This window comes from Flavobacterium sp. P3_A6, assembly GCF_056403035.1.
The window spans coordinates 173,014-230,684 of the sequence record NZ_JBFUGG010000001.1 but is presented as its reverse complement, the minus strand read 5'-3'; the positions used below and the strand labels follow the sequence as shown (position 1 = coordinate 230,684).

Sequence of the window (57,671 nt, the reverse complement as noted above, 5' to 3'; positions counted from 1 at the left end):
GCCACAACGCCCGACACTCAAACGCTATCAAGCATTGACATAAATACTGAGAACTAAACACTGAAAACGGAACACTTACTTTGAGGTATTTTATAAAACTAGCTTACAACGGAACCAATTACCACGGTTGGCAATACCAGCCGAACGCTTCTTCTGTACAAGAAACGATGAACAAAGCATTTTCGGTTATTCTCAACTCGGAGATCAATCTTACGGGAGCAGGAAGAACCGATACCAGAGTTCATGCCAAAGAAATGTATGCTCATTTTGATTTGGAAACCCCATTTGACATCCCCAGTTTAATACACAAACTCAATGCTTTTTTACCAAAAGACATTGTCGTATATGAAATTTTTCCTGTTGCTGACGAAGCGCATACCCGTTTTGATGCCACCAAAAGAACTTACGAATACCATATAAATACTTTCAAAGATGTATTCCTGCAGGAACAAAGCTGGTACTTTCATCAAAAACTGGATTTGGTTTTAATGAACGAAGCATCAAAATTATTATTTAACTATACAGATTTTCAATGTTTTTCTAAAGTTAATACCGATGTAAACACCTTTGATTGTACTATATTTGAAGCCAATTGGAAACAGAAAAACGGAAAATTAATTTTCACCATTTCGGCCAATCGTTTTTTAAGGAATATGGTTCGTTCTATAGTAGGGACTTTAATTAATATTGGCTTGCAAAAAATCACTTTGAATGATTTTGAATCGATTATAGAAAGTAAAAGCAGGGACAAAGCTGGTTTTTCGGTTCCGGCGCATGGATTATATTTAACAAAAATAGAATACGATTACATTACGAAATAGCCCTGATAGCAGTGGAAATCCTTATGAGCCGGGGTTCGGTTCATAAGATTGCAACGAATAGCAGGAAATAGCTCCAAAATAAATGAAAGCAAAAGCATTTGATACCCGATTATTCAAGAGAATATTAAAATATACCAAACCCTATCAATGGCGTTTTAACGGTGTGATTATTTTCGCCGTTTCATTATCGGTTTTTGCGGCGCTTCGACCGTATTTGCTGAAACAAACGGTTGACAGTTATATTCAGCCAAAAGATCAAACCGGTTTATTGATTTATATCTCCTTAATGGGAATTGTTCTTTTGTTTGAGGTTTTGGCACAATTTTTCTTTGTATACTGGGCCAACTGGCTGGGGCAGGATATCGTGAAAGACATTCGCGTAAAACTGTTCAAACACATTTTGAGTTTTAGAATGAAATATTTTGACTTAGTACCTGTGGGTCAGCTCGTAACCCGTTCTGTATCTGACATCGAGGCAATTGCCCGTATTTTTAGCCAAGGCTTATTCATGATTATAAGTGATATGATGAAAATGCTTGTTGTTCTTATTTTTATGTTTTACATGAACTGGAAACTGACATGGATTGTAATTGTTGCAATGCCAATATTGGTTTTTATCACCCGTATTTTTCAAAAAAAAATGCAGGTTGCTTTTGAAGAAGTGCGAACCCAGATTGCCAACATGAACTCGTTCGTGCAGGAAAGAGTTACGGGTATGAAAATTGTTCAGCTCTTCCATCGTGAAGATATTGAAGCCGAAAAATTTAGGATTATCAATGACAAACACAACAGAGCTTGGATAAAAACGATTTTGTATAACTCTATTTTCTTTCCCATTGCCGATATTATTTCGTCCTTAACACTTGGTTTTATAGTTTTATATGGAGGGTTTCATATTTTAGAAGGAGATACTTCGACTACTTTTGGGGATTTATTTTCATACACTATGTTTATCGGAATGCTGTTTAATCCTTTGCGTCAAATCGCAGATAAATTCAACGAAATGCAATTGGGAATGATAGCAGCCAACCGTGTTTTTGACATATTGGACACCCAAGATCAAATACAGGACACTGGAACTATCGAAGCGCCTTTATTTGACGGAGACATTCGTTTTGAAGAAGTCCGATTTGGTTATATTCCAAACGAAGAAGTGATAAAAGGAATCAACCTAGAGGTAAAAGCAAGCCAGACTATCGCCATCGTGGGTTCTACAGGAGCAGGAAAATCGACTATTATCAATTTGCTGAACCGTTTTTATGAAATCAACAGCGGTTCAATATTTATAGACAATCACAATATTGAAAACTACAGTTTAAGTTCATTACGTAAACAAATTGCAGTAGTTTTGCAGGATGTTTTTCTTTTTGCCGACACCATTTACAACAACATAACGCTCAATAATCCTGAAATCACTCGGGAGAAGGTTTTGGATGCGGCTAAAAAAATTGGGGTTCATGATTTCATTATGAGCCTGCCGGACAACTATGATTTTGACGTAAAAGAACGTGGCGTTATGCTATCTTCAGGTCAACGTCAACTGATTGCGTTTTTGAGAGCCTATGTAAGCAATCCGAGTATTCTTATTTTGGACGAGGCAACATCATCAATCGACACTTATTCGGAGGAATTAATACAGCGCGCTACTGAAACAATTACCAAAGGCCGAACATCGATTGTTATTGCGCACCGTTTGGCAACTATTGTCAATGCTGATAAAATTGTGGTTATGGACAAAGGGCTTATTGTAGAACAGGGAACGCATCAGGAATTAATAAACCAAGAGAAAGGGTATTACAAAAACTTGTATGATTCACAGTTTAGCACATCAAATTTCGGCAGCACTTTATAAGTTGAGTTCGTTGCAATTGCAAATAATTGCAAAAATGCAAAATAGCTCCCCATAGCCCTGGTAGAAGTGGAAATTCTTATAAGCCATCTCGTCCCAAAAGACGAGAGGCTTATAAGATTGAAACGGATAACAGGCTTCATACTTCCTGAAAATGCCTCATGTTACTGCTCCTAAAAGTAATAATTAGACTCAGGTTTATAACAAAATAGCGTAAAACTTTGTACCTACTTAATTTTACAATAATCAAATAAATCATTAAATTCGCACTCTCAATTAATTATTACAGCAATCATTAAAATGAGATGTGGTTTTTCATGTTCCATTTTTACTAATTAATAACAAATACAAAAAAAATGAAATGAATTTTTACAAATTCATTTTTACAATAATTTAAATAAAAAATAAAAAATGAAATACGATATTATAGTTTTAGGAAGTGGACCTGGAGGATATGTAACAGCAATTAGAGCCTCTCAATTAGGATTTAAAGTTGCTGTAGTAGAAAAAGAAAACCTTGGTGGTATATGTTTAAATTGGGGCTGTATTCCAACTAAAGCGTTACTAAAATCGGCACAGGTTTTTGATTATTTAAAACATGCTTCAGATTACGGACTGACTGTAAATGAATTTGATAAAGATTTTTCGGCTGTTGTACAACGCAGCCGCAGTGTTGCTGAAGGAATGAGCAAAGGAGTTCAGTTCTTGATGAAAAAAAACAAAATTGACGTAATTGACGGTTTTGGAAAGCTAAAAGCTGGTAAAAAATTAGACGTTACCGATAAAGACGGAAAAGTTACGGAATACAGCGCAGACCACATTATTATTGCTACCGGAGCTCGTTCACGTGAGTTGCCAAACTTACCGCAAGATGGCGTAAAAGTAATTGGATACCGCCAGGCAATGACGTTGCCAACACAGCCAAAATCTATGATTGTTGTAGGTTCTGGAGCGATTGGGGTGGAATTTGCACATTTCTACAACTCAATGGGAACTGATGTAACTATTGTTGAATTTATGCCAAATGTAGTTCCTGTAGAAGACGAAGATATCTCAAAACAATTTGAGCGCTCTTTGAAAAAAGCGGGTATCAAAATTATGACTAACTCATCTGTAGAGCGCATTGACACTACTGGTGAAGGAGTAAAAGCATTTGTTAAAACTGCAAAAGGTGAAGAAGTTCTTGAAGCTGACATTTTATTGTCTGCTGTTGGAATTAAAACTAACATAGAAAACATCGGACTGGAAGAAGTTGGAATCGCTGTTGACAGAGATAAAATCTTAGTTAACGCTTACAACCAAACCAACATCCCTGGATATTACGCGATTGGTGACGTAACACCAGGACAAGCATTGGCTCACGTGGCTTCTGCTGAAGGAATTAACTGTGTTGAAAAAATTGCAGGATTGCATGTTGAACCAATCGATTATGGAAACGTTCCTGGATGTACATACGCAACTCCAGAAATTGCATCTGTAGGTTTGACTGAAAAACAAGCTAAAGAAAAAGGATACGAATTGAAAATTGGCAAATTCCCATTCTCTGCTTCAGGAAAAGCTAAAGCTGCCGGAACTCCAGATGGTTTCGTAAAAGTAATTTTTGATGCCAAATACGGCGAATGGTTAGGATGCCACATGATTGGAGCTGGTGTAACGGATATGATTGCTGAAGCTGTTGTTGCCCGTAAACTGGAAACTACCGGTCACGAAATCCTAAAATCCATCCATCCTCACCCGACAATGAGCGAAGCAGTAATGGAAGCTGTTGCTGATGCGTATGGAGAAGTGATTCACTTGTAAAACAATGCATTGCAATGCATCTTAACAGTCTGTATAACCCCGATTTGAATGTTCAAATTGGGGTTTTTATTTCAAATATATCTCTATAATTTTCATAGAATTAATAAATATATAATTTTGAAAATCACATTTTCTATCTTATATTTACTCAAATAAATTTTACAACTATCATGATACACAATAACATATTAGAGACTATTGGCAATACGCCGCACGTAAAAATCAATAAATTATTTGGCTCCGATACAAATGTTTGGGTTAAACTTGAAAAAACAAATCCAGGCGCCAGCATCAAAGACAGAATCGCTTTGTCGATGATAGAAGATGCGGAGCAAAAAGGAATATTACAAAAAGGAAGTACCATAATCGAGGCTACATCAGGAAACACCGGTATTGGACTAGCAATGGTTGCTGCTGTAAAAGGATATAGATTAATCTTAGTAATGCCCGATTCCATGTCTGTTGAAAGACGCCGACTAATGAGTATCTATGGCGCCGAATTTGTTCTTACTCCCCGCGAAAAAGGAATGAAAGGTTCCCTGGAAAAAGCGCAGGAATTAATAGCCGAAATTCCAAACTCTTGGTCACCGCTACAGTTTGAAAACCAATCTAATATTGACATTCACAAAACCACCACTGCGCAAGAAATCATCAAAGCTTTCCCAAATGGATTGGATTACCTAATTACTGGAGTTGGAACTGGAGGCCATATTACAGGTTGTGCTGAAGTGTTAAAACAACAATTTCCAAATCTAAAAGTTTTTGCTGTAGAACCTGAAGCTTCACCAGTTATTAGTGGAGGAGCGCCTTCGCCCCACCCTATTCAAGGTATCGGAGCTGGTTTTATACCAACCAATTTACATACTGAAATCCTTGATGGAACCATACAAGTAAGTAAAGACGAAGCTTATGAATATGCCCAAAGAGCTGCTAAAGAAGAAGGAATTCTTCTTGGAGTTTCATCAGGAGCTTCATTAGCCGCAGTAGCCAAAAAGCTCAAAGAAATTCCAGCTGGCTCCAAAGTGCTTACATTTTGCTATGATACCGGAGAACGTTATTTAAGCATCGAAGGCTTATTTGAATAAAAAATAAGTATCAAAACATAACCAACCGATTTGTGAAAGCAAGTCGGTTTTTTTTTTGGACTTCACTGTTTCATACACCCAGCAAACAGTTTTAGCAGCATAACAAACTAAATTACAATGCGTTTACTTGAAAAACAAGATGATTTTTGAAATCCTACTGTATATTTTTTGTAAATTAGTAGGCCTCAAAAAAAAAGAGGAAATTGCTTCTCAAAAAGCAATCCAATAAATTGCTGGGCAAAATGTTTTTAAACATAAAAATGTTTAAAAGACTGGTGACAAAAACGAACTGCGGGAACACCCCTAACCTCACTAGACTGTTCTTCTCAATGTCGATTGACAAAACATAAAACCATCGACTATTCAAAAGCAATAAGGATAGTCCAAGCAAATTCAAAAAAATTGAACTTAAATTTTAATGAGATGAAAACAATTAAAATATTTTTAATGAATATCCTCTTCATCGGATTATTCTTTATTCAAAGTACCAGTTTGTATGCTCAAGACCCAATGAAAGCAGCATCCAATGTATACAAAAAAGTATTACTTGACAATGACAAAGTGAGAATTATGGAAGTTGTATTTACTCCAGGTGCAACAGCCGCTTGGCACAGTCATCCTAACCATTCGGTCTATGCGCTAACCAGTGGCAAAATTCAGATTACCGACAAAGGAAAACCTGCGACAACTATAGATATAAAAATGGGTACTGCCATGTATATGCCTGCCGTAACGCACATGGCAAAAAATATTGGAACCACCACTTTAAAATTAATAGTAACGGAAATGAAGCCGGCAAAAAAATAAAAACAATTATTTCAATCCAAACAATTTATTATTCTCTTTTTAAGAAGCAATTTAAACATCGTAAAATCTGATTCATTTTCTCGAATCAGATTTTTTTTATGGTGTGTCCTTGTTGCCAAATATTTTCTGCCAATGAGATAAATTTGCAAAGCAACAAGGTCAGGCTATCCACTGTATTCCCAATTAACAAAAACTACGGCAAAAAGCCTTGTTTTTCTAAATCGGGAGATGCCGTTCCTATCCTTCACACAAAACAACATCCTATCCATGAATCAAGAGTCTCATAAATTATAAGCAAAATCATTTTTTATTTCTTCCATCACAAAAGAGCTTTGCACATTTGAAATCCCTTTGATTACCGATAATTTATCAATAACAAACTTTTGATATTCATTCATGTCATTGACCGCCACTTTCAATAAAAAATCATAATTCCCCGATACATGAAAACAGCCTGTAACTTCTGGCAGCACAAGAATATGCTGTTTAAAATTATCAATTAATTCTCTGGAATGGACAGCCAAAGTCACCTGACAATACACACTGATTGATTTGCCAATTTTATCCGCATCCAGCAAAGCCACATAATTTTTTATATATTTTTTTTGCTCCAGTTTTTTAATTCTCTCAAAAGTGGGAGAAACAGACAACCCCACTTTTTCAGCTATTTCTTTAGTATTTTGTTTCGCATCCTGCTGTAAAAGCATCAATATTTTTTTGTCTATGGAATCCATTTCAGAATAATTATATGGTTTTGAAAAAATCTAATATTAAAATCAATACTTAAAAACTGTTTTAACATCAAAATTAGGATTATATCCTGAATATCATTACAAATAAAGAATATTAAATCAACAAAAGTACATTTACAGTAAAATTGAACGTCATGGAAACCATTTCAAAATTATTATCCGAACAAGACAATCAGCGTTTATTCGAATTGGAACAATACCTAGAAAATGCCAGAGATATTTTTTTAGGTTATCCAGTATCCAAAGATTTTGACTATTCTGAAATCAACCATTTTTTGAAATATCCAATCAATAACTTAGGCGATCCTTTTGAGGACTGTACTTATAAAGTGCAGACTCATGAACTAGAAAGAGAAGTCGTTGGCTTTTTTGCCAAATTATTTCGTGCGAATCCAAAAGATTATTGGGGCTATGTAACCAATGGCGGTTCTGAAAGCAATTTGTACGGATTATATTTGGCTCGTGAATTATACCCAAAAGCAATGGTGTATTACTCCGAATCGACGCATTACAGTGTACGCAAAAATATTCATTTGCTCAACATTCCAAGCATTGTTATCCGTTCGCAGGAAAATGGAGAAATTGATTATGCCGATTTTGAAAATACTTTAAGAATGAACCGTCACAAACCTGCCATTGTGCTGACCACTTTTGGAACTACTATGAAAGAAGCCAAAGATGATGTTTCAAAAATCAGGGATATTCTAAGAGGATTGGCTATACAAGACAGTTATATTCACTGCGATGCAGCTTTGTCGGGAAGTTATGGCGCTTTTATGGAGCCTCGATTGCCATTTGATTTCAAAGATGGCGCCGACAGTATTTCTATCAGCGGACATAAATTTATTGGCTCCCCAATTCCTTCAGGAATTATTATTACGAAACGTTCCAATAGGGATAGAATCTCAAAAGGAATTTCATACATCGGTTCTTTGGACACAACGATTACAGGTTCCAGAAACGGTCATTGCCCTCTGTTTTTATGGTATGCCTTAAAAAAACTAGGCATTGAAGGTTTGAAAAAACGCTATTTACACAGCTTAGAAATAGCAGAATATTGTGAACAAAGACTAAAAAACATAGGCATTGCAGCTTGGAGAAATCCAAACTCTATAACAGTAGTTTTCCCCAAAACAGCTGAAGAAGTAAAATCAAAATGGCAATTGGCCACAGAAGGCAACATCTCACACATTATTTGCATGCCCAATGTAACGAAAGATCAGATTGACGCATTCATCAGCGATGTAGAAAACTGCATCGAAAATCCGGAAGAAATATCAGAATTTGGTTTCTAATTAAAAAAATCAAACTGCCACAGATTAAATCCTTGAAATCATTTTAATCTGTGGCATTCTTTTTTAAAAACTACAAAACCCAGCAATATAAAGCAAATAAGTTTTATTTTTGAAAAGACAAATCAAAAACAGTATTTTTTTTGCACTAATTATGAATGAAAAAAACAAAGTTCCCGATTGGGCTTATCTAAATAAATACAAAGACAAAAACAAGCAGATTTTAGCTCCAGCTTTAGGAGAAAAGCGGATTGTGTTTTTTGGTGATTCCATTATAGCGGGTTGGAAAACAATACACCCTGAATTTTTTATTGGTAAAACCTGCATCAATCGGGGAATTAACGGCCAAACGACTTCTCAAATGCTAATCCGTTTTAGGTCAGACGTAATTGAACTGAAACCTAAAATTGTGGTTATATTGGCTGGAACCAATGATATTGCAGGAAATACTGGCCCAACAACACCCGAAACTATTCTGGGAAATCTTATATCAATGTGCGAATTGGCAATAGCAAATAACATCGAAGTCATTTTATGTTCGATACTTCCTGCTTATGATTACCCATGGAGACGCGGAATACTACCCGCTGAAAAGATTGAAGCATTGAACGTAATGATTCATAAATATGCTGCAGCAAATGATATTCCGTATGCAGATTATCATTCGGTTATGAAAGATGAACGAAAAAGATTGAAATCAATTTATTCCGAAGATGGAGTTCATCCTAATAAAGAAGGATATCACGTTATGGAGCCAATCCTTGAAGCAATCCTTGAAAACCTACAATTTATGTGATATAATTTCAAAAAAAAAGTGATTCTGTTATATCTTTTTGAAGCAATAACTTTCAACAGCAATTAACCTAATTCTTTGGCCAAACCTTGTTATTTTTTCTGAAAAACGCCTTACTTTTATCCTTTCAAAAATAACATTCAATTTCATAATCATGACCAAAGATCTGATTGTCCAAAATATTAGCGCTTCAAAAAGTCATTTTTCTATAAATTATAGCATAAAAACCAAGACGGAAGCCTTTACCGAAAAACTGTTTTACACATTATTTGATTCGAATGCGCCACTCAACGAAAGTATCGATGAGCTCGAAAAACAATTTAAGGAAATAGCTTCTTTGGCCTGCAAAAAAGAACAAGATTCATGCGAAAGTGCTTGGGATAAATTTTTACACAAATTACCCTCTGTACTCAAAGACCTGAACAAAGATGCCTCTTACATCCTAGAAAACGACCCTGCATCCAATAATCTGGAAGAAATTTATCTTGCTTATCCAGGATTTTATGCCATCGCTATTTACCGATTGAGCCATGAATTGTATTTATTAGATTTGATGCTTTTTTCACGATTAATGAGCGAATACGCCCACCGCATTACAGGAACCGACATTCATGCCGGTGCAACAATCGCATCACCTTTCTTTATTGATCATGCTACCGGAATCGTAATTGGTGAAACCTCTGTTATCGAAAAAAATGTAAAAATATACCAAGGGGTAACTTTGGGAGCCTTGAGCGTAAGCAAAGACATGAAGAATACCAAAAGACATCCCACTGTGGAGAAAAACGTTTGCTTATATGCCAATGCAACCATCTTAGGAGGCACAACAGTTATTGGAAAAAACAGCATTGTAGGTGGAAACTCATGGATAACCAAATCGATTCCAGAAGATTCAATCGTAATGAACACCACCACAACCGAAGTCAAAGTAAAAGAAAAGAAATAAAATGAAGACCTATAAATTAGTAGAATTAATTGGGAACACTCCATTAATAGAAACGACCCGCTTAGTTACAAACAAAAATGTAAAACTTTTATTAAAACTTGAAGGAGACAATCCAGGAGGAAGCGTAAAAGACCGTGCCGCATACAACATGATTGCATCGGCCATTGAAAGAGGCGACATCAAAAAAGGCGATAAATTAATTGAAGCAACCAGCGGTAATACAGGAATTGCATTGGCTATGATTGCTCAGTTATTCAATATAGAAATCGAATTGGTACTACCCGAAGATTCCACTATCGAACGAACACAAACCATGCAGGCTTATGGAGCAACAGTTATCCAAACTCCAGCAAGTGAAGGAATAATCGGTTCAAGAGATTATGCTGATAAAAAAGTAGCCGAAGGCGGTTATGTGATGCTCAATCAGTTTGCCAATGATGACAACTGGAAAGCGCACTACAAAACCACAGGCCCCGAAATCTGGAATGATACTGACGGAACAATAACGCATTTTGTATCGGCTATGGGTACAACCGGAACTATTATTGGAACCTCAACTTATCTAAAAGAGAAAAACCCAAATATCCAAATCATTGGAGCGCAACCTAGTGATGGTTCGCAAATTCCAGGCATTAGAAAATGGCCTGAGGAATATCTTCCTAAAATTTTTGATGCCTCAAAAGTTGATGTAACTGTTGATATCAGCGAAGAAGAAGCACGAGAAATGACCAAAAGATTAGCCAAAGAAGAAGGCGTATTTGCAGGTATGAGCAGCGGAGGTTCTGTAGCTGTAGCAGTAAAAATAGCTAACAAACTCGAATCAGGTGTGATAGTAGCTATTATCTGTGACCGTGGTGACCGTTATTTGTCTTCGGACTTGTTTGATTAAAAAAAGTTTCTAAGTGATTTAGCTCTTTAATTTCAATGATTTAGAAATTGACATCATAAAAACTTAAAAAAAATCTTAGAAACTTAGTATCTCAGCCTCTCATAAACTTAAAAAATAAAAAAATGAACTATCGTAAACTCGGAAAAACCAATTTTAATATTTCAGAAATAGCACTTGGGACTTGGCAAGTGGGCGGAAAATGGGGTTCTCCCTTTAATGACAAAACCGCTGACGAATTAATCAATACTGCCATTGATAAGGGCGTGAATTTTATTGACACTGCCGATGTTTATGAAAACGGATTGAGCGAAACTGCCGTGGGAAGAGTGGTTCGCTCCCGCAGCGAACGCATTTATGTAGCTACAAAATGCGGCAGACATATCAATCCGCATGTAAATGAAGGCTATCAGCCTAAGGTTTTACAGCAATATGTAGAAGACAGCCTGAAAAGAATGGGATTGGAAACAATCGATCTTATTCAGTTGCATTGTCCTCCTAACCAAGTATTTTACCGTCCGGAAATTTTTGAAATGTTTGACCGATTGAAAGATCAAGGAAAAATTTTGAACTTGGGTGTAAGTGTTGAAAAAGTTGAAGAAGCATTAAAAGCTATTGAATATTCTAATGTAACTACAATCCAGATTATATTCAATCTTTTCCGTCAGCGTCCATCGGAATTATTCTTCCAAGAAGCTCAAAAAAAAGACATAGGAATTATTGCAAGAGTACCACTCGCCAGCGGATTATTGACCGGTTTATATGATTCCAAAACTACTTTTGGAGAACAGGACCATAGAAATTTCAATCGGGACGGAGCGGCTTTTGATAAAGGAGAAACATTCTCTGGAATTGATTATGAATTGGGTCTAAAAGCTGTTAAAGCTTTAAAAGCGCTTTTTCCAGAAGCTACAAATCTAGCTCCTATCGCCCTGCAATGGATACTGAGTTTTAACGAAATCAGCTGTATTATTCCGGGAGCATCAAAGGAAAGCCACGTTTTGTCTAACCTGTCATTGTATGATTTACCAAAACTTTCTCCAGAAAAAATCACAGCCATGAACGCCATTTATGAGCAATATATTAAACCGCAGGTGCATCAGCTTTGGTAAACCATAAAAAATAAGTTTTTCAGTTCATCCCCTTCACGAAAGACGAAGCAATAGCATCCAGAAATTATACCACAATTTTTTATGTATTAGTTTATGTTTATGCTTCGTCTTTTATAATGATTTTGTTTATGCCATGAATAACGCATAACAATTGAAAAAAGACACCTAAAATAAAATACTATGAACTCAAATCTCATATATTTATTTTGACAGACATAAAACCTGCAAGACTGATCATTTTAATTTACTAAAGATTCAAATGCATTATCACTGATTACTCTGTTCGAATCTTTTTTAGGAATAGGCTTAATCATTTAAGGCCTCAATCAAAAAAGATCCAAAATTAATACCAGTACAACAAACACAATTCTTTAAATAGGTTATCCCCATTCTGGATAAACCTATTTAATATATAATACTATGAAACAAACCTATTCGGAAAGTATTATAAAACTTCTGCACAAAATATTTTTTCTCAACATCGGTATTAAATTCTAATTCATAAGATAAAGAGTACCTAAACTCTAAATAGATCAAATAATTATCACTACATTTGATATATATGTTATATTTTCATTAATCAAGATTTTAAATTTCAGTTTATCAATACTGTCTGATTTATTTAAGTTTCAAATATCCACCGTAAAAATTATATTAACTATTTATTAAAACCAGAATTACATGAGAAACTATACAATAGCCTGTATAAGCATTTTACTAGCAACGGCATCCTGTCAGAAAAAAGAAGACCTTACCTCAGGTATCATCAAAAAAAACATGGATACATTAGTAAAGCCAGGGGATGATTTTAACAAATTTGTAAATGGCAATTGGGAAAAAAAAACTCAAATACCTGCAGACAAAGCTTTTTATGGAGCTGGTTACATATTGTATGATCAATCGCAAAAAGACGTAAAAACCATTATTGAAGAAGCTGCAAAAGGGAATAATGCCAATGGCAGCGACGAGCAGAAAATTGGTGATTATTACGCTTCATTCACCGACAGAAAAACAAGAGACAGCAGAGGCACCGCTCCTATTCAGCCTGAATTTGCAAAAATAGATGTAATTAAAAACTATAACGACTTAGCTGCTTATTTTGGTCGTGCTAATCGCTTAGGCCTAAATACTCCTTTATCTCTTTCTGTTTATACTGATTTTAAAGATCCAACCAAATATACTGTCATCACTTGGCAAGGAAGTTTAGGATTACCTGACAGAGATTATTACCTTTCTGCTGATCCTAAAATGAAAGAAATAAGAGCTAAATATATAGCACACGTTGAAGCCATGCTAAAATTAGCTGGTTTAGAAAATCCTACAGAAAAAGCTAAAACAATCATGGCACTCGAAACTACATTGGCCACAAGCCAAATGAAGAAAGAAGATACCCGGGACATGATAAAATTATACAACCCTTATCCCGTAACCAATTTAAAGACTTTAATGCCTGACTTTGATTGGTCTGCCATGCTAAAAGAATCTGGTTTTAACAAAGAAAAAAAATTAATTGTAACCCAAGTAGAATTTACAAAAAGCTTAAACAATATTATCAAAACGACACCAATAGACACTTGGAAAACTTTCCTAAAATGGGGTGTTATACATGGTGCAGCTAACAGTTTAACTACAGAAATTGACAATCAAAACTTTGAATTCTACAGTAAAACAATGTACGGAACCGAAAAACAAAAAGAAGACTGGGAGCGTGCAGTAAGCAGAGTAAACAGCGGTTTGGGCGAAATCGTGGGTAAAGTATATATTAAAAAACGTTTTTCTCCGGAAGCTAAAGAAAAAATGACTGTTTTGGTCAAAAACTTATTAAAAGCCTATGCAGAAAGCATCAAGAAGTTAGATTGGATGAGTGAAGCAACAAAAAAAGAAGCTCTTAAAAAAGTGGACAAATTCATGATTAAAATAGGATACCCAGACACATGGAAAGATTATTCTAAAGTGACCATCGACAAAAAAGATTTATACGGAAATACAGAAAGAGCAACAGCATTTGAATACCAGCGAAATCTAGACAAACTAGGAAAACCAGTAGACAGGACTGAATGGGAAATGAATCCACAAGAGGTGAATGCTTACTACAATCCTACACTAAACGAGATTGTATTTCCAGCAGCTATACTTCAGCCTCCTTTTTTTGACATGAATGCTGACGATGCGATAAACTATGGCGGTATTGGCGCAGTAATCGGACATGAAATCGGACATGGTTTCGATGATCAAGGAAGTACTTTTGACGGAGACGGCGTAATGAAAAACTGGTGGACACCTGCTGATTTAAAAGCATTCAAATCAAAAACAAACGCTTTGGTAGAACAATACAACACTTTCAAAGCATTTCCTGATTTAAATATAAACGGTACTTATACCCTTGGTGAAAACATTGGCGATCTTGGCGGATTAAGTATTGCAATCAAAGCCTACAAAATGTCTTTAAATGGAAAAGAAGCTCCTGTTTTAGATGGCTACACAGGAATTCAGCGTGTATTTCTTGGCTGGGGACAAGTATGGTCAGAAAAATACAGAGAAAAAGCATTGCGCCAGCAAATAGCAACTGACCCTCATTCGCCGGCAAAATTCAGAGTCAATGGTGTAGTCCGTAATGTACCCGAATTCTACGAAGCTTTCAATGTAAAACCAACTAATAAATTGTATCTCGCTCCAGAAAAAAGGGTAAAAATTTGGTAAACCATTAAGGATTGACAAAAAATATAAGGAACCGTCTACAATAGACGGTTTTTTTATTCTCTCTTGTCAACTGCTTAATTTAGATACAAACAATAAAATCATTAAATTCGGTTTTCAGATAAAAACACATTTCAAACGCTCGTGAAAGTTTTAAAATACCAAACATTATTAAAAACTGGTTTAAAAAAGTAAAACAGAATGTTCAATAAGTCTAATTTTAAAGAATGGTTTGACCGATATAAATATTCGGAATTAGCAGCTACCAGCGCGGCATTGTTAGCTTCACAATGCAGCAGGATTTTTAACGGACTGACGACTGCCTATATTATTACGTTTGCCGAATATTTTGCTTTTTATGGCGTTATGGTTTACAGATCTTATAAAGACTTGTCAACAAAGAAGAAATTAAAAGACCAAGACGTTTCTCTCAAAGAAATTACTGTTTTGATTCGCGATTTATTTCTTGAATTTGGGTACCCCGCGGTTTTGGATTTCTTTTTTATTCGTCCGTCCTGCATGTATTGGATGCCTGTATTGACAGGTAATTATTTCCTCGGAATTATTTTTGGCAAAATAACCGCAGACAGCTTTTTTTACTTTTTATCCATTGTCAATTATGAATGGATTAAAAAGAAAGAATAATTTTCATTAAAATAAATTGAAAAAAAATGCAAAAAGGTTCGGTGAATATTAAACCGAACCTTTTTGATATTTTACCTCAGCATTATTAGGCCAGATTAGCTGTTGTTGTAATCTCGGTATTGAATAATTTTGAAATCGGACAGTTTTTTTCGGCTTTAGTAACTAATTCTTGAAATGTTTCATTTGAGATTCCTTCAATTTTAGCATTGACCGTTAAATGAGAACTATTAATCGTGCCTTCTAACAAACTGATATCACATTTTGTTTCTATGCTTTCAATTACAGCACTTGTTTCGCTAATAAAAGCGGTAAGCTGCATGGTAAAACATCCCGCATGTGCTGCTGCGGCAAGTTCTTCGGGATTGGTGCCTATGCCTTCATCAAATCGGGATTTAAATGAGTATTGAGTATTTTCTAATGTTTTGCTTTGGGTTGTTAATTTCCCAGCTCCTTCTTTCAAGGAACCATTCCAGACTGCGGTTGCATTTCTTTTCATAATTATAAATTTATTGATTTTAATCAAATTTAAGTTTTTTAGTAAAAAAAAATGTAAGAAATAAATTTATTTAACTAAAATATAATACATCTTTAAAACATTTTTGAAATATTTTAAAAATAAATTGTACATTGTAACACAGTGGTTTACAAAATAAAAGCGATTTTATTTTTATAATAAAAATAACCTGATCGTTAAAAAGCAAATTATTACAATCTCTAATTCAAAGTTTACTGCTGTACCAATTATTCGACAATTTCTGCTCCAAAAATTTTACATACCTGTTTCATTCACATTTTTGTACTCTAAAAGAAAACTATTATTAGATAAATTTAAAAAATAAAGCGGCCTTTTATCAAAAAGTCATCTAATTAACAAAAACTACGTATGAAAAAACAATCTTTGCTTACGATGATCTTTGGCATCATTTTAATGAGCTGCAGTTCTAATGAAGATGAACCAAATCCAGAAACTGCCGAACCTTTTATTAGAGCAAATCAATTGCAATTTTATTTTAGCAATCCAACAAACGCCGATTTACTGGACTTAAACAATAATATAATTTTACCTATTGCCTATGAAGGAAAATATACTCCTATAACTCTTCCTCCTAAAAATGATAATAATCCAAAGAAATACTTTTATAATGGAGGGAGTATAGAATATGATTCGGCTATACAAAAATACTACTGGAATACTGTCATAACAGGCAAAAAGGGAATTAAACAAAACAAAATTTTTGTGAGAATTTCAGAAACTGATACAGATACTCTAGACGTAAAGTTTAAATTTACAAAAGATGCTATTGGAACATCTGATGGTTTTTATGCTTATATTGAGAAGCTGTATTATAATAGTACCTTAATACATGAAGAAAATTCAAATAAAAAGGCACTAATTGATCCTGTCAAAAGAGTTTTCATTCAAAAGAATGGAAAAAAAACACTAATATCTTTTATGAATTAGCCGAATCTAAATTAGAATATATTTGGTAAATCCCTGCCCCCGATTACTTCGCTGAGCTATTATTTTAATCGGAGTTCAGTGAACTTCGTTTAAAGCGAAAAACCCAGAATTATGGAAGCAAATGACACTTGCCAGTAAAAAGCGACCAGCAGAAGCTCCTTTACTGGCTTAGTGGAATTGTTTCCATAATGAAGATTTACAGCGGAAGGCGGGATTAGGCACTAACTGTAATATTGCTTTTATACTTTAATTCCAAATATTCCGTTCCTATAAAAACTATAGAACTATGAAAAAAGCATTTTTAATAATTTGTATTCTAGCACTTTATAGCTGTAAGACTAAAAACATAAATGGTAAATTAATTGGCCGAAATGTTGCTGTTACAGAAATGAATGCAGAAGAAGCAAGTCAGAAAAACAAAGCTTACGAACTGGGAAAAAGAATTTTGATGACCTGTAATACCTCTAAGTTCAAGCCCTTCTCGAAAAGTGAAGCTACAGATAAGGTTATTGCTAACTCTACTGAAAAAAAAGATAAACAAATTGGGGCAAAATATAGCCTGAAGTATGGAGCTTTCAAAGATCTTGAATTTGTGGAAATGGTTCCAAATAAAACTGATAATACTAACATTTTCAGATTCAAAGCACATTTTGATTATGCCAAAGCCAATAAGGAACTTCGGGTAACGATGAACTTAGAAAATAAAATTTCGGCGATTATGACCAAAGACTGGAAGGATGAATTTGAGTAATTTTTCAGTTTGCAGTCGCAATTTTCACTTTACAAGCTTGGAATTAGTAAAAAAGTTTACCAGCGCAGTTTGAAAAATGAATTTATTTCCGAAAACTGAAAACTGCAACTGAAAACTTGACTTTATTTTTATTAAAAAAATTAAAATTAAAAACTATAAATAAATCCAAAGCCTTATTTTTGCGCTATGGCAAAGAAAAATACAGACAAAGTTGTCTTTCATCAAATAAAAGTCCTTGATGCAGGCGCAAAAGGCGTTTCGGTGGCAAAAGCTCCCGATGGAAAAGTGGTTTTTATCCCCAATGTAGTTCCCGGAGATGTAGTGGATGTACAGACTTTCAAGAAGCGTAAAGCTTACTATGAAGGTAAAGCAGTTCATTTTCATGAATTATCGGAGCATCGCGTAGACCCAATCTGCGAACATTTTGGTGTTTGCGGCGGATGCAAATGGCAAAATATGAATTATGGCCAACAGCTCTTCTTTAAACAAAATGAGGTAAAAAATCATTTGCAGCGCATTGGTAAAATTGAACTTCCTGAATTTGAAACGATTCTTGGTTCTGAAAAAAAGTTTTTTTACAGAAATAAAATGGAATTTTCGTTTTCCAATAGCCGTTGGTTAACTGAAGCTGAAATTGGAAGCGAAGAAGATTTAGGAAATAGAAATGCACTTGGTTTCCATATTCCAAAAATGTGGGACAAAATCCTAGACATCAACAAGTGCCATTTGCAGGAAGATCCATCAAATGCCATCCGTAATGAAGTCCGCGCTTTTGCAAACGAGCATGGCTTGACTTTCTTTAACCCTAGAGCTCATGAAGGTTTATTGAGAACTTTGATGCTTAGAACAGCTTCGACTGGTGAAATAATGGTTTTGATTCAGTTTTTTGAAAATGACAAAGCCAACAGAGAATTGATTCTGGATCACCTTTACGAGAAATTCCCTCAAATTACTTCTTTGCAATATGTTGTTAACAATAAAGCAAACGACACTTTGTATGATACTGATATCAAATTATATAAAGGAAGAGATTACATTCTGGAAGAAATGGAAGGCTTAAAATTTAGCATTAATGCTAAATCTTTTTACCAAACCAATTCGGATCAGGCTTATGAGTTATACAAAATAACCAGAGACTTTGCTGGACTTACCGGTAATGAAATTGTTTATGATTTATACACAGGAACAGGAACGATTGCTCAATTTGTATCTAAAAAAGCGAGAAAAGTAATCGGTGTAGAAAGTGTTCCAGATGCCATAAAAGATGCAAAAGCCAATGCTGAACGCAATAACATTAATAACTGCGAATTCTTTGTTGGGGATATGAAAGTGGTTTTTAATGATGCTTTTATTGCGCAGCACGGACACCCAGACGTCATTATCACTGATCCACCCCGTGACGGAATGCACAAGGATGTTGTAGAGCAAATCATGAAAATCGGACCTCAAAAAGTGGTTTATGTGAGCTGTAACTCGGCTACTCAAGCTAGAGATTTAGCTTTGATGGACGAAAAATACAAGGTCACGCGAGTGCGTCCGGTGGATATGTTCCCGCAAACGCATCACGTTGAAAATGTTGTACTTTTGGAAAGACGATAAGCCCTTACTACATGAAAAAAATACTTGCTTTTTTGATGATTCTTGGTTTCGCTTCTTCCAGTTGTGAACCCGATGATATTTGCGACCCAACTACTCCCACTACGCCAAGAATGTTAATTCAGTTTTTTGACTATAACAATGCTAATGCTTTAAAAAATGTTACTAATTTAAAAGTAATTGGTGAAGGCATGACTGAAGGAGTGGTTTTGTCTCCATCAGCAACAGGAGACTTAAAATACGTAACGAACCAAAACAGCATATTGCTTCCGCTGAATACAGAAGCTGATCTTGTGAAATACAAATTCATCATCAATTACGGCAACAAAAATCCGTTGCTTGTAAACGAAGATAATTTTGAGTTTAAATATACTCGACAAAATATATATGTTTCAAGAGCTTGTGGGTTTAAAACCATTTTCGATTTGGACGAACAAAATCCTTTCACATTAACAGATGCAGCACCAGCAGATCAAATGTGGATTAAATATGTGATAGTAAAGAAAAAAAACATACAATTCGAAAATGAAACAATCATTCAAATATATTTTTAGTTTTTTCTTTTTGCTTTCATTGTTATTTGTTCAGGCTCAAGAAAAAAAAACTGCCACTACAGATGGTGCTCCAAAAGTAATAGTTAAGGGAGCAAATGGAACAACAACAGAAAAGGCTCCAGAAAAAAAACTACAGACACAAACTGATACTATAAAACCAAAAACAGACCGATATGGTTTGATTCTTGGTGTCGATATCTTTAAAGTAGCAAGATCTTTTTATGATTCCAATTATAAAGGGATAGCTTTTGTTGGCGACTACCGATTAACAAAAAAATATTACGCATATGGCGAGGTAGGCAGTGAAGACGTTACTGTGGACGATCCTTTATTAAATACAACCTCTACGGGAGCCTATCTCAAAGTGGGATTCAATTACAATGCTTATACTAATTGGCTGGATATGGAAAACCTAATCACATTGGGAGTCCGTTATGGATTTAGTGCTTTTAATGAAAAATTAAATACCTACTCTATCTATAATCCACATCCTTATTATGGGCAAACATCAGGAATTGAATCGGGAGAATCATATGATGGCTTAACAGCTAGCTGGCTAGAAGTTTCACCAGGCATTAATGTTAAAGTTTTTAATAATGTATATGTTGGATTTTCTTTGCAGTTGAAAGTTTTGGTTACCAATTCTAAGCCAGAAGGCTTTGACAGCCTATATATTCCTGGTTTTAACAAGACGTATGATGGTAATTTTGGAGCCGGTTTTAATTATACTATTTCTTATTTCATTCCAATTTACAAGAAAAAAGTAATCCCTGTAAAACCAGCGCCTAAGAAATAGTCCTAAAATGAAATCCATAAAAAGGAGCAAAATTGAATGAATGATATTCAATTTTGCTCCTTTTTTTTTATTATCCTATCTCCTTAATTCCTTTTACAAATAACCAAGACATGAATAGTTTTTCACCATCTTTGGTTTTGGCTGCTTGAAATTTTGGAGCTAAAAGAGTTCCTGCTATAAAGGCTGTCATTGGAATCCAAAAACCAGACAAATTGGTGTATTGTGCTACCAAATAACGAAATGTGATAAACAATATAGCAAAACAGCCCAAATTGTATAAAAATGCTCTTACTTGTAATTTTGACATTTTATTGTGTTTAAATATGATTTTCCAAAATTAATTGAAAATCTAGTTATTTCTCAAAAAAATATACTTTTTATCTCTCTAAGTAAAAAAAGATTTAAAATTTCTCTCAATATTTTTTAATTTAATAATAATTAACTTAAATATTTTTTCTAATGTTTTTTGTTTTACTTTTATGCCTACCCAAAATAATGAAACCATAAATATCTAATTTACAACTGAATAAAACACAAATTAGTACCCCAAAATTTATAATTGCATTCAAATTCAGTCATCAGTAAATTAAAATTAGTACTTAAACTTACTTAAATTTTAAAAAACATACTATGGCAATTGATTTTTCTATTACTAGCACAGTGACACCAAACGGAAGAACAACTTTCAATGCACAACGCCTTAATTCAACTGAAGCAAAATTCAATATCTGCAGTAAAACCAGATATGAAGGAAATGTTGGGTTGTTCAACACAACCATTACTTCTGGACTGACTTATAAACCCGAAGATTACGTCAAAGATTATGGGTTTTGGGCTTATTTTATTTTTCCGACTGCCATGGCAGAAAGTTCAGGTTCTTTCACATGCTTAAATACTTATGACAGGGCACAATTTACTTTTACTTTTATGCAATATGGAGCGCATGTGCCAAATGGCGATTTTGTAAACTTTTTAAGAAAGCTATTACAGTTGCCTAATGCATCTGAATATTTGCCAAAATTGATTTTATCCAATAACCAGATTTTTTTTAAATCCTCTAGTGGGGTACTTTCTCCTTTAGAAAATGATTCCAGTTCCCAAGCTTTGATGGATTACCTCAATCCCACGCTAAATGATGTAGAAAATCAAGAATTGATATGTGCGGCAAGATTTATCCACTGGGCAACAAATGACCCCAATCACAGAAAAACACAAGTTGCAACCGCGATTGATATGTATAAAGACAATATGAAATCCTATCATAAACGATATGGATTAAATAATGTACCGGCAAATGTATGCCAAATGATTTGTGATATACGCCACCAAGGAAGAGGCAAAAGTGATCGAATTGCATTAGCTCTTAATACCAATGGTAATTATGACAAAGCCTTTTCTAACTTATGCACAATAGGCAATACAAATTATCAGCCCAGAATAAATACAGTACGAAGCACCATAAAAAAACTGACAGATTTAGGGAAGTTCTCAATGAAATATGATGCTGGAAGTGGTGAATTTGTAAAGATTTAGGAATGAATACATTTTATAACAAAAACATAATCAAAATATTATTAACTATAAATACGTAAAAACATGTTTACAAATACAGGAACAATTTCATTTTATCTTTATTTAGTCTTTATCCTAATCTCAATAATTTCAACAGTTATTATTTACAGATTTCTTAAAAAAGACACTTTAGAGCCAGAAAAAATTGACAAGCTTATCGATTTTTTCAAGACTGTAGTATTTACAACTGCTATAGGGACAGTCGCATTAATAATTACCGATTTATTCAAGGAAAGGGAACAAGATGTTAAAGAACTCGAATACTTTGGCAAATATGCTCAAGAAGTAAAAGATGTTAATGGTCAAGGAAGATTGCAACTCTCAAAATATCTTTCAATTGTTGCTCCAAGCGGAGAAATGAAAGATTCTTGGACTAATTATTATAAAGAAGTTCAAAAAGATTATAATGAATATTTAAAAGCTCAACAAGCATTAAAGAATGACACACTCACAAATATTACAAAAGAACAGTTAATTAAGCGTGAAGAGAATCAAGAAAAAGTACAATTATTTGAAAATCCATTGACAAATATAAATAATGACGATGAATGGTATATTGTTGCAGGCGGTGATCCAAAAATAAAGGATGCTAATTTTGAACTTGAAAAAGCAATTAAAATTAATGCTAATTCTACAATCATTAAAAAAGGAAATTCATTTAGAACTGTGCTTATTGGTTATTCTTCAAAAACCGAAGCAGATAAATATTTAAAAGAAGTAAAAGAAAAAATCAATAAAACAGCCTATATCGTTAATAAAAAAAGTTGGTGCCGTCAGTTAGAAAATGGTGATGAATGTTTAATTTGTAAATAATATAAAAAATGAAACTACCCGAAAAATACAAATGGCTAGAAGAGGAAGCTGGACCAAAAATGTTGCTTGAAGCAATTAAATTATTTGGAACAGAAGAAAAAATAGGGTCGCAAAACAACCAGCAAATCATGAGTTGGGCAAATGAAATTGGCGGAACAATAAAAAAAGATTATTCTGCTGATTCTGTTCCATGGTGCGGATTATTTATGGGAATAATTGCAAGAAGAGCTAATAAAGAATTACCTGCGGATATTTTATGGGCACAAAACTGGAGTACTTTTGGAAGATTAACAATTAAACCAATGTTAGGTGATATACTGGTTTTTAAGGTTGAAAACGGGCATGGACATGTAGCACTCTATATTGGTGAAGATGCTGAGTGTTATCATATTTTAGGAGGAAATCAATCCGATAAAGTATGCATTGTTCGAAAAGAGAAAAAAAAAGTACTAGTTGCAAGAAGACCTAATTATATCAATCAGCCTGAAAATGTCAGACAAATAAATCTCAGTCCGGTTGGTGAAATCAGCCAAAGTGAAATATAGTTAACCGTTAATGTTTCTAAGAATCGAAAAAACATTGTAATAAATTTTGAATTACAGTCACTGATATTAAACTCTTATAAATTTAAAAAAACAATTAAAACAAATAAAAATTTAAATTATAAAAATTATGGAAAATGAAAATTATTTTATTGGTAATGACGGAAAAGAAATTTTTATAACGGTAACAGTTTCAACCCATGGCATTGCAGTTACTGAAGTAAAATTAATAATTGACGGCAGTATCTTTAATAAAGGCTTTTCCACAAATGGAGCAGGACTAATAAGTAAAACCAGTTTAGGAATCGATTCAAAATTAAATGGAGGCACTATAAAAATTGAAACTGACATAGTACTAACAAAAATTCCCAAATCAGCTTGGGAAAATTGTTTTAAAGATCTAGAAATCCATTACTATTTAGAAGGAGGAAAACCAAATCAAAAAAATCCTTATACATTACTTCCAACTGAAAAAAAGAAAAGTCTCAGTGGAGAAACCATAATTGTAACGAAAAGGATTAATTTAATATCTGAATAACTAACAAAAAAAAGCCTCTTAATCCAGAACAACAAAGTCATATTTTACTGACAAACATTAATTATATGAAAAATAATTACTTAATGATAGTAGCACTATGGAGTATATTTTCTTTAAAAGCTCAAAACATTGAACTTAAAGATTTAAAAAATCTCAATTCTCCTGGTTTTCAAATTCTTGATATAGCTCCTAATATTATAGATAGACCAGCAAACCCAAAAGCATTTGCTGCAAGTTTAATGAGTTTAACCAGTAGCGGCACTGCGCTTCCGCAAAACTTTGCTTTAGAAGTAACGCCTTATTGGTATTTTAAACCTAAAAATGCTACTGCATCACAATATTTAAATATAAATGAAGGTGATAAATCGAATGCATATACAGGAATATTTAATAAGATGAGTATCTCCTTAGCTTCTGTTTTTAGTGATTCAACTTCAGGAAGTTTAATTAAAAACACAAACTATATAGCCTTTGGTTTAAAAACAAATCTAATAACTTATAGAAACAAAAAACAAAATCAAAAATTAAAAAATGCTTTGTTTAATATATCAGAAAGAATGAGCAAATTGCGTCCTAATCAAAAAGATGTTGCATCTCTTGATATAGAATTAAATAATGCAGATAATAAAATAAGAAAACTGTATTCAAAATTAAAAAATGAAACAAATAATACAATAAAAGATAGCATTAATACCGAATACATAAATGCTATTGCAAACAGAGCGCTCATCAATAAAAAATTGGATGATTTCGAAAATCAAGCACCCAACTTATTAGAAACAAATATTAAAGAAGATACTCTGGTTCAAAATTATTTAAAGGAACTAGACGATTTACCTTTATTTCAAGTTGATGTCGCTTTTGCATACTCTGAAGCATTTCCAGGCAATGAAGCCAAAAACAAGCGGTTTAATAGAAGCGGTTTATGGATGAATGCCACATTGAATGCTTTTAGCTTTGATCAAACTGAACTAAATGATAATCTCACCTTAATGCTATGTACCCGATTTATAAGCGATAATAGATTAGAAGAGGGTACTTTGGATGTATTTGAGAGAAACAATGCATTTGATCTTGGTTTTAAAATTGAATATTCCATTAAAGATTTATCCATTTCTTTTGAATATTTAAAACGTGATTATTCAAATGATATCAGTTTAAATAGTGAAAGAAGAGTGGGTTCATTACAATATAAAATCGATGATGGCTTATATCTAACAGGAGCTTATGGAACTAATTTTGGAAATGAAAATAATCTATTTACCCTATTTGGAATAAACTATGGATTTGGAAAATCTTTATTAAAACCGAATTGAGAAAGAAGCAAAACTAAAAAACAAACTTATAAATAACATCCAAAAAAAACCAACAATCATGATTAACAAAAAATTTTTCTTTGACCAGATTAGACTCAACCTTTTTGGAGGCAATATGAACACAAAACAGGTAAGTGGGGTAAGTACTATATTAGATGAATGGGAAGCCAACTATTCTAAAAACGACGACCGCTGGCTTGCCTATATGCTTGCCACTGCTCATCACGAAACCGGACGCACCATGCAGCCCATAGAAGAATGGGGAAAGGGAAAAGGGCTTCCTTATGGAAGCCGATTAAAAATGACAAAAGACAAAAACGGCAAAAGAATACCTTATTCGGATACTGCTGAATTGTTTTATGGTCGTGGTTTTGTCCAACTCACTTGGTATGAGAACTACGATAAAGCCGGGAAAAAACTCGCTAAAGATTTTCTTCACAATGCCACAGGAGTTATGGAACTTTCCGATGCTACCAAAATCATGTTTTATGGCATGACCGAAGGTTGGTTTACAGGCGTAAAACTCTCCAATTTTTTTAATTCAACGACCGAAGACTGGAAAAATGCCCGGAAAATAATCAATGGTACAGATAAATGGGATTTAATAAAAGACTATGCTTTGAAATATTATGGAGCTATTAGCCATACCGTTTAAAAATGAGCTCTATAAATCGATTACAAAAAGTGATGAAAGAATTTAATGTCCTAAAATTGGGCTCATTTTTCTTTTCAATATTCCTTTTTTAAAAAAAATATTATGAAAAAAATATTATCATTAACTATTTTATTATTATTTTTCTCTTGTGTCTCAAAAAAACAATATGCAGCCAAAGAACAGGAAGTAAGCATTTTAAAAAAACAGCTAGACAGCCTTTATAATAATGGATTACTGGATACTGACAAAGATGGGATCATAGATAAAGACGATTATTGCCCTAATATTTATGGTTCAATGTATGCACATGGATGTCTTGACATCGACAATGATGGTGTTCCTGATGAATTTGACAAATGTCCCACCATAGTTGGATCAAAAGATAACCTTGGCTGCCCATGGCTAGATACTGATGGAGATGGAATAACTGACAATATAGATCGTTGCCCCGACACATCAGGGACAATATCTAGTGGAGGTTGTCCTGAAGTAGTTGGAAATGCCCTTCCTACACCAGCATATTTAGAATATTTTCAAAGACTAAAACCTACAGCAACCGTCTATTTAAGTTCCTTTTTAAATAGAAAAGCTTCGCTATTAAATTGCAACAACAAAATTATTAAAGTCCTAAACAGTAAACTTCTCTTGGAGGAAGGCGAATATAAATATTTCTATTTGGAGGATGGTAGCTTTGGAATCATAACCAATAAACAATGTGTAACCAAAGATGGAAAACTAATTAAAAACGGTCAAAACACTAATGATAACGGTTGCAAATGGTTCGATTTCACTTGCGTGGAAAAAGGATACTCCCAGTTTTATATTCTTTTTATAACAAAAAAAGGAAAAGAAGGCGAAACCACTTTCAGTGAAACTGAATTTTTAAGATATTACAATGATGATGCTTTGGATACCAACTGGAGATCCATCACTGAATTAAATACATTATTTAAAGATTCTAAAAACGTATTTAGTGAAGACTACTCATTTATTGTAAAACTTTTTAGAATCCAAAAAATTGGGATGGCCAAAGCCGAACTAGTCAAAAACAATAATTATGATTATAAAACGCCTATCAAGTTACTATTCAAAAAATAAATACAATACATTATGGATTTTTTCAAAGCACAAAAAACACTAATTACACTTTGGTTTATATGGGGCCTTTTACTTATGCTGTATATAGGTTATCATATCATTTTTGGCAACTATAAAGATGTTGACAGTTCCAAATTAATAACTTGGATTGCTACTTACTTGGCTTCAATTTTTAGTTTAATCATGGGAAGTTCATTTTTTAGTAAAGATCTATTTAATGAGAAACTAAAAGACAACCTTTATTTCTATCTAGCAGTTGGTGCTTCTGTACTTTATTTACTTTTTATATCTATTACCCTGGTAAATGTCCCGAACAATAGCGAATGCGGAGAAAAATGCTTTGAAATATACCTTCTTTCACTAGACAAAATAGGGAAATTACTCAATTTCATTCTTCCGGTTTTAACTGCTTTACTCGGTTATTTCTTCTACAAAAACAAAAAACAGGAACCATCATAATTGAAGAAATAAGCAAAAATTAAAAATCCCGATAACCACTATTCTAAAACAGCAATTATCGGGATTATACATTTTGTTTAAAACTAATTATTCAGTGTCCCCATCTGGAACAATTTGAAACTTCGTTCTCTTACTTCCTTCATACATTTCGTATTTCACCAATCTAGCTTCAATACTGGCATTGAAAAGCTTAATTTTTCGGGAAGGTTTTAGACCAACAAATTTCAATGCTTCAAGATTTCCTGTAATAAACCAAGCATTCGTTTCTGGATAATTTTTCTTTAATGTATCTCCAATATTTTTATAGAATTCTTCCATGTGGATATCCAAACGCTCATCATAAGGCGGATTGAAAACGATATGTAATTTCCCTTCTGATGTTTTCTCGGTATCGAAGAAATTCTTTTCTTCAATCTTAATATATTCATCCAGATTAGCATTCTTCACGTTGTCTTTGGCTTTTTGAACAGCAGATGGTGCTTTATCATATCCCTTTATGGTGTAATGAAATTCACGAACACGCTTCAATAAACTATCCTGAATATTATCAAACAAATCATTATCCCAATCATTCCATTTTTCAAAAGCAAATTCTTTTCGGTTAATATTCGCAGGAATATTACAGGCGATCATTGCTGCTTCTGCCAAGAAAGTTCCAGAACCACACATTGGATCCAAGAAATCCGTTTGACCATCCCAACCGGAAAGCAACAAAATTCCAGCAGCCAAAACCTCATTTATAGGAGCAATATTTGTAGCCGTTCTATATCCACGCTGGTGCAAAGAATTCCCAGAAGTATCTAATGCCACCGATACTTGATCTTTGTCAATGTGAATATTAATTCTTAAATCCGGAAAAGCTTTATCAATACTAGGGCGTTGTCCCGTTCTTTCACGAAACTGATCCACAATCGCATCTTTACATTTTTGAGACACAAACTCAGAGTGGTTAAAGTACTCTGAATGCACCGTTGCATCAATCACAAAAGTCTGATTGGCATTGATATATTTAGACCAATTCGTTCCGCGAATCCCTTTATATAACGATTGTTCGTCCCTTGCTTTAAAAAAATAAATCGGTTTTAAAATTTTCAAAGCGGTACGCAAAGACAAATTCGCTTTGTACATAAATCCTTTATCTCCCTTAAAACTCACCATTCTCACCCCCTGCTCCACATCCTGAGCTCCCAACATTGTCAATTCTTTTGCCAGTATTTCCTCAAAACCAAAAAAGGTTTTGGCAATCATCTTAAAATTCTCCATCTTCTATATAAATTCCATCATTTAAATTCCAAATTCCAAACGGTTTGAAATAGTATATTTTCTGCAAAAATACACTAAATTTGCGGGACTTAAATTAATTGAAAAAGAATAAATGTCCGATTCCGCAAATAACAAAACACAAATCAATGATTCCAATCCAGAAAATTGGTTTGCCTCATGGTTTGACAGTCCTTATTATCATATACTTTACAAAGAGAGAAATTATAGAGAAGCTCAATTGTTTATGGACAATCTGACGCATTATCTCAATCTTCCCGAGAAAGCAAAAGTGCTGGATTTAGCTTGTGGCAAAGGGAGACATTCTATTTATTTAAACCAATTAGGCTTCAATGTCATTGGTGCCGATTTATCCGAAAACAGCATAAAAGAAGCACAGAGAAACAGTAACGCGACTTTGCATTTTCAGGTGCATGATATGCGGGAAGTCTTTGAAGATAAGTTTGATGCTATTTTCAATTTATTTACCAGTTTTGGTTATTTTGAAAATGATGAGGATAACTTAACGACTTTAAAAGCCATCAAAGAAAGCTTAACTGAATATGGTTTTGCTGTAATCGATTTTATGAATGTAACCAATGTTCTCAATACTTTGGTTCCCGAAGAAATAAAAACCGTAGATGCAATTGACTTTCACATTAAACGTTATTTAAAAGATGGACATATTTACAAAGAAATTGATTTTGATGACCAAGGTCACCATTATCATTTCACCGAAAAAGTAAAAGCGCTTACGCTTAAAGATTTTGAACAAATGATGGAAGAATCTGGTATCTTTCTATTAGATATTTTTGGGGATTATAAATTAAAAAAATTCCACAAAACCGAAAGCGAAAGATTAATTATGATTTTTAAGTAAATTGTTTAATCGTTTAATTGTTGAGCTGTTTAATTGAAAAAAATGTCAAGAAGGCTTCAACAATTTTCTAAATGCTTATACAAATTAACAAATCAATGTTTTTTGACAAATAAACAAATAAACAGTTCAACGAATCAACAATAAAAAATGAACTACCTTTTACCCTTACTTTCTGTACTTCTTGGTTATTTCATAGCTTTATTTTTAAAGCCTAAAAGCAAAACCAATCTAAAACTATTGCTTGCTTTTAGCGGTTCGTTCTTGCTGTCTCTTACCGTGATGCATTTACTTCCGGAAGTGTACGAAAGCCACAATCATAATATTGGAGTTTTTATAATGTTGGGTATTTTGTTCCAAATTATATTAGAATTTTTTTCCAAAGGAGCAGAACATGGCCATGTGCATGGTCACGATAAAATGTACCAAATCCCATGGCTGTTATTCATCAGTCTTTGTATTCATGCCTTTTTAGAAGGATTTCCTGTAAGCCATCATCACGATTTAGCCTTAGGAATAGCCATTCATCACTTTCCTATTGCCATTATTTTGACAACCTTTTTCATCAATGCGTCTCTCAAGAGAAATGCAATTTTTTTCTTCATGATTACTTTTGCCGTCATGACACCGCTAGGTACAGTTGCCTCAGATTTTATACCTCAATTGAATGATTATTATACCGAGATAACAGCTGTAGTTATTGGTATTTTATTCCATATTTCATCCACAATTATTTTTGAAAGCAGTGAAGGACACAAATTCAACATCGCCAAAGTATCTATGATTGTAATTGGAATTGTTTTGGCTTGTTTTTTATAGTTATTTTACTGAATTACAAACAAATACCTATTAATTTAGCTATCATTATTTGGGCGTGACCCTCCGTAAAAACTACGGGTCGGGCTTTCCGTTCCCGCTTTTTTTTATCCCGTAAAAAACGGGATAAAAAAAGAGCTCCACTTTAATCCCTCACGCAGCTTAGTACTTAAAACAACTTTAACAGAACATAACATCAAAAATGGGATTTAAACATTTATTTAAAGCAAAATTGAATTGGAATTCTATTCCAAAAGAAGTAATTTCTTCCTCAAAACAATACCATAAAACCCATCAGATTGCTATTGAAAGAAAAGATATTTTAAATGTTTCGGCAGCCAAAGCATTCAAAGGTGATCCTAGTTTATACAATCCAGAAGATTTATTGTTGAGCAGTGTGGTTTCCTGCCACATGATGTCGTATTTGTATGTTTGTTCTCAAAACGGGATTGATGTAATTTCTTATCAGGATGATGCAGAGGCAACACTTGAAGTTTTGGAAAATGGCTCGGGGCGTTTTATCGAAGTAAGATTGTATCCAAAAGTTGTAATCAAACAACAAGAAAAAATAACAGAAGCCGTAAGCCTTCACGCCAAAGCAAATGAACTTTGTTTCATCGCTAATTCTTGTAATTTCAAAATTTTTCATTTTGCTAGTTGCACAACTTAAAGACAACTGAATTTTTTCTTTTATAATTATTAAACAAATTATTGATACTGATTAGGTTATGACTAATAATTCAAATAATGAAAACGTTTAAAGCAGGAGGCTAAAATTTATCATATAACAGGGTTGCTACTATTAATTTTTTTAAGTTTGCAATAACAAATAAACTGTGTTTCTTTTACACGTTTGAACCATAAAAACAATGACTTTTACCAAAACCACTGAGCAATCATCCAAATACGAACATCTTGAAAAAATGTCACTTCAAGAATTACTTAATAACTAATAGAAACATTCATAATCGAGATTATTGCCAAATTATCAATAATTATGATTGCTTTAATGGATCATGGACACAAGAGTCGTATTATTTACTAAAATCTTTTCCCATTTCGTTATCGTTGCTTAATAAAGGATTCTTTGCTATTCCTCATCAGAACAAAACATTTTACAAAAAGCATGAAAAACACAATTAGAATTACAACAATTTTATCACTTTTCCTTTTAACATCCTGCGGTTTTAAACTAAAAATTATGGATGGTGAGCACTTTACAAAACAAACCACATTATCAATAGGTAATTACGAAGATCCGCTTGGAACAGTAAAAGATTTGAATTATCTTTTAAAATCAGAAGGATTTAATATGGTTTCAACTGCTTCTGCTTCAAATGCAGTAAAATACAAAGATCCATTTAATGATATCTCCAAGAATACCGATCTTCAGAAAATATTCAATATAACCGACTTAAATTCAATCTATTCAATTAAACTAAATTACTACTGTTCAAGCGACAACCTTCGTTATAATAGTTTTGGTTTATCTGTCATTGATCCTAGTGGCAAAGTTGTTATGTACGGATATTTTGCTGGAACAAACAAGGCGAGACAAAACGTATTAAAGAGTGTCGCTAAAAAATTAGGACAACAAATAAAATAATTTCAGTTGCACAAAAAATTAAGAATAGATACAAAACGCGTATTTAATCAAAACTTTGTAACTTTAAATCTTTTCCATTTTTAACTGCAAAACCATGAACTTCACCAAAACCACCGAACAATCTTCAAAATACGAACATCTCGAAAAAATGTCGGTTCGAGAATTAATAACCAATATTAATCAGGAAGATCAAACTGTGCCTCTTGCTGTAGAAAAAGCTTTACCACAGATAGAAACATTAGTAACAGAGATTGTTGCCAAAATGAAATTGGGCGGACGATTATTCTACATTGGTGCAGGAACATCGGGACGTTTGGGAATCCTGGATGCTTCTGAATGTCCTCCTACTTTTGGAGTTCCTTTTGATTTGGTTGTTGGTATTATTGCTGGGGGGGACACTGCAATTCGTAAAGCTGTAGAAAATGCCGAAGACAACTCAACTCAAGCTTGGCTAGATTTACAGGCTTATAATGTAAATAAAAATGATGTTGTAGTGGGGATTGCCGCTTCGGGGACAACACCTTATGTTATTGGAGGTTTACAAGCGTGCAACGAAAATAATATTAGTACTGGAAGTATTTCCTGCAACGCTGGAAGCCCGCTTTCGCAAACAGCAAAATTTCCAATCGAAGTCATTGTAGGACCAGAATTTGTAACCGGAAGCTCTAGAATGAAAGCCGGAACTGCCCAAAAATTGGTACTTAACATGCTTACGACAGCCACAATGATTCAGCTGGGAAAAGTGAAAGGAAACAAAATGGTAGATATGCAGTTAAGCAACAGCAAACTAGTAGACCGTGGCGTAAAAATGATAATGGGAGAAATTCCTGTAACTTATGAAGAAGGTGCCGAACTGCTGAAAACACACGGCAGCGTGAGAAAAGCAGTTGATTTTTATACTAAAAAATAGAAAACAGTTTCAATTAATCTGAAACTTTTAAAATAAAAAAATGGCAAACAAAGAACTCTTGGCAAAGGGAATTAAATATTTAACCGGAGCATTACCGCTTATGTTCATAGGTCCTACAGTAATTTACAATGCGTTTATGAACCAGCATACCAATTGGCATTATTTGGTTTTAGCCATTGGAATTGGTGCTTGTTTAGCATCAATGTATTTAATGTTTGTAGGGTTAAAAATAATAATGAAAGGAATATTTAACGACTAATGGAAGACCTGATACACATTCAAAAAACATTTGAAAAAATCACCTATATAGGAAAGAAGATTAATAATCGTGAGTTTGAAGATTGCGTTTTTAAGAACTGTGATTTCTCGAATAGTGATTTTTCGAACAATAGTTTTATGGATTGCGAATTCATAGAATGTAATCTATCAATGACCCAATTGGGAGGTTCAAGCCTTAAAACTGTTTTTTTCAAGAACTGCAAACTAATGGGAATTCAATTTCAGTCTTGTCAGGATTTTTTGTTCAATGTGCAATTTCAGGATTGTATTTTGGACTATAGTTCTTTTGCGAATAAAAAAATGCCAAAGACCAAATTCAATTCTTGTTCCTTGAAAGAAGTTACTTTTATTGGAACCAATTTAACCCAATCGGTTTTTGGGAACTGCAATTTGGACAATGCCATTTTTAATGATACTCTTTTGGCAGGTGCTGATTTTACTACAGCTTACAATTACAAAATAGACCCCGAATTCAACCCGATGAAAAAAGCTAAATTTTCTAATCAGGGAATCGCTGGTCTTTTGGATAAATATGATATAAAAATTGAATAGTCATGAATGCAACAACTTCCTATCTTGAAAGCGTAAAAAAGCAATTTCTCTACTATAAAATGCTTGGAGAAAAAGCAATGGAGCAGCTTGAAGCAGAACAGCTTTTTGTATCTGTAAACAACGACACAAATAGCATCGCCGTGATTGTAAAACATCTTTCGGGAAATATGCTGTCGCGCTGGACAGATTTTCTGACTACCGATGGAGAAAAAGAAACGAGAAACCGGGATGGTGAATTTGAAAATGATCTTCACACAAAAGACCAAGTATTGACTGCCTGGAATGCCGGTTGGAACTGCTTTTTGGGAACTTTGGACAGTTTACAGACAGAACAGCTTTCGGAGATTATTTATATCAGGAACGAAGGTCATACGGTTATTGAAGCCATCAACAGGCAATTGGCCCATTATCCGTATCATATTGGACAAATTGTTTTTTATGCCAAACAGCTAAAAAACAGCGAATGGGAAAGTTTATCGATTCCTAGAAACAAATCGAATAGCTACAATGCCGATAAATTTGCGCAGGAGAAATCGATTAAAAATTTTACGGAAGAAGAATTTAGAAGATTGAAATAAAGGCAAAATTCAATAACAAAAAGCAATATCAATGCCTAATGACTAATACTTGCCCCAGATGGAAGTGAAAACCCCCCAGGGCTAGATCCTAATTTTTTCCTGTCCCAAAAGAGCGACCAACGGAAGCTCCTTTTGGGACATTGGAAAAAAAGGAAATAGACCGAGGAGTTGTAACGAACAGCTGGATTAGGCCCAAACAAAAACGACAAATACCAAGAAATGAAAAAAATAATACTGCTCCTCCCACTACTGCTGCTAATGTCATGCTATGATGTGGAACGTAACTGTTCGGATTTTAAAACCGGAAAATTTAAATTTGAATACGAAATTGACGGCGTAAAGAAAACGACCGTATTTGAACGCAATGATAGTATTGAAATTGAGACTTTTGAGGGAAAAACGGATACTTCAACAGTTCGTTGGGTGAATGACTGTGAATACGTTTTGCAGAAAAAACACCCAAAAAATAAGGCGGAGGAGAAAGCCATTGACATGAAAATCTTGACAACCTCGAAAAATTCCTATACCTTTGAATTTGGAATGGTTGGTGTTGACCAAAAACAAAAAGGAACGGTAATCAAGATTGCAGATTAAAGAATTCTGACTGCATAAACTCATAATTTTAAAACCATCAGTATATATAAATGGAAGTATTTTTGAACCCCGATGCTTGGATTGCCTTGCTGACATTGACTTTTCTCGAAATTGTTTTAGGTATTGACAACATCATTTTTATCTCAATTGCAACTGGAAAATTAGCTATAGAAGACCGTAAAAAAGCAACTAAAGTGGGTATGTTTTTGGCGATGTTCATGCGAATAGCTCTTTTGTTTGGAATTAATTTCCTGACTCAAATGAAGAAACCTTGGTTTACTATTGATTGGAGCTGGCTTCATGCAGGAGTTACAGGACAAAGCCTTATTTTATTATTTGGAGGTTTGTTCCTGATATATAAAAGTACCAATGAGATTCGTGAGAAAGTAGACGAAAAAGGCCATGAAGAAAAAGAATTGGGTAAAGCTGCCGCAAAATCTTTCCAGAGTGTGATTCTGCAGATTATAATGATTGACTTGGTTTTTTCTTTTGACAGTATTTTGACTGCTGTAGGAATGACTAACGGTGTTGAAGGCGCTTTGGTTATCATGATTACGGCTGTTGTTATTTCGGTTATGATTATGATGCAATTTGCGGTTCCTGTTGGGAATTTTGTGAATAAGCATCCATCGATACAAATATTAGGTTTATCCTTTTTGATTTTAATTGGGTTCATGTTATTGACCGAAAGTGCTCATTTATCTGATGCCCTTGTTTTTGGCAGCCATGTTACCCCAGTGCCAAAAGGATATTTATATTTTGCCATTTCGTTCTCTTTATTTGTAGAAATAATAAATATGAGAGTGACTAAAAAGAAATAATATGCTTTCTAAAAATATAAAAAATGCTTTGATTATTGCTGTTGTAGTGGGAACTATATTGAACACGATTAACAGTTATGACGTGATTTGGGAAAGCAATTTCACGTTTAGAAATGTTTTAAGAATTGTATTAACTTACATAACTCCTTTTTGCGTTTCTTTATACTCTTCTACATTAGCATCAAAATCATTCGAAAAAACAAATATTAAAAACACAGTTGCCGAAAAGTAGCTGTGTTTTTTTTTTACAATTTATCTTAGTCTTAAAAACATTATTCAAATTACATGAAAAATACTATTTCGCAGAGAGTTGCAGATTTTCTAAAGAACTTCCCTCCATTTACTTTTTTAAATCAAAATGATATTGAAGTTCTTTCGGAACAGATTTCAATTATTTATAAGGAAAAAGACAGCGTTATTTTTGCCGAAAATGACGAAACCCACGACTCCTTTTATGTAGTCCATAAAGGTGCAGTTGCACTTAGAAAAGGCCTAAAAAACGATACTATTGATATGTGCGATGAAGGAGATATCTTTGGGCTAAGACCCCTCATCGCTAATGAAAACTACCAAATGGAAGCTAGAGCTTATGAAGAAACCATCCTTTATGCTATTCCAATTGCTATCTTCAAACCCTATGCATTAGTAAATAAAGATGTTGGGGACTTTTTAATTCAAAGTTTTGCTTCCAATACACATAATCCCTATTCTGAAAGCTATAGAGGAAAACTGTATGGCGAAACCTTAGCAGGAGACCTTTTGGATAATAATCCCAAAATACTTGATATTCAGCCCGTAAAATATTCAAAAAAAATAGTTACCTGTTCATCAATAACCACTGCCAAAGAGATTGCACAAATAATGACCAAAAAAAATGTAGGCGCAATACTTGTCATTGAAGATAAGCTTCCTATTGGCATTATTACAGATAAGGATTTAAGAAATAAAATTGTTACCGGCGAATATCCTATTACATCGGCAGCCTCAATAATAATGACAAGTCCCGTTATTACATATCCTAAAAAACTGACCACTACACAAGCGCAAATGGCCATGATGAAAAGTAACATCAGCCATATATGCCTAACTAAAGATGGTACTCCAAATACCAAAGCCATTGGTATTCTTTCCAAACACGACGTGATGGTATCATTAGGAAATAATCCAGCTGTATTAATAAAAGCTGTGAAAAGAGCCAAAAAATACAAGGAAATAAAACCTATACGAGCTAGTATTATGCAATTGCTGCAAGGCTATTTAGATCAAAACATACCAATAACATTGACATCAAAAATCATTACCGAATTAAATGATGTTTGTATTCAGCAGGTTATTACTATAGCTTTGAAAAAAATGAGTACACCGCCGCCGGTAAAATTTGGCTGGCTGGCCATGGGAAGCCAAGGGCGAAGCGAACAATTATTGCAAACCGATCAGGATAATGCCTTGGTCTATGAAGATGTAGCCGAAGAATTAAAAGAAAAAACTAAAAAATACTTTTTGGAATTGGCATCTCATGTCAACAAAGGATTATTCGAAATTGGATATGAATATTGTCCTGCCGAAATGATGGCATCCAACCCGAAATGGTGTTTGAGTTTGGAAGAATGGAAAAAAGTAGTACACCATTGGATCACAAACACTGGAAAAGATGAAGTTCTCTTATCCTTTATATTTTTCGACTACAGCCTTTCTTATGGGGACAGCGAACTTGTAAACAAACTCTCTGATTATATTTTAGAAGACATCAAAGCAAATCCCGTATTTTACCTTCATTTAGTGAGCGGTGCTTTGCAAAGCCCATCCCCTACTGGTTTTTTTAGACAATTCTTATTAGAACAAGATGGTGCCAACAAAGATTTCTTCGATATAAAAAGAAGAGCATTAATGCCATTGAGTGATGCAGCCAGAGTATTGATTTTATCCCATGCGGTAAAATCAATCAGCAATACTCCTGAACGTTTTGAGAAATTAGCAGAATTGGAACCACAAAACAGAGAATTATACTTATCCTGTTCCTATTCCTACAAAGCGCTTTTAAAATTCAGAACCAAACAAGGTCTCCTGCACAATGATTCCGGGCAATATATCGCCTTAGAACATCTTACCAAATTAGAAAAAATTAAACTAAAAAGCACCTTTAAAACCATTAAAGAACTGCAGGAAATCATTTCCATTCGTTTTAATCCATCAAATATATTGTAATGAAGAGCATTTTCGAAGAATGGAAAACCGAACTATTTGATTTTTTAAAAATATCTAAAAAGCCAATTGATGAAACACTCTTACACAGCGTTGAAAGTACCCGCTTTGTTGTCTTAGATACTGAAACCACTGGTTTTGATTATGATAATGACAGAATGCTCTGCATAGGAGCCATTATTTTGCAAAATGGTGTCATTTCCATTTCCGAAAGTTTTGAAATGTATATACACCAAGAACATTATGACAAAAACAGTGTTCAAATTCATGGTATTCTAAGAGACTTGGTTATGAAAAAACCAAGTGAATTAGAAGTTTTACAGCAATTTTTAACTTTCTTGGGAGATTCAATTATCATTGCCCATCACACCATATTCGACATAACGATGATCAATCGTGCATTGGAACGAAATGGTCTGCCACTGTTAACGAACAAGACTTTGGATACGGCATTTCTCTACAAAAAGACACTCATTAAATCCAATCTGTTAGAGTATAAAGACCATTACGCACTTGATGATCTCGCCGATAAATTTGATATTTCCAAAAAAGACCGTCATACTGCAATGGGCGATGCCTATATCACAGCTATTGCTTTCTTGAAAATTGTGAAAAAATTAAAAGAGAAAAAAAGAAAAGGTGAATTCCTTCTAAAAGATTTATTTTATTACTAATCTGAATCTGATTATTATTTTTTAGGAGCAGAAAAATTAGGTGTTTTTGGTAACATGGTTCCTGCTCTTCGCTAAATCTTTTTATCTCGTCCTAAAAGACGAGATAAAAAGTATATCGCTTCGATCAGGGCTAAAAGGGAATATTTAGCATTTTTGCTTTTATACTATTTAGAAATATAACATAACTTCCTATTATTATGGGTAGCAATATAAAACTTTAATTACAAAAAAATATTAAGAATAACTACCCATTGCCTGCTATATTTCACCAATAGAAATGCAAAAAATTAAAAAATTCATCATTTTTGTGTAATTAATTACATTTTAAACAACAAACAACCGATTGTTCGAATAGTAAATATACCTTTACGATAAAAAAAGGTATTGTTTATTACTATATTGAAAAAAAACTAGTTAATAAATTGTATATGTAAAAATAAAACTTATTTTTGTGTAATCGATTACATCAACGATTACATTAAATAAAGCCTACAAAAATTAAACAAAAAATAATATGAATAATCAAAACATAGGTAAATACAGATGGACAATTTGTGCAATGCTTTTTTTTGCCACAACCATCAATTACCTTGACAGACAAGTACTTTCTTTGACATGGAGCGATTTTATTTCACCAGAGTTTCACTGGACAAACAATGATTACGGAAATATAACCGCTTTGTTTTCTATATTTTATGCAGTTTCATTATTATTTGCAGGCAAATTTGTTGATTGGATGGATACCAAAAAAGGATTTCTTTGGGCAATTGGTGTCTGGTCATTAGGTGCATGCTTACATGCATTTTGCGGTATTGCAACTGCAGGAATCATTACTGGAAATTGGCTTGTAGGTTTTGAAGGAGCAAAAGAAGCTATAAGCACAGTAAACGACACTGGAATGATTATTTCTGTCAGTGTTTCTTTGTTTATTTTTGCCCGTTTTGTATTGGCTGTTGGTGAAGCCGGAAACTTTCCTGCCGCTATTAAAACTACAGCCGAATATTTTCCTAAAAAAGACAGAGCATTCTCTACCAGCATATTTAACGCTGGAGCAACTGTAGGTGCTTTGGCTGCTCCAATCACGATTCCTTTTATCGCTAAATCTTTTGGATGGGAAATGTCATTTATTATTATTGGAGCTTTAGGTTTTATGTGGATGGGCTTTTGGATTTTCATCTATGCTAAACCTGAAAAGCATCCAAAAGTCAGCGCTGCTGAATTAGCTTATATCCAGCAGGATATTATTGCAGACAGTAAAATAGAAGGTTATGTACCCGAAACTGACACTAAAGTTTCACTTGCTGATTGCTTTAAATACAAACAGACATGGGCGTTTGCTTTTGGTAAATTTATGACAGACGGCGTTTGGTGGTTCTTTTTATTTTGGACACCCGCCTATTTAAGTTCGGTTTACGAAATGGATTCTACAGAAGCTGCATTCCCATTATTTGTTTTATATATGATTACTTTGCTTTCAATAATAGGTGGCTGGCTGCCGACCTACTTTGTTGAGAAAAAAGGAATGAATCCTTATGAAGGGCGTATGAGGGCAATGTTAATTTTTGCATTTTTCCCTCTATTAGCATTGGTGGCACAGCCATTAGGATACATTTCATACTGGTTGCCTATAATAATAATTGGTATAGCTGGTGCTGCACATCAAGCTTGGTCTGCTAACATCTTTACTACTGTTGGAGATATGTTTCCCAAAAAAGCAATTGCTACCATTACAGGTATTGGCGGTTTAGCAGGAGGAATTGGATCTACAATAATCAATAAAGGTTCTGGAATGTTATTCGACTATAGTAAAGAAAGCGAAATGGTTTTTATGGGATTCAAAGGAATTGAAGCTGGATATTTCATAATTTTTTCCATCTGTGCTGTATGTTATTTAATAGGTTGGATAGTAATGAGATCTTTAGTGCCTAAATACAGTCCAATAACAGATCTTTAAAATAAAAAACTAATACTATCAAACTAACCTAACCAAATTTGCAATTTATGAATCAAGCCAATGCAGCGATTGGAAAATATCGCTGGACAATATGCAGTTTAGTCTTTTTTGCTACAACAGTTAATTATTTAGACAGGAACGTAATAAGTTACTTAAGACCGTTTTTAGCAGAAGCTTTTCATTGGACACCAGAACAGGAAGTAATTGATTATTCTAATATTGAACTGGCATTTAAAATTGCTTATGCATTAGGAATGCTTATAGCTGGTGGATTCATTGATAAATTAGGAACAAAATTAGGGTATGCGATAGCAACCGGCTTATGGAGTTTAGCAGCAATTGGCCATGCTTTTGCAACAGGCACAGGAGGTTTTTTAATTGCGCGCGTGTTTTTAGGAGTTACCGAAGCTGGAAATTTTCCAGCTGCTATAAAAGCTACTGCCGAATGGTTTCCTCAAAAAGAACGCGCATTAGCAACTGGAATTTTTAACTCCGGAAGTAATATTGGAGCTATAATCGTCCCTCTGTCTGTCCCTTTTATTGCTGAAAATTACGGTTGGCAATGGGCATTTATCGCAACTGGGATTATTGGTTTTGTATGGCTGTTTTTGTGGTTTATATATTATGAAGTTCCTCAAAAACAAAAACGCTTATCACAGGCTGAACTCGAATATATTAATGCCGACAAAACCGAAGTAATTGAAGATGAAAATAATGAAAAAGCGTCTTGGCTAAAATTACTTTCCTTTCGCCAGACCTGGGCATTTGCAATTGGTAAATTATTAACTGACCCAGTTTGGTGGTTTTATTTATTTTGGTTACCCGATTTCTTAATGAAAGAATATAAACTTTCTGCGACTGGAATTATTTGGCCTTGTGCATTAGTTTATGTTATTGGAAGCATAGGGAGTATTGGCGGAGGATGGTTACCGTTACGATTAATAAATAAAAACTGGCCGGCTTATAAAGCCCGTAAAACAAGCATGCTGCTTTATGCATTTGCCGTTTTACCCGTTTTGTTTTCTCAATATTTAGGTTCAATCAATATGTGGTGGGCAATTTTGGTTATTGGTTTAGCAGTTTCTGCGCATCAGGCATGGAGTGCTAATATATTTACCACAGTATCCGATATGTTTCCCAAAAACGCAACAGCTTCGGTAACAGGAATTGGAGGAATGTTCGGTGCGCTTGGCGGAATTTTACTAACTTTAGTGATTCAAAAAAACATGTTTGTTTACTATACTAAAATTGGTAAAATAGAAACAGGTTATTTTATTATGTTTTGCATTTGCGGAGCGGCTTATTTATTAGCTTGGCTTATCATGCATATTTTGGTTCCTAGAATGAAAAAAGTAGAATTATAAAATTCAAACAAATAAATTTGATTTGAATTATGTTTTTTAAATATAAAAATCTAATTTTGTGCAATCGATTACATTAAACTTTATACCATGACAAAATATAGTTCTAGATATGCTTCTAGCCCTGAAGCAGTAAAACAATATGATACGAAACAGTTAAGAGATGAATTCCTTATTGATGATTTAATGCTGGAAGATGAGATTACATTGACCTATTCTCATTATGACCGGTATATTGCGGGTTCAGCTGTTCCAGTTAAAGATTTAACATTGGAAACAATAGATCCCTTAAAAGCAGGCTACTTCCTAGAACGAAGAGAAATGGGAATCATAAATGTTGGAGGAAATGGTTCTGTTGTTGTTGAAGGAACTGTATATGAATTAGGCTTTAAAGATGCCTTATATATTGGAAGCGGTAACAAAGAAGTAATTTTTAAAAGTGCCGATTCAAAAAATCCAGCAAAATTTTACATCAACTCTGCTCCTGCCCACACAAACTATCCAACTAAAAAAGTAAGCTTAGCCGAAGCTAAAAAACTGGAATTAGGCACAATGGAAACAGCAAATCACCGTACCGTAAATCAAATGATTATTGGCGGTGTTGTTACTACTTGTCAATTACAGATGGGAATGACAGAATTAAGACCGGGAAGTGTTTGGAATACAATGCCAGCTCACGTACATGACCGCAGAATGGAAGTGTATTTCTATTTGGATATTCCAGAAAATCAGGCAGTTTGCCACTTTATGGGTCAGCCACAGGAAACAAGACATATTTGGATGAACAATCATCAGGCTGTTATTTCTCCACCATGGTCTATTCACTCTGGTTCAGGAACAAGTAACTATACTTTTATTTGGGGAATGGCTGGTGAAAACTTAGACTATGGAGATATGGATGTCTGCAAAATAACCGAATTAAGATAATTAGTAACTATTAAATAAAAAATTTATGTCAATCAACCTTTTTGATTTAACTGGAAAAACAGCACTCGTAACTGGAGCAGTTCATGGACTTGGAATGGCAATGGCAAAAGGACTTGGTCATGCTGGCGCAAAAATTGTAATAAACGACCGTTCTTCACGAGAAACAGTAGATAACGCTGTTGCTGAATACAAATCAGTAGGAATTGATGCTTACGGATATATATTTGATGTAACCGATGAAGCAGCCGTAATTGAAAATATAAAAAAAATAGAAACTGAAGTTGGTCCAATCGATATTCTGATCAATAACGCAGGAATCATCAAAAGAACACCTATTGTTGAAATGGAAGTAAAAGATTTTGCCGAAGTTATCAATGTAGATTTAATTAGTCCTTTTATCATGTCAAAAGCAGTTGCCAAAAGAATGATTGCTCGTGGAAGCGGTGGAAAAATTATCAACATCTGTTCAATGATGAGTGAATTAGGAAGAGATACCGTAAGTGCTTACGCATCTGCAAAAGGAGGTTTAAAAATGCTGACTAAAAGCATGGCTACAGAGTGGGCTAAATTCAATATCCAAACAAATGGAATTGGGCCCGGATACTTTGCAACTACTCAAACAGCTCCAATTAGAGTAGACGGACACCCATTTAACGATTTCATTATTAGCAGAACGCCAGCAAATCGTTGGGGAGATCCAGAAGATTTACAAGGTGCAGCTGTATTCTTGTCTTCAAAAGCAAGTGATTTTGTAAACGGTCATATCCTTTATGTTGATGGCGGAATACTAGCTACTATTGGAAAACCATCAAACGAATAATAATATTTTAAGACGTTTAAAATGAGCATAAGTTTTATACATGATAATTTTTTATTAGAAAATAAATTTGCTGAAGAATTATACCATAATTATTCTAAAAATCAGCCTATTATTGATTATCACAATCACTTGAATCCGCAATTTATAGCCGAAGATAAAATTTTTGACAATATTACTAATGTGTGGATAAATGGAGATCACTACAAGTGGCGCGCAATGCGTACTTTAGGAATCAGCGAACAATTCATTACTGGAAATGGTTCTGATAAAGACAAATTTATCAATTGGGCAAAAACAGTTCCTTATACAATGCGTAATCCTTTGTATCACTGGACACATTTAGAATTAGCACGCTATTTTGACATTACAGAATTATTAAACGAAAAATCAGCGGAATCAATTTACGAACAGGCTTCTGCAAAAATAAATTCTCCAGAATACAGCACACGTAACTTACTTAAAAAAGTAAATGCAGAATTTGTATGCACTACTGAAGATCCAATTGACAACTTAGAATATCATCAAAAATTAGCAAAAAGCGACTTTACTACAAAAGTAAGCACCGCTTTTAGACCTGATAAAGCAATTCTAATTTCAAATGACGGATACAATGCATATATCGATACATTAGGTGAAGTAGCTGGAATTGCCATTAATTCTTTTGCAGATTTATGTGCAGCTTTAAAAAACAGAATCGAATATTTTGATAAAAATGGCTGCAAACTTTGCGATCATGGATTGGATCAAATATATTTTGAAAACTTTACCGAAAATCAGATAAATGTTATTTTCAAAAGAAAAAGAGATAATCAGGATATAACTTCTGAAGAAGCTTTGAAATTTCAAAGTGCCATCTTATTGTTTTTATCCGAAACGTATCATGAATTTGGATGGGTGCAGCAGTTTCACTTAGGAGCATTGAGAAATAACAATGCCCGTATGCACCGAATTTTAGGACCTGACACTGGATGGGATTCTATCGGAGATTATCCACAGGCTCAAAAACTGTCAGCTTTCCTGAATGCTTTGGACAGTAAAGATAAATTGACTAAAACAATCATTTATAACTTGAATCCTGCAGATAATGAAGTAATGGCTACCATGATTGGCAATTTTAATGACGGAAGCGTTAGAGGAAAAGTACAATTTGGTTCAGGATGGTGGTTTTTGGATCAAAAAGACGGAATGACAAAACAACTGAATGCTCTTTCGAATATGGGCCTTATCAGCTGTTTTATTGGAATGTTAACCGATTCCAGAAGCTTCTTGTCATTTCCAAGACATGAATATTTTAGACGTATCCTTTGTAATCTTTTGGGTGACGAAATCAAAAGAGGAGAACTTCCAAATGACATGGAGTGGATAGGTAAAATGGTTTCTGACATTAGTTATAATAATGCCAAAGAATATTTCAAATTTTAATACTATGAGTAAAGTAGTTTCATTCGGAGAAATAATGTTACGCCTTTCAACGGAAGGAAATTTACGTTTTGGCCAAGCCACCGCATTTGGGGCGACTTACGGCGGAGGCGAATTTAATGTTGCCGTTTCCTTAGCAAATTATGGAGTAAGCGCCGAATTTGTAACACGATTACCAGAAAATGAGATTGGAACATGCGCATTAAGAGAAATGAGAAAAATGAACGTAGAATCCAAAAACATCATTTTTGGAGGAGAACGTTTAGGAATTTATTTTCTTGAAACAGGAGCTGGAACACGAGGGAGCAACGTAGTTTATGACCGTGCCCATAGCTCCATGGCAACTATTGAAAAAGGAAATATCGATTGGGAAAATGTACTAAAAGATGCTAACTGGTTTCACTGGAGCGGAATTACAGCAGCTATATCCGATAGTTCAGCCCAAGCTTGTTTAGAAGCTATCAAAGTAGCTCATAAATTAGGATTAACCATATCATGCGATTTGAATTACAGATCAAAATTATGGCAGTATGGAAAAACTCCAAGTGAGGTTATGCCAGAATTATTGCAATACTGTAACGTAATTTTAGGAGATATTGATACCGCTTATTTTATGTTAGGAAAAGCCAAGGTAAATCCAAACTATCAAGACGAAAAATCACTTCCAGTTTTATATACAGCCTTATTTAATTTATTGCCAAATTTAAAAACAGTTGCCACTACATTACGTTATTCCGTAAGTGCTTCTCATCAAAGAATAGGCGGTATACTATTTGACGGAAAAGCAATATATCAAGGAGCTGTAAAAGAAGTTACACCTGTTATTGATCGAGTTGGAAGCGGTGATGCCTTTATGGGAGGATTAATTTACGGTTTATTAGAATATCCAAATAATAGTCAAAAAGCATTAAACTTTGCAGTTGCTGCTTGTTGTTTAAAACATACCATTGCAGGAGATTACAACTTGGCTAGCTTAAAAGAAGTGGAAAATATGGCAGATGGTGATTCTGCTGGATTAGTATCTAGATAAAAACATAAAATAATTATGGCAAAATATACAAGAATTGAAGTTGCAGCAGTAATGAAAGAAACAGGATTAGTTCCTTTATTTTATCATACTGATGTATCATTAGCAAAAAAAGTGCTTAAAGCATGTTATGATGGCGGCGCCCGATTAATGGAATTCACCAGCAGAGGAGATTTTGCTTTTGAAATTTTTGGTGAACTTAATAAATATGCGATAGCAGAATTACCCGGAATGATTCTAGGAGTAGGATCTATTACTGATGCAGCGGCAGCTTCTCTTTATATGCAGTTAGGAGCAAATTTTATTGTTACTCCAGTTTTTAGAGAAGATATAGCTATTGCCTGCAACCGCAGAAAAGTATTGTGGTCACCCGGTTGTGCATCACTTACCGAAATTGCAAGAGCAGAAGAATTAGGCTGCGAAATTGTAAAATTATTCCCTGGCGAAATCTACGGACCTCAATTCATAAAAGGCGTGAAAGGACCTTGCCCTTGGACAAGCATCATGCCTACAGGTGGAGTTACCACTGCCAAAGATAATCTAACAAGCTGGTTTGATGCAGGTGCAGTATGCGTAGGTATGGGTTCACAACTAATTACTAACGAAATATTGAAAAACCAAGATGTGGTTTTATTGGAAGGTATTGTTAGAAAAACGTTAGCTACAATTAAAGAAATTAGACAAAAATAAGGATTACTTATACACCTCTCATAAGGTTTAAAAAGCTAAATAAGCGATTGAATACTAGAGGGAAAGAATTTAATCCCCAATCCTCATTAAAGGATTAAAAACTGACATTTAGGACGTTAGTCGCTTATTATTATAAATAAATATAAGGCTCAAACAAGCCGGTAAATAAATAGTAAAGGAAAAAATGAAAAATTTAAATAGAAAAAATTTAGGATTAGAAAAATTACAGCCTATTAAAGTAATTCAATTTGGAGAGGGGAATTTCCTAAGAGCTTTTATAGATCATGCTTTTCAAGAATTGAATGAAACAGTAGATTTTAATGCAGGAATCGCAGTGGTACAGCCTATTGAAAACGGAATGGTAAATATGCTGAACGACCAAGACGGTTTGTACACATTGTTTATGAAAGGTTTATCTAAAGGCCAAGAAGTTCAAGAGAAGAAATTAATCACAAATCTTGTTTCCGGAATCAATCCATATACAAATTTTAATGATTATTTGGCTTTAGCCAAAGAAGAAGAACTGCAGTTCATCATTTCAAACACAACGGAATCTGGAATTGCTTATGTAAGCACTGATACGCCTGTAATGCAGCCTCCAAGTTCTTATCCTGCAAAACTGACTGTTCTTTTGCACGAAAGATTCAAACATTTTAATGGAGATAAAGCAAAAGGATTAGCCATTATTCCTTGCGAACTGATTAATTATAATGCAGATACTTTAAAAGAAATTATCCTAAAATACACTAACGACTGGAACTTAGGAGCTGATTTCGCTGCTTGGATTAACGAAAGCAATACATTCCACAACACTCTAGTTGACAGAATTGTACCTGGATATCCAAGAGCTGAAATTGACCAATACAACAAACAATTAGATTATACTGACAATTTAATAGTTTCTGCTGAAACTTTTTTCCTTTGGGTAATCGAAGGTGGAGAAGATTTGAAAGCAAAATTACCATTTCACAAAACTAATTTAGATGTAAAAATCGTTGCAGATATGCAGCCTTACAGAACGAGAAAAGTAAGAATCCTGAATGGCGCCCATACTGCAATGGTTCCATTTTCGGTAATGTATGGAAACGAAACAGTAAAAGAAACAGTAGACGGGGATTTCACAGGAGCTTTCATCAACAAAGCTATTTTTGATGAAATCAACGAAACTATTGATATGGATAAAAAAGAACTGGATCTTTTTGCGGAAGATATTCTAGACCGTTTTAGAAATCCATTTATCAAACATAATCTTTCCAGTATTGCTTTAAATTCTATTTCAAAATTCAAAGTTAGAGTATTGCCAAGTATTTTAGGTTACATTACTAAATTTGGCAAAGTACCTGCCAACTTAACTTTTTCTTTTGCCTGTCTGATCCGTTTTTATGAAGGAACTTGGAATGGAACTGCTTTACCGGTAGATGACAGTAAAGAAATAACAGATGCATTTAAAGTTATCTGGGCTAACGATACAGCAAAAGCTGTTGAGCAGACTCTTCAAAATACAGAATTTTGGGATGAAGACTTAACTGCTGTTAAAGGTTTGTCTGAAGCGCTTGTAATTGCAATAAATGAAATAAATAATAACGGAATTGAAGAAGGTTTTAAAAACTATTTGAAATCTTTTGAATCTGTATCCTTATAATTAAAATTTATTTTTTTTAATTAAAACAAATAGTTCTTTATGAACGGAATGTATAAAGGACAGCAGTGAAGCTCTTTTTGTATGAGGCTTTTATTTTTTTTTGCCTCATATAAAAAGCTGGAACGAATAGGCTGTTCGCCACGGCGGACACGACCAAAGAATGATTAAAACAGTGATAATTATTGCTGTTTTCTAAACGAAAAGGAGTATAAATTTTATAATTAAGTAAAATGCAAAAGAAATTAATAAAAGTAAACCCTTCTGATAATGTTGCGGTTGCATTAGTAAATCTTACAGCTGGAGAAGTCATTTCTTTTGAAGGTGAAGACATCACCATCGAAACTGACGTAAAAATGAAACATAAAATTGCGATGTATCCTTTTGAAACAGGAGAACACATTATTATGTATGGGGTTTTGGTAGGGAAAGCGAGTGCTCCAATTGCAAAAGGCGGACTGCTTTCGACAGAAAATGTGAAACACGAAAGTGCTAAAGTGTCTGGGAAAACAGAAACTATTGGCTGGAATGTTCCCAATGTTGACAAATGGAAGGATCGAACTTTCATGGGGTATCATAGAGAAGACGGACAAGTTGGAACTGAAAATGTTTGGTTATTTTTCCCATTGGTATTTTGTGAAAACAGAAATATCGAAATCTTAAAGGGGATTTTCGAAAAAGAACTGTCAAAGCCAAAAGAAAATGATTATCAACTGTTGCTTCGATCTTTAGTAAACACTGAAAAAGGTGCAGAAGATGCTGTTGCTAAATCTAATGAAGTTGATTTATTTAAAAATATTGAAGTAAAATTCATCACGCATCAAGGCGGATGTGGCGGAATACGTCAAGATTCACACAGTTTGGCTAAATTATTAGCCGGTTATGTAAACAATCCAAACGTTGCTGGAGCTACTGTTTTGAGTTTAGGATGCCAGAACTTACAGATCTCAATTTTTCAAGATGCAATGAATGCTATTAATCCAAATAGCAAAAAACCAGTTTTAATCTACGATCAGCAGCAGATTGGAACTATTGAACAAATGTTGAGTACAGTAGTGAAAGACTCTTTCGCCGCAATCAAAGAAGCAAATAAAATTGAAAGAGCTCCTGCTCCATTATCTAAATTAAAAATTGGTTTAGAATGTGGCGGTTCAGACGGATTCTCTGGAATTTCTGCTAACCCGACTCTAGGAGTAATGTCAGATATGATTGCCGCTTTAGGAGGAACAACAATACTTTCAGAATTTCCTGAATTATGCGGTGTAGAACAAGAATTAGTAAACCGTTGTGTGGATGACAATGACGGAAAACGTTTCTTGGAACTAATGAAATGGTATGAGAAAACCGTTATTGATGCAGGCTCAGGATTTGACATGAATCCATCACCAGGAAATATCAAAGACGGATTAATTACTGATGCCATGAAATCTGCCGGTGCTGCCAAAAAAGGAGGAACATCACCAATTTCTGGAGTTTATGATTATGGCGAATACATTTCAAAACCAGGATTAACTTTATTATGCACACCGGGCAACGATGTTGAATGTACTACTGCAATGGTAGGTTCTGGGGCTAATATGGTAATCTTTACAACAGGTTTAGGCACTCCAACAGGAAACCCGATTGCTCCTGTAGTAAAAGTTTCTTCTAACTCTGAATTAGCTGCAAAAATGTCTGATATTATAGATATTGACACAGGAGGAGTAATCAAAGGAGAAAAATCTATTGATGAAATGGCAGATCAAATGCTAGATTTTATTATTGATGTTGCTAGCGGAAACATAATAACCAAAGCGGCTATATTAAATCAAAACGATTTTATTCCTTGGAAAAGAGGAGTATCATTATAATATTAAAGAAAGTTTTTTAGATTATTTTGTTCAAAAAGCTGTTAGGATTCATTTTCTAACAGCTTTTGATTTTTTGAACACATTTTTACTTTACAGACTTTAAAATAATGCCTTGCAGCTTATTTTAATCTTGTAGATGATTTTCGGATATGCAGTGTAGGAGTAAGCACCACTTTCTTTTCAATTTTTATATTATCCGTATTTTGTATTTGTTCCAAAAAGACTTTTGCTGCCATTTTTCCCATTTCCAATGGTGATTGATCCACAGACGAAATAGACAGCTCCATAAAGCCCGTAAAAGGTTCGTTTCCAAAGCCAAATACGCAAAACTCTTCAGGAATTTTTATACCTCTTTCTTTCAATTCCTGAATCGCTCCTAAAGCAGCAAAATCACTCGAGGAGAAAATTCCGTCTGGCTGAGGATTTAAACTCAATAATTTCTCGACAGCCTGCCTTCCGGCATTTACATTACTCCTAGTTTGAAAAACATAATCTTCATTACACTCTAAACCGCTGTCAAGTAATGCTTTTTTATATCCTTTATTTCTATTCTCAAATATTTCCAATGATTGATCCCCTGTCAAATGAGCAATACGTTTACAGCCTTGTTCAATAAGATTCTTTGTCGCCAGATAACCGCCTTCAAAGTCATTAATAGTTACAGAGCTAACGCCTTGCATTTCCTTCTTTCTGTCAAAAAAGATTAAAGGCACATTTTTATTCACTACAGTTTCTATTACATGATCATTTTCTTCTGAAACATTTGAGATAGACATCAAAATCCCATCAACTTGTGCGTTCAATAAGGTGGTAATTTTTTCACTTTGCCTCGTTTCTTCTTCGTTAGTCTGGCAAATGATAACATGATACCCCTCTGGATGCAGCTCCTCTTCAATTCCTCTAATTACAGAAGCAAAAAAGTTACTGTCAATACGAGGTACAATAACACCTACATTATTGCTTTTGCCAGAGCGAAGAGATTGTGCCAGCCTGTTTTGTTTATAATTCATTTTAGCAGCTGTTTCTAATACCAGTTTTCTGGTAACCTCGCTGATTTTCGGATTGTTATTCAAAGCTCTTGAAACAGTCGCTGCCGTTATGTCAAGTGCTTTTGCAATATCGTAGATTGTTGTTTTTTGATCCATTCTGGAATTAAGATATACAATTATTTTTGTAAAAATAAATAAAAAATTCAACAAAAAACGATTAATGTTATCGATTGCATAAAAATTAATTTATTCTATAATTTTTGTTTTCAAAGCAGGGTACTAATCTTAAAAAAAACATAAAAGCATATATAAAACTAATAATATATCAAAAATATCACTATTTAATTTTATTTATACTTTTTTTTTAGACTTTTTTTTGTTTATATAAAAATTATATGTAGGTTTGTGTAATCGATTACATAATTGTAATTACACATTCAAAATAAAGCCCAATGAAATTATTCAATACGCACACCATTTTGAAAAACATCACAGGTAAAATGACTGCTATTTATCTTGCTTTTACCTTATTAGTAGGATTTTCCGTTTTTTCTCAGACCAGTAATCAATCGAAAGAACAATGGAAAAAAATGCAGTCCATTGTTAAATCGGTTAAATACCCAAGCTTTCCAAATAAGACTTATAATATACTTCAGTATGGTGCACAATCGAATACTTCATTTGATAACACTGAAGCAATAATAAAAGCTATTCAAGAATGCAGTAAAAATGGAGGTGGCATAGTGTTGGTTCCAAAAGGAAAATACCTCTCTCGGGCAATTCATTTAGAAAACAATGTAAATTTTCATTTAGATAAAGATGCCGAAATTCTTTTCAGTACAAATCCAAAAGACTATTGCCCATTGGTCCATACTTCTTTTGAAGGAACCGAATTTATGAACTACTCCCCTTTAGTTTATGCCTATCAAAAAAAGAATGTCGCAATAACAGGAGAAGGAACTTTAAACGGCCAGGCAGGGAGCGAAAACTGGTGGCCATGGTGTAATAGCGAACAATATGGATGGAAAAAAGGAACTCCTTCTCAGGCAGATCCTCTCAATCGATTGCGCTTGGTGGAAATGGCTGAAAACAATATTCCCGTTTCAGAAAGAATATTTGGAGAAGGTCATTATTTAAGACCCAATTTTATAGAATTTTTTGAATGCAAAAATATCCTTATACAGAATATCAATATTATTAATGCGCCTTTTTGGGTTATACATCCCATCAAATCAGAGAACTTAATCGTAGATGGCGTAAATATCAATAGCCATGGGCCAAACAATGACGGCTGCGACCCTGAGTATTCTAAAAATGTAATTATCAAAAACTGCACATTCAATACGGGAGACGATTGTATTGCAATAAAATCAGGACGTGATGCTGACGGAAGAAGAGTTGCTATGAAAAGTGAAAATATAATTGTACAAAACTGCAACATGTTCGACGGTCATGGCGGGGTTACAATCGGAAGCGAAATTTCTGGTGGCGTAAGCAATGTATTTGTAGAAAACTGCAAGATGGACAGTCCAAATTTAGATATTGCCATTCGTTTGAAAACCAATTCTAAAAGAGGAGGGTTAATCGAGAACTTTTATGTGAGAAACATACAAATAGGCCAGGTTAAAGAAGCAATATTAAAAGCAGATATGTTTTACAATGTACATGGTAATCAAAACGGAACATTTATCCCCAGAATCGAAAACATCTATTTGGAAAATGTAAATGTAAAAAACGGCGGAAAGTATAGCATTCTAGCAAAAGGTTATAAAGAATCACCAATAAAAAATATCACTCTTGAAAATGTAACTGTCGAAAATGTAAACCAGCCTTACTCAATTGAAAACGTAAATAACCTCAATTTTATAAACACTTATATCAATGGAAAATTAATGAAAAACTAAAAAGCAAAAAAACTTAAAACCACAAAACCAATCAATTAATCATTAAAAAAAAAATTTATGACCAATAACCGTTTAATTAAAAAAGGAGTAAAAAACTATTTTGTTTTCACTCTTTTTCTGGCGTTTCTCATGAGCAATAAAACAATTGCTCAGAATGTAATACTCCAAGGTACTGTTAAAGATGCTGCAGGCTTAACCTTACCTGGTGTAAATATTATAGAAAAAGGCACAAAAAACAGCACTAGTACGGATTTTGATGGAAAATACTCCATAAAACTCACAAAATCAGGAGCTGTTTTAAGTTTTTCGTTTGTAGGATTTAAAACTAAAGAAGTTCCAACAGGAGGAAAAACTAAACTAGATGTTTCTTTAGCCGACGATTCAAACACACTAAACGAAGTTGTGGTTGTTGGATACGGAACAGTTAAAAAATCTGATTTAACAGGTGCTGTTTCTACACTTTCTGGTGCCGAACTTAGAAAAAATCCAGTGGCTAACATCGGGGAAGCTTTAACGGGCCGTATAGCAGGGGTTTCAGTAACATCCTCAGAAGGATCACCAGATTCTGAAATTAAAATCAGAATCCGTGGAGGTGGATCTTTATCTCAAGATGCATCACCATTAATAATTGTTGATGGATTTCCTGTAAACAGCATCAACGATATTTCTCCTTCTGATATTGAAACACAAACTGTCTTAAAAGATGCATCATCGACAGCTATTTATGGATCAAGAGGGGCGAATGGAGTTATTATTTATACTACCAAAAAAGGTAAAAATGGTAAAATCGCTGTAAATTTCAACATGTTTTATGGTATGAAAGAAATGACAAATACCATTGATGTACTCTCAGCAGAAGATTATGTAAAATGGCAATATGAATATGCTTTACTAAAAAAAGACGTTAGTACTTATGAAAAATATTTCGGTGCATGGCAAGACCATGATTTATACAATGGAATAAAAGGTGATGATTGGCAAAAACAAGTTTTCGGTCGTACAGGTGAAGTACAAAGCCGCGATTTAGGTATCCGAGGAGGATCTGATATAATCAATTATAATTTTAACTACGCTCATTATGATGAAAAAGCAATTATGCTTGGTTCTGATTTTAACAGAAATAACATTTCCTTATCTTTAAACAGTAAGGCATCAGACAAAATAGACCTTTCGTTTACTATGCGTTATTCTGATACAGAAATTAATGGTGGCGGCGCTAATAATCAAAATGCAACATCAACTAACGATTCTGTTTTGCGTCATGCTGTTGGATATTCTCCACTTCCGTTACCAGGTTTAACTACAGACAATACAGACGAGGCACTTACAGGCTATCTTGTTAATCCACTTGTACTTATAGCTGATACAGATCGCCAGCAATTAAGAAAAAACTTCAATATGCTTGGCAGTTTTTCCTGGAAGTTAATTGACAATCTTGTTTTTAAATCAGAGTTTGGGTTAGACAACCGTGGTAGCCAAGATTACCGTTTTTATGGCCGATCAACCTTTTATGTAAAAAATGTCCCTTCTGCTCTAAATCAAGGCAGCCCAGCACTTGTTATTGCTGATCAAAAAATAGCTACTTTTAGAAATGCAAATACATTAAATTATGATTTCAAAAAATTATTAGGCGCTGATCATCATTTTAATGTTCTTGCAGGACAAGAGATGATAAACACTACTTCAAACACAGTGACATCTACAATCCATAAATTCCCAAATGATTTTGATTTTGATCGTGCAAAAAAACTTACTACACAAGGTATAGCACAATCTATAGACAATTTTTACAGTCCTGATGATAAATTACTTTCTTTCTTTGGACGTGCCAATTACGACTATAAAAATAAATATTTATTAACTGCAACTTTTCGTGCAGATGGTTCTAGTAAATTTACAACAGGTAACCAATGGGGGTATTTCCCAGCCGGAGCAGTAGCCTGGAAAATTTCTGAAGAAAGTTTCCTTAAAGAAGTAAGCTGGATAAACTCACTTAAAATCCGAGCAAGTTATGGAGAGGCTGGAAATAATAATATTCCAACCGGACAGACTATACAAAGTTTTCAATCAGGAAATAATACCTGGATAAATAATAGCCTAAGCCAATGGACACCTTCCAAAACTTTAGCTAATCCAGACTTAAAATGGGAAACTACAGTAACACAAAACTTAGGTATAGATTTTGATTTTTTCAAAGGTCGTATCAACGGATCTGTAGAAACATACATAAATAAAACTAAAGATTTGCTATTATTATTCCCTGTCTCTGGAGTAGGTTACGACAACCAATTCCGTAATATGGGAGAAACTCAAAATTCTGGTTATGAAGCAACTTTGAACGTTGCTGCAATACAAAAAGAAAACTATGGTTTGAATTTTTCTTTTAACATTGGTATTAACAAAAACAACATCAACTCACTTGGAGTTATGAATAATTTTGGTTATCCAACTGGATGGGCCTCTACACAAATTGGTAACGATTATGCAGTAAATGTTGGATCTCCATTAGGTTTAATGTTTGGATATCAAAGTGCCGGTCGTTATGAAGTATCTGACTTTAATTATGATGGAACAAAATATACATTAAAAAGTGGTGTTGCAGATGCTACAGATATCGTAGGTGCTGTACAACCAGGCTATATGAAATTAGTAGATCGTGATGGAGATAATAAAATAACAGCAGCTGACCAGACAATTATAGGAAATTCTAATCCAAAAAATACCGGAGGTTTTATAATTAATGGAAATGCATATGGATTTGATCTTTCGGCTGCATTCAACTGGAGTTATGGCAATGATATTTATAACGCTAATAAAGTTGAATCTACTACTTCTAACCCTAATAGCCAATATAGAAACATGTCTTCTCAAATGGCTGATGGTCAAAGATGGACAAATTTAGATCCTGCAACTGGTACATTAGTTACTGATCCTGCAGCATTAACAGCATTAAATGCTAACACTACTATGTGGTCTCCATATATGAAAAGTTATGTTTTTAGTGATTGGGCAGTTGAAGATGCTTCTTTCTTAAGGCTAAACACGTTAACATTGGGTTATACTGCTCCAGCTTTCTTTAATTCTAAAATGGGAATCAGTAAATTAAGATTTTACTGCACAGCTTCTAACGTTTTTGTTTGGACTAATTACACAGGTCCTGATCCAGAAGCTTCTACAAGAAGATCTACTCCTTATACACCTGGAGTTGATTATTCAGCATATCCACGCAGCAGACAATTTGTTTTTGGTTTAAACCTTAATTTTTAATTAAAAAACTATCAAAAGATGAAACATACAATAATTATAGCAGGAATAATTTTAGCTAGTCTTTTTACATCTTGTCAAGAAGATTACCTAGATGCTCCAGCACAATCATCGCTAGACGAATCTGTGATTTTTTCTTCCGTAACGCTAGCCTCAGGAGCTATAGATGGAATTAAAATACCATTTGCTGAAACGAATTCATACAGAGGTCGATTTCTTCCTTATTATGGTTTAAACTCCGATCTTGAATGGAACAATGCTTCTACATCTGCTGGTGACACAGCTGAACTACAGAATTATGGTGTCCTTCCTGCAAATACAATAATGAATACCACCAACAATGCTTGGCAACAGATGTATTCGGGGATTGAACGTGCCAACATTTGTATTCGTGGACTTCGCTTATATGGCAATCCAAAGCCAGGTACTGATCTAGGATATTTATTAGGAGAGGCAATTACATTACGTGCCATTTATTATGCAGATTTAGTAAAAGCCTGGGGTGACGTACCATATCGTTTTGAGCCGGTTACGAATGCTACTATATATCAGGCAAAAGTAAGTCGTGACATAATTTATAAACAACTGCTTACTGATTTAGCAGAAGCTGCTACATTGGTACCATGGCCTAATGAAACTACTGCGACCAATAGTGTAGAAAGAATTAATAAGGCATTTGTAAAAGCTCTTCGTGCCCGTATAGCAATGGCAGCTGGTGGTTTTCAGCAATATCCTGATGGAATCCGTAGAAGTAATGACCCGGCACTTTCTACTGCCAATATGTATGGTTTAGCATTAGCGGAATGTCGTGAAGTTATCGCAAGTGGAAAAGCTCGCTTAGAACCATCATTTGAAACATTTTGGAGAAATTACAATAAAGAAGTTATTACAGCTGGTGGTGAATCGCTTTGGGAACTTCCTTTTGCTGATGGTAGAGGAAGAATGCTATATTCTTTTGCGGTAAAACATACTAGTTCTGACCAATTTACTGCTCAACCAAGAGGTGGAAGTGCAGGGCCAT

The 57,671-nt window shown here is 34.1% G+C and carries 55 protein-coding genes and 1 pseudogene (1 of these 56 running past the window's edge); 51 read left to right on the top strand and 5 right to left on the bottom strand.

The window, feature by feature from the left end:
* The first annotated feature begins 80 nt into the window (after positions 1 to 80).
* From truA to AC1DVP_RS01010, 5 genes are all read left to right on the top strand, one after another.
* Positions 81 to 821: a tRNA pseudouridine(38-40) synthase TruA gene (gene truA / locus AC1DVP_RS01030; RefSeq protein ID WP_477181698.1), complete on the top strand. Its 741-nt coding sequence runs from the start codon at positions 81 to 83 to the stop codon at positions 819 to 821.
* Positions 822 to 903: 82 nt separating this feature from the next.
* A complete protein-coding gene (locus AC1DVP_RS01025) occupies positions 904 to 2,673 on the top strand; it encodes an ABC transporter ATP-binding protein (protein WP_477181697.1) in 1,770 nt (589 codons plus the stop codon).
* Between the two features lie 408 nt (positions 2,674 to 3,081).
* Positions 3,082 to 4,470, top strand: a complete 1,389-nt coding sequence (gene lpdA, locus AC1DVP_RS01020; RefSeq protein WP_477181696.1) for a dihydrolipoyl dehydrogenase — start codon at positions 3,082 to 3,084, stop codon at positions 4,468 to 4,470.
* Positions 4,471 to 4,640: 170 nt separating this feature from the next.
* Positions 4,641 to 5,555, top strand: a complete 915-nt coding sequence (gene cysK / locus AC1DVP_RS01015) for a cysteine synthase A (protein ID WP_477181695.1) — start codon at positions 4,641 to 4,643, stop codon at positions 5,553 to 5,555.
* A gap of 423 nt (positions 5,556 to 5,978) precedes the next feature.
* Positions 5,979 to 6,362: a cupin domain-containing protein gene (locus AC1DVP_RS01010; RefSeq protein ID WP_477181694.1), complete on the top strand. Its 384-nt coding sequence runs from the start codon at positions 5,979 to 5,981 to the stop codon at positions 6,360 to 6,362.
* Positions 6,363 to 6,643: 281 nt separating this feature from the next.
* On the opposite strand, the gene AC1DVP_RS01005 is transcribed toward AC1DVP_RS01010, so the two are convergent.
* Entirely contained in the window at positions 6,644 to 7,096 is a 453-nt protein-coding gene (locus AC1DVP_RS01005) for an Lrp/AsnC family transcriptional regulator (RefSeq protein WP_477181693.1), read from the bottom strand.
* 152 nt (positions 7,097 to 7,248) lie between these two features.
* On the opposite strand from AC1DVP_RS01005, the gene AC1DVP_RS01000 reads away from it, so the two are divergent.
* The 7 genes from AC1DVP_RS01000 to AC1DVP_RS00970 all read left to right on the top strand — a co-directional run bounded on the left by AC1DVP_RS01000 (position 7,249) and on the right by AC1DVP_RS00970 (position 15,485).
* Entirely contained in the window at positions 7,249 to 8,409 is a 1,161-nt protein-coding gene (locus AC1DVP_RS01000) for a histidine decarboxylase (protein ID WP_477181692.1), read from the top strand.
* 151 nt (positions 8,410 to 8,560) lie between these two features.
* Positions 8,561 to 9,202, top strand: coding sequence for an SGNH/GDSL hydrolase family protein (locus AC1DVP_RS00995; RefSeq protein WP_477181691.1), 642 nt, complete (start codon positions 8,561 to 8,563; stop codon positions 9,200 to 9,202).
* Between the two features lie 151 nt (positions 9,203 to 9,353).
* Positions 9,354 to 10,145: a serine O-acetyltransferase EpsC gene (epsC, locus tag AC1DVP_RS00990; RefSeq protein ID WP_477181690.1), complete on the top strand. Its 792-nt coding sequence runs from the start codon at positions 9,354 to 9,356 to the stop codon at positions 10,143 to 10,145.
* Position 10,146: 1 nt separating this feature from the next.
* Positions 10,147 to 11,034 (top strand): cysteine synthase CysM, encoded by an 888-nt coding sequence (cysM, locus tag AC1DVP_RS00985; protein WP_477181689.1) that lies wholly within the window; start codon positions 10,147 to 10,149, stop codon positions 11,032 to 11,034.
* Between the two features lie 122 nt (positions 11,035 to 11,156).
* Positions 11,157 to 12,143 (top strand): aldo/keto reductase, encoded by a 987-nt coding sequence (locus AC1DVP_RS00980; RefSeq protein WP_477181688.1) that lies wholly within the window; start codon positions 11,157 to 11,159, stop codon positions 12,141 to 12,143.
* A 681-nt stretch (positions 12,144 to 12,824) separates the two neighbouring features.
* Complete coding sequence (locus tag AC1DVP_RS00975; protein ID WP_477181687.1) at positions 12,825 to 14,843, top strand: M13 family metallopeptidase; 2,019 nt, start codon at positions 12,825 to 12,827, stop codon at positions 14,841 to 14,843.
* Between the two features lie 198 nt (positions 14,844 to 15,041).
* The gene (locus AC1DVP_RS00970) at positions 15,042 to 15,485 is read left to right on the top strand and encodes a hypothetical protein (protein WP_477181686.1); all 444 of its coding nucleotides are present in this window, start codon (positions 15,042 to 15,044) and stop codon (positions 15,483 to 15,485) included.
* A gap of 85 nt (positions 15,486 to 15,570) precedes the next feature.
* Here the strand turns inward: AC1DVP_RS00970 and AC1DVP_RS00965 are convergent, their stop codons facing one another.
* Positions 15,571 to 15,981, bottom strand: coding sequence for an OsmC family peroxiredoxin (locus tag AC1DVP_RS00965; protein ID WP_477181685.1), 411 nt, complete (start codon positions 15,979 to 15,981; stop codon positions 15,571 to 15,573).
* A gap of 387 nt (positions 15,982 to 16,368) precedes the next feature.
* Between AC1DVP_RS00965 and AC1DVP_RS00960 the strand changes: the two genes are divergently transcribed.
* The 5 genes from AC1DVP_RS00960 to AC1DVP_RS00940 all read left to right on the top strand — a co-directional run bounded on the left by AC1DVP_RS00960 (position 16,369) and on the right by AC1DVP_RS00940 (position 20,644).
* Positions 16,369 to 16,947 carry a hypothetical protein gene (locus AC1DVP_RS00960; protein WP_477181684.1) on the top strand — a complete coding sequence of 193 codons (579 nt, stop codon included), beginning with the start codon at positions 16,369 to 16,371 and terminating at the stop codon, positions 16,945 to 16,947.
* A 286-nt stretch (positions 16,948 to 17,233) separates the two neighbouring features.
* Positions 17,234 to 17,698 carry a hypothetical protein gene (locus AC1DVP_RS00955; RefSeq protein WP_477181683.1) on the top strand — a complete coding sequence of 155 codons (465 nt, stop codon included), beginning with the start codon at positions 17,234 to 17,236 and terminating at the stop codon, positions 17,696 to 17,698.
* A 186-nt stretch (positions 17,699 to 17,884) separates the two neighbouring features.
* Entirely contained in the window at positions 17,885 to 19,297 is a 1,413-nt protein-coding gene (gene rlmD / locus AC1DVP_RS00950; RefSeq protein ID WP_477181682.1) for a 23S rRNA (uracil(1939)-C(5))-methyltransferase RlmD, read from the top strand.
* Positions 19,298 to 19,308: 11 nt separating this feature from the next.
* Positions 19,309 to 19,848 carry a DUF6452 family protein gene (locus AC1DVP_RS00945; protein WP_477181681.1) on the top strand — a complete coding sequence of 180 codons (540 nt, stop codon included), beginning with the start codon at positions 19,309 to 19,311 and terminating at the stop codon, positions 19,846 to 19,848.
* Entirely contained in the window at positions 19,820 to 20,644 is an 825-nt protein-coding gene (locus AC1DVP_RS00940) for a DUF6048 family protein (RefSeq protein ID WP_477181680.1), read from the top strand. The genes AC1DVP_RS00945 and AC1DVP_RS00940 overlap by 29 nt, the downstream gene beginning before the upstream one ends.
* 70 nt (positions 20,645 to 20,714) lie before the next feature.
* Here the strand turns inward: AC1DVP_RS00940 and AC1DVP_RS00935 are convergent, their stop codons facing one another.
* A complete protein-coding gene (locus tag AC1DVP_RS00935) occupies positions 20,715 to 20,951 on the bottom strand; it encodes a hypothetical protein (protein WP_477181679.1) in 237 nt (78 codons plus the stop codon).
* 323 nt (positions 20,952 to 21,274) lie between these two features.
* Between AC1DVP_RS00935 and AC1DVP_RS00930 the strand changes: the two genes are divergently transcribed.
* The 8 genes from AC1DVP_RS00930 to AC1DVP_RS00895 all read left to right on the top strand — a co-directional run bounded on the left by AC1DVP_RS00930 (position 21,275) and on the right by AC1DVP_RS00895 (position 27,637).
* Positions 21,275 to 22,177 (top strand): hypothetical protein, encoded by a 903-nt coding sequence (locus AC1DVP_RS00930; RefSeq protein ID WP_477181678.1) that lies wholly within the window; start codon positions 21,275 to 21,277, stop codon positions 22,175 to 22,177.
* Between the two features lie 63 nt (positions 22,178 to 22,240).
* Positions 22,241 to 23,029 carry an SPOR domain-containing protein gene (locus AC1DVP_RS00925; protein WP_477181677.1) on the top strand — a complete coding sequence of 263 codons (789 nt, stop codon included), beginning with the start codon at positions 22,241 to 22,243 and terminating at the stop codon, positions 23,027 to 23,029.
* Between the two features lie 8 nt (positions 23,030 to 23,037).
* On the top strand, positions 23,038 to 23,574 hold the full coding sequence (locus AC1DVP_RS00920) for a TIGR02594 family protein (protein WP_477181676.1): 537 nt from the start codon (positions 23,038 to 23,040) through the stop codon (positions 23,572 to 23,574).
* Positions 23,575 to 23,701: 127 nt separating this feature from the next.
* Positions 23,702 to 24,109, top strand: coding sequence for a hypothetical protein (locus AC1DVP_RS00915; protein ID WP_477181675.1), 408 nt, complete (start codon positions 23,702 to 23,704; stop codon positions 24,107 to 24,109).
* Between the two features lie 65 nt (positions 24,110 to 24,174).
* On the top strand, positions 24,175 to 25,425 hold the full coding sequence (locus AC1DVP_RS00910) for a hypothetical protein (RefSeq protein ID WP_477181674.1): 1,251 nt from the start codon (positions 24,175 to 24,177) through the stop codon (positions 25,423 to 25,425).
* A gap of 58 nt (positions 25,426 to 25,483) precedes the next feature.
* Positions 25,484 to 26,080, top strand: a complete 597-nt coding sequence (locus AC1DVP_RS00905) for a glycoside hydrolase family 19 protein (RefSeq protein ID WP_477181673.1) — start codon at positions 25,484 to 25,486, stop codon at positions 26,078 to 26,080.
* A gap of 102 nt (positions 26,081 to 26,182) precedes the next feature.
* Positions 26,183 to 27,178: a thrombospondin type 3 repeat-containing protein gene (locus AC1DVP_RS00900; protein WP_477181672.1), complete on the top strand. Its 996-nt coding sequence runs from the start codon at positions 26,183 to 26,185 to the stop codon at positions 27,176 to 27,178.
* Positions 27,179 to 27,190: 12 nt separating this feature from the next.
* Positions 27,191 to 27,637: a hypothetical protein gene (locus AC1DVP_RS00895; RefSeq protein WP_477181671.1), complete on the top strand. Its 447-nt coding sequence runs from the start codon at positions 27,191 to 27,193 to the stop codon at positions 27,635 to 27,637.
* An 87-nt stretch (positions 27,638 to 27,724) separates the two neighbouring features.
* Here AC1DVP_RS00895 and AC1DVP_RS00890 read toward each other — a convergent pair whose 3' ends face one another.
* Positions 27,725 to 28,900 (bottom strand): THUMP domain-containing class I SAM-dependent RNA methyltransferase, encoded by a 1,176-nt coding sequence (locus AC1DVP_RS00890; RefSeq protein ID WP_477181670.1) that lies wholly within the window; start codon positions 28,898 to 28,900, stop codon positions 27,725 to 27,727.
* 112 nt (positions 28,901 to 29,012) lie between these two features.
* On the opposite strand from AC1DVP_RS00890, the gene AC1DVP_RS00885 reads away from it, so the two are divergent.
* From AC1DVP_RS00885 to AC1DVP_RS00775, 23 genes and pseudogenes are all read left to right on the top strand, one after another.
* The gene (locus AC1DVP_RS00885) at positions 29,013 to 29,777 is read left to right on the top strand and encodes a class I SAM-dependent methyltransferase (protein WP_477181669.1); all 765 of its coding nucleotides are present in this window, start codon (positions 29,013 to 29,015) and stop codon (positions 29,775 to 29,777) included.
* A gap of 147 nt (positions 29,778 to 29,924) precedes the next feature.
* On the top strand, positions 29,925 to 30,593 hold the full coding sequence (locus AC1DVP_RS00880) for a ZIP family metal transporter (RefSeq protein ID WP_477181668.1): 669 nt from the start codon (positions 29,925 to 29,927) through the stop codon (positions 30,591 to 30,593).
* Between the two features lie 199 nt (positions 30,594 to 30,792).
* Positions 30,793 to 31,260: an OsmC family protein gene (locus tag AC1DVP_RS00875; RefSeq protein WP_477181667.1), complete on the top strand. Its 468-nt coding sequence runs from the start codon at positions 30,793 to 30,795 to the stop codon at positions 31,258 to 31,260.
* Between the two features lie 199 nt (positions 31,261 to 31,459).
* Positions 31,460 to 31,540 (top strand): annotated as a pseudogene (locus tag AC1DVP_RS00870) (N-acetylmuramic acid 6-phosphate etherase); the annotation flags it as partial.
* Between the two features lie 176 nt (positions 31,541 to 31,716).
* Positions 31,717 to 32,196, top strand: coding sequence for a hypothetical protein (locus tag AC1DVP_RS00865; RefSeq protein WP_477181666.1), 480 nt, complete (start codon positions 31,717 to 31,719; stop codon positions 32,194 to 32,196).
* A gap of 94 nt (positions 32,197 to 32,290) precedes the next feature.
* Positions 32,291 to 33,106, top strand: coding sequence for an N-acetylmuramic acid 6-phosphate etherase (gene murQ / locus AC1DVP_RS00860; protein WP_477181665.1), 816 nt, complete (start codon positions 32,291 to 32,293; stop codon positions 33,104 to 33,106).
* Positions 33,107 to 33,146: 40 nt separating this feature from the next.
* A complete protein-coding gene (locus AC1DVP_RS00855) occupies positions 33,147 to 33,365 on the top strand; it encodes a DUF6095 family protein (protein ID WP_477181664.1) in 219 nt (72 codons plus the stop codon).
* On the top strand, positions 33,365 to 33,937 hold the full coding sequence (locus AC1DVP_RS00850) for a pentapeptide repeat-containing protein (RefSeq protein ID WP_477181663.1): 573 nt from the start codon (positions 33,365 to 33,367) through the stop codon (positions 33,935 to 33,937). Before AC1DVP_RS00855 ends, AC1DVP_RS00850 begins: the two co-directional genes overlap by 1 nt.
* 2 nt (positions 33,938 to 33,939) lie before the next feature.
* On the top strand, positions 33,940 to 34,515 hold the full coding sequence (locus tag AC1DVP_RS00845; RefSeq protein WP_477181662.1) for a DUF1572 family protein: 576 nt from the start codon (positions 33,940 to 33,942) through the stop codon (positions 34,513 to 34,515).
* A 219-nt stretch (positions 34,516 to 34,734) separates the two neighbouring features.
* Positions 34,735 to 35,109, top strand: coding sequence for a DNA topoisomerase IV (locus AC1DVP_RS00840; protein ID WP_477181661.1), 375 nt, complete (start codon positions 34,735 to 34,737; stop codon positions 35,107 to 35,109).
* 50 nt (positions 35,110 to 35,159) lie between these two features.
* The gene (locus AC1DVP_RS00835; RefSeq protein ID WP_477181660.1) at positions 35,160 to 35,930 is read left to right on the top strand and encodes a TerC family protein; all 771 of its coding nucleotides are present in this window, start codon (positions 35,160 to 35,162) and stop codon (positions 35,928 to 35,930) included.
* Between the two features lies 1 nt (position 35,931).
* A complete protein-coding gene (gene nrtS / locus AC1DVP_RS00830) occupies positions 35,932 to 36,162 on the top strand; it encodes a nitrate/nitrite transporter NrtS (RefSeq protein ID WP_477181659.1) in 231 nt (76 codons plus the stop codon).
* A gap of 53 nt (positions 36,163 to 36,215) precedes the next feature.
* Positions 36,216 to 38,135, top strand: a complete 1,920-nt coding sequence (locus AC1DVP_RS00825; RefSeq protein ID WP_477181658.1) for a DUF294 nucleotidyltransferase-like domain-containing protein — start codon at positions 36,216 to 36,218, stop codon at positions 38,133 to 38,135.
* Positions 38,135 to 38,806, top strand: a complete 672-nt coding sequence (locus AC1DVP_RS00820; RefSeq protein ID WP_477181657.1) for a 3'-5' exonuclease — start codon at positions 38,135 to 38,137, stop codon at positions 38,804 to 38,806. The genes AC1DVP_RS00825 and AC1DVP_RS00820 overlap by 1 nt, the downstream gene beginning before the upstream one ends.
* Before the next feature lie 514 nt (positions 38,807 to 39,320).
* Entirely contained in the window at positions 39,321 to 40,760 is a 1,440-nt protein-coding gene (locus tag AC1DVP_RS00815) for an MFS transporter (protein ID WP_477181656.1), read from the top strand.
* Positions 40,761 to 40,807: 47 nt separating this feature from the next.
* The gene (locus AC1DVP_RS00810; RefSeq protein ID WP_477181655.1) at positions 40,808 to 42,124 is read left to right on the top strand and encodes an MFS transporter; all 1,317 of its coding nucleotides are present in this window, start codon (positions 40,808 to 40,810) and stop codon (positions 42,122 to 42,124) included.
* Between the two features lie 87 nt (positions 42,125 to 42,211).
* Positions 42,212 to 43,048 (top strand): 5-dehydro-4-deoxy-D-glucuronate isomerase, encoded by an 837-nt coding sequence (kduI, locus tag AC1DVP_RS00805; RefSeq protein ID WP_477181654.1) that lies wholly within the window; start codon positions 42,212 to 42,214, stop codon positions 43,046 to 43,048.
* 25 nt (positions 43,049 to 43,073) lie between these two features.
* Positions 43,074 to 43,868 (top strand): gluconate 5-dehydrogenase, encoded by a 795-nt coding sequence (locus AC1DVP_RS00800; RefSeq protein WP_477181653.1) that lies wholly within the window; start codon positions 43,074 to 43,076, stop codon positions 43,866 to 43,868.
* A 21-nt stretch (positions 43,869 to 43,889) separates the two neighbouring features.
* Positions 43,890 to 45,290 carry a glucuronate isomerase gene (gene uxaC, locus AC1DVP_RS00795; RefSeq protein ID WP_477181652.1) on the top strand — a complete coding sequence of 467 codons (1,401 nt, stop codon included), beginning with the start codon at positions 43,890 to 43,892 and terminating at the stop codon, positions 45,288 to 45,290.
* Positions 45,291 to 45,294: 4 nt separating this feature from the next.
* Positions 45,295 to 46,317: a PfkB family carbohydrate kinase gene (locus AC1DVP_RS00790; protein WP_477181651.1), complete on the top strand. Its 1,023-nt coding sequence runs from the start codon at positions 45,295 to 45,297 to the stop codon at positions 46,315 to 46,317.
* Between the two features lie 15 nt (positions 46,318 to 46,332).
* Positions 46,333 to 47,004 carry a bifunctional 4-hydroxy-2-oxoglutarate aldolase/2-dehydro-3-deoxy-phosphogluconate aldolase gene (locus AC1DVP_RS00785; RefSeq protein ID WP_477181650.1) on the top strand — a complete coding sequence of 224 codons (672 nt, stop codon included), beginning with the start codon at positions 46,333 to 46,335 and terminating at the stop codon, positions 47,002 to 47,004.
* A gap of 184 nt (positions 47,005 to 47,188) precedes the next feature.
* The gene (locus AC1DVP_RS00780) at positions 47,189 to 48,646 is read left to right on the top strand and encodes a tagaturonate reductase (RefSeq protein WP_477181649.1); all 1,458 of its coding nucleotides are present in this window, start codon (positions 47,189 to 47,191) and stop codon (positions 48,644 to 48,646) included.
* A 230-nt stretch (positions 48,647 to 48,876) separates the two neighbouring features.
* The gene (locus tag AC1DVP_RS00775; protein WP_477181648.1) at positions 48,877 to 50,493 is read left to right on the top strand and encodes a UxaA family hydrolase; all 1,617 of its coding nucleotides are present in this window, start codon (positions 48,877 to 48,879) and stop codon (positions 50,491 to 50,493) included.
* A 119-nt stretch (positions 50,494 to 50,612) separates the two neighbouring features.
* On the opposite strand, the gene AC1DVP_RS00770 is transcribed toward AC1DVP_RS00775, so the two are convergent.
* On the bottom strand, positions 50,613 to 51,638 hold the full coding sequence (locus AC1DVP_RS00770; RefSeq protein ID WP_477181647.1) for a LacI family DNA-binding transcriptional regulator: 1,026 nt from the start codon (positions 51,636 to 51,638) through the stop codon (positions 50,613 to 50,615).
* Positions 51,639 to 51,934: 296 nt separating this feature from the next.
* Here AC1DVP_RS00770 and AC1DVP_RS00765 point away from each other — a divergent pair, with 296 nt between their 5' ends.
* The 3 genes in view from AC1DVP_RS00765 to AC1DVP_RS00755 are tightly spaced (at most 57 nt apart) and all read left to right on the top strand, a layout consistent with a single transcriptional unit that may run on beyond the window.
* Positions 51,935 to 53,386, top strand: a complete 1,452-nt coding sequence (locus AC1DVP_RS00765; RefSeq protein ID WP_477181646.1) for a glycoside hydrolase family 28 protein — start codon at positions 51,935 to 51,937, stop codon at positions 53,384 to 53,386.
* A 57-nt stretch (positions 53,387 to 53,443) separates the two neighbouring features.
* Positions 53,444 to 56,653, top strand: a complete 3,210-nt coding sequence (locus AC1DVP_RS00760) for a SusC/RagA family TonB-linked outer membrane protein (RefSeq protein ID WP_477181645.1) — start codon at positions 53,444 to 53,446, stop codon at positions 56,651 to 56,653.
* A gap of 18 nt (positions 56,654 to 56,671) precedes the next feature.
* Positions 56,672 to 57,671 carry the 5' portion of a RagB/SusD family nutrient uptake outer membrane protein gene (locus AC1DVP_RS00755; RefSeq protein WP_477181644.1) on the top strand. Its footprint extends 797 nt past the window's final position, so only the first 1,000 of its 1,797 coding nucleotides appear in the window; the start codon lies at positions 56,672 to 56,674; the stop codon falls past the right edge of the window.

Coding starts and splice junctions, on each gene's coding strand:
- AC1DVP_RS01025 (WP_477181697.1), top strand. CDS start 904: ATGAAAGCAAAAGCATTTGATACCCGATTATTCAAGAGAATATTAAAA.
- lpdA (WP_477181696.1), top strand. CDS start 3,082: ATGAAATACGATATTATAGTTTTAGGAAGTGGACCTGGAGGATATGTA.
- cysK (WP_477181695.1), top strand. CDS start 4,641: ATGATACACAATAACATATTAGAGACTATTGGCAATACGCCGCACGTA.
- AC1DVP_RS01010 (WP_477181694.1), top strand. CDS start 5,979: ATGAAAACAATTAAAATATTTTTAATGAATATCCTCTTCATCGGATTA.
- AC1DVP_RS01005 (WP_477181693.1), bottom strand. CDS start 7,096: ATGGATTCCATAGACAAAAAAATATTGATGCTTTTACAGCAGGATGCG.
- AC1DVP_RS01000 (WP_477181692.1), top strand. CDS start 7,249: ATGGAAACCATTTCAAAATTATTATCCGAACAAGACAATCAGCGTTTA.
- AC1DVP_RS00995 (WP_477181691.1), top strand. CDS start 8,561: ATGAATGAAAAAAACAAAGTTCCCGATTGGGCTTATCTAAATAAATAC.
- epsC (WP_477181690.1), top strand. CDS start 9,354: ATGACCAAAGATCTGATTGTCCAAAATATTAGCGCTTCAAAAAGTCAT.
- cysM (WP_477181689.1), top strand. CDS start 10,147: ATGAAGACCTATAAATTAGTAGAATTAATTGGGAACACTCCATTAATA.
- AC1DVP_RS00980 (WP_477181688.1), top strand. CDS start 11,157: ATGAACTATCGTAAACTCGGAAAAACCAATTTTAATATTTCAGAAATA.
- AC1DVP_RS00975 (WP_477181687.1), top strand. CDS start 12,825: ATGAGAAACTATACAATAGCCTGTATAAGCATTTTACTAGCAACGGCA.
- AC1DVP_RS00970 (WP_477181686.1), top strand. CDS start 15,042: ATGTTCAATAAGTCTAATTTTAAAGAATGGTTTGACCGATATAAATAT.
- AC1DVP_RS00965 (WP_477181685.1), bottom strand. CDS start 15,981: ATGAAAAGAAATGCAACCGCAGTCTGGAATGGTTCCTTGAAAGAAGGA.
- AC1DVP_RS00960 (WP_477181684.1), top strand. CDS start 16,369: ATGAAAAAACAATCTTTGCTTACGATGATCTTTGGCATCATTTTAATG.
- AC1DVP_RS00955 (WP_477181683.1), top strand. CDS start 17,234: ATGAAAAAAGCATTTTTAATAATTTGTATTCTAGCACTTTATAGCTGT.
- rlmD (WP_477181682.1), top strand. CDS start 17,885: ATGGCAAAGAAAAATACAGACAAAGTTGTCTTTCATCAAATAAAAGTC.
- AC1DVP_RS00945 (WP_477181681.1), top strand. CDS start 19,309: ATGAAAAAAATACTTGCTTTTTTGATGATTCTTGGTTTCGCTTCTTCC.
- AC1DVP_RS00940 (WP_477181680.1), top strand. CDS start 19,820: ATGAAACAATCATTCAAATATATTTTTAGTTTTTTCTTTTTGCTTTCA.
- AC1DVP_RS00935 (WP_477181679.1), bottom strand. CDS start 20,951: ATGTCAAAATTACAAGTAAGAGCATTTTTATACAATTTGGGCTGTTTT.
- AC1DVP_RS00930 (WP_477181678.1), top strand. CDS start 21,275: ATGGCAATTGATTTTTCTATTACTAGCACAGTGACACCAAACGGAAGA.
- AC1DVP_RS00925 (WP_477181677.1), top strand. CDS start 22,241: ATGTTTACAAATACAGGAACAATTTCATTTTATCTTTATTTAGTCTTT.
- AC1DVP_RS00920 (WP_477181676.1), top strand. CDS start 23,038: ATGAAACTACCCGAAAAATACAAATGGCTAGAAGAGGAAGCTGGACCA.
- AC1DVP_RS00915 (WP_477181675.1), top strand. CDS start 23,702: ATGGAAAATGAAAATTATTTTATTGGTAATGACGGAAAAGAAATTTTT.
- AC1DVP_RS00910 (WP_477181674.1), top strand. CDS start 24,175: ATGAAAAATAATTACTTAATGATAGTAGCACTATGGAGTATATTTTCT.
- AC1DVP_RS00905 (WP_477181673.1), top strand. CDS start 25,484: ATGATTAACAAAAAATTTTTCTTTGACCAGATTAGACTCAACCTTTTT.
- AC1DVP_RS00900 (WP_477181672.1), top strand. CDS start 26,183: ATGAAAAAAATATTATCATTAACTATTTTATTATTATTTTTCTCTTGT.
- AC1DVP_RS00895 (WP_477181671.1), top strand. CDS start 27,191: ATGGATTTTTTCAAAGCACAAAAAACACTAATTACACTTTGGTTTATA.
- AC1DVP_RS00890 (WP_477181670.1), bottom strand. CDS start 28,900: ATGGAGAATTTTAAGATGATTGCCAAAACCTTTTTTGGTTTTGAGGAA.
- AC1DVP_RS00885 (WP_477181669.1), top strand. CDS start 29,013: ATGTCCGATTCCGCAAATAACAAAACACAAATCAATGATTCCAATCCA.
- AC1DVP_RS00880 (WP_477181668.1), top strand. CDS start 29,925: ATGAACTACCTTTTACCCTTACTTTCTGTACTTCTTGGTTATTTCATA.
- AC1DVP_RS00875 (WP_477181667.1), top strand. CDS start 30,793: ATGGGATTTAAACATTTATTTAAAGCAAAATTGAATTGGAATTCTATT.
- AC1DVP_RS00865 (WP_477181666.1), top strand. CDS start 31,717: ATGAAAAACACAATTAGAATTACAACAATTTTATCACTTTTCCTTTTA.
- murQ (WP_477181665.1), top strand. CDS start 32,291: ATGAACTTCACCAAAACCACCGAACAATCTTCAAAATACGAACATCTC.
- AC1DVP_RS00855 (WP_477181664.1), top strand. CDS start 33,147: ATGGCAAACAAAGAACTCTTGGCAAAGGGAATTAAATATTTAACCGGA.
- AC1DVP_RS00850 (WP_477181663.1), top strand. CDS start 33,365: ATGGAAGACCTGATACACATTCAAAAAACATTTGAAAAAATCACCTAT.
- AC1DVP_RS00845 (WP_477181662.1), top strand. CDS start 33,940: ATGAATGCAACAACTTCCTATCTTGAAAGCGTAAAAAAGCAATTTCTC.
- AC1DVP_RS00840 (WP_477181661.1), top strand. CDS start 34,735: ATGAAAAAAATAATACTGCTCCTCCCACTACTGCTGCTAATGTCATGC.
- AC1DVP_RS00835 (WP_477181660.1), top strand. CDS start 35,160: ATGGAAGTATTTTTGAACCCCGATGCTTGGATTGCCTTGCTGACATTG.
- nrtS (WP_477181659.1), top strand. CDS start 35,932: ATGCTTTCTAAAAATATAAAAAATGCTTTGATTATTGCTGTTGTAGTG.
- AC1DVP_RS00825 (WP_477181658.1), top strand. CDS start 36,216: ATGAAAAATACTATTTCGCAGAGAGTTGCAGATTTTCTAAAGAACTTC.
- AC1DVP_RS00820 (WP_477181657.1), top strand. CDS start 38,135: ATGAAGAGCATTTTCGAAGAATGGAAAACCGAACTATTTGATTTTTTA.
- AC1DVP_RS00815 (WP_477181656.1), top strand. CDS start 39,321: ATGAATAATCAAAACATAGGTAAATACAGATGGACAATTTGTGCAATG.
- AC1DVP_RS00810 (WP_477181655.1), top strand. CDS start 40,808: ATGAATCAAGCCAATGCAGCGATTGGAAAATATCGCTGGACAATATGC.
- kduI (WP_477181654.1), top strand. CDS start 42,212: ATGACAAAATATAGTTCTAGATATGCTTCTAGCCCTGAAGCAGTAAAA.
- AC1DVP_RS00800 (WP_477181653.1), top strand. CDS start 43,074: ATGTCAATCAACCTTTTTGATTTAACTGGAAAAACAGCACTCGTAACT.
- uxaC (WP_477181652.1), top strand. CDS start 43,890: ATGAGCATAAGTTTTATACATGATAATTTTTTATTAGAAAATAAATTT.
- AC1DVP_RS00790 (WP_477181651.1), top strand. CDS start 45,295: ATGAGTAAAGTAGTTTCATTCGGAGAAATAATGTTACGCCTTTCAACG.
- AC1DVP_RS00785 (WP_477181650.1), top strand. CDS start 46,333: ATGGCAAAATATACAAGAATTGAAGTTGCAGCAGTAATGAAAGAAACA.
- AC1DVP_RS00780 (WP_477181649.1), top strand. CDS start 47,189: ATGAAAAATTTAAATAGAAAAAATTTAGGATTAGAAAAATTACAGCCT.
- AC1DVP_RS00775 (WP_477181648.1), top strand. CDS start 48,877: ATGCAAAAGAAATTAATAAAAGTAAACCCTTCTGATAATGTTGCGGTT.
- AC1DVP_RS00770 (WP_477181647.1), bottom strand. CDS start 51,638: ATGGATCAAAAAACAACAATCTACGATATTGCAAAAGCACTTGACATA.
- AC1DVP_RS00765 (WP_477181646.1), top strand. CDS start 51,935: ATGAAATTATTCAATACGCACACCATTTTGAAAAACATCACAGGTAAA.
- AC1DVP_RS00760 (WP_477181645.1), top strand. CDS start 53,444: ATGACCAATAACCGTTTAATTAAAAAAGGAGTAAAAAACTATTTTGTT.